Annotated in this window: 37 protein-coding genes (1 of these 37 running past the window's edge); 17 read left to right on the plus strand and 20 right to left on the minus strand. The window is 72.1% G+C overall.

Going from position 1 to position 44,249, the window contains the following annotated elements:
* The 3 genes from ASF41_RS22525 to ASF41_RS22535 form a co-directional block, all read right to left on the minus strand.
* Positions 1-116 carry the beginning of a glycosyltransferase gene (locus ASF41_RS22525; RefSeq protein ID WP_056497274.1) on the minus strand. 610 nt of this gene lie to the left of the window's left edge, so 116 of the gene's 726 nt are visible here — the first part of the coding sequence; its start codon is at positions 114-116; the stop codon falls past the left edge of the window.
* Between the two features lie 21 nt (positions 117-137).
* Complete coding sequence (locus ASF41_RS22530; RefSeq protein ID WP_056497276.1) at positions 138-1,892, minus strand: glycosyltransferase family 39 protein; 1,755 nt, start codon at positions 1,890-1,892, stop codon at positions 138-140.
* A gap of 123 nt (positions 1,893-2,015) precedes the next feature.
* The gene (locus ASF41_RS22535) at positions 2,016-3,095 is read right to left on the minus strand and encodes a GlxA family transcriptional regulator (RefSeq protein ID WP_056497278.1); all 1,080 of its coding nucleotides are present in this window, start codon (positions 3,093-3,095) and stop codon (positions 2,016-2,018) included.
* A 58-nt stretch (positions 3,096-3,153) separates the two neighbouring features.
* Between ASF41_RS22535 and ASF41_RS22540 the strand changes: the two genes are divergently transcribed.
* The 5 genes from ASF41_RS22540 (at position 3,154) to ASF41_RS22560 (ending at position 8,780) form a co-directional block, all read left to right on the plus strand.
* Positions 3,154-3,861: a DJ-1/PfpI family protein gene (locus ASF41_RS22540; protein WP_056497281.1), complete on the plus strand. Its 708-nt coding sequence runs from the start codon at positions 3,154-3,156 to the stop codon at positions 3,859-3,861.
* Positions 3,862-3,976: 115 nt separating this feature from the next.
* Positions 3,977-5,296, plus strand: a complete 1,320-nt coding sequence (locus tag ASF41_RS22545) for an O-antigen ligase (protein WP_056221996.1) — start codon at positions 3,977-3,979, stop codon at positions 5,294-5,296.
* Positions 5,293-6,438, plus strand: coding sequence for an acyltransferase (locus tag ASF41_RS22550; RefSeq protein WP_056497283.1), 1,146 nt, complete (start codon positions 5,293-5,295; stop codon positions 6,436-6,438). Before ASF41_RS22545 ends, ASF41_RS22550 begins: the two co-directional genes overlap by 4 nt.
* Before the next feature lie 162 nt (positions 6,439-6,600).
* On the plus strand, positions 6,601-6,900 hold the full coding sequence (locus tag ASF41_RS22555) for a GCG_CRPN prefix-to-repeats domain-containing protein (protein ID WP_056383013.1): 300 nt from the start codon (positions 6,601-6,603) through the stop codon (positions 6,898-6,900).
* Positions 6,901-7,019: 119 nt separating this feature from the next.
* Positions 7,020-8,780: a methanol/ethanol family PQQ-dependent dehydrogenase gene (locus ASF41_RS22560; protein WP_056274963.1), complete on the plus strand. Its 1,761-nt coding sequence runs from the start codon at positions 7,020-7,022 to the stop codon at positions 8,778-8,780.
* Between the two features lie 160 nt (positions 8,781-8,940).
* Here the strand turns inward: ASF41_RS22560 and ASF41_RS22565 are convergent, their stop codons facing one another.
* Positions 8,941-9,516, minus strand: a complete 576-nt coding sequence (locus ASF41_RS22565) for a hypothetical protein (RefSeq protein ID WP_056497288.1) — start codon at positions 9,514-9,516, stop codon at positions 8,941-8,943.
* A gap of 126 nt (positions 9,517-9,642) precedes the next feature.
* Positions 9,643-10,749, minus strand: a complete 1,107-nt coding sequence (locus tag ASF41_RS22570; protein WP_056497291.1) for a replication protein RepA — start codon at positions 10,747-10,749, stop codon at positions 9,643-9,645.
* 652 nt (positions 10,750-11,401) lie between these two features.
* On the opposite strand from ASF41_RS22570, the gene mazG reads away from it, so the two are divergent.
* Complete coding sequence (gene mazG / locus ASF41_RS22575) at positions 11,402-12,211, plus strand: nucleoside triphosphate pyrophosphohydrolase (RefSeq protein ID WP_280138172.1); 810 nt, start codon at positions 11,402-11,404, stop codon at positions 12,209-12,211.
* Between the two features lie 35 nt (positions 12,212-12,246).
* Here the strand turns inward: mazG and ASF41_RS22580 are convergent, their stop codons facing one another.
* From ASF41_RS22580 to pabB, 4 genes are read right to left on the minus strand one after another with little or no spacing between them, the layout of a single operon-like run.
* Positions 12,247-12,648, minus strand: coding sequence for a DoxX family protein (locus ASF41_RS22580; RefSeq protein ID WP_056497294.1), 402 nt, complete (start codon positions 12,646-12,648; stop codon positions 12,247-12,249).
* 13 nt (positions 12,649-12,661) lie between these two features.
* Positions 12,662-13,495, minus strand: a complete 834-nt coding sequence (locus ASF41_RS22585) for an aminotransferase class IV (protein WP_056497298.1) — start codon at positions 13,493-13,495, stop codon at positions 12,662-12,664.
* Positions 13,482-14,102, minus strand: a complete 621-nt coding sequence (locus ASF41_RS22590; protein WP_056497301.1) for an aminodeoxychorismate/anthranilate synthase component II — start codon at positions 14,100-14,102, stop codon at positions 13,482-13,484. Before ASF41_RS22590 ends, ASF41_RS22585 begins: the two co-directional genes overlap by 14 nt.
* Positions 14,099-15,493, minus strand: a complete 1,395-nt coding sequence (gene pabB / locus ASF41_RS22595; protein WP_056497304.1) for an aminodeoxychorismate synthase component I — start codon at positions 15,491-15,493, stop codon at positions 14,099-14,101. Before pabB ends, ASF41_RS22590 begins: the two co-directional genes overlap by 4 nt.
* A gap of 271 nt (positions 15,494-15,764) precedes the next feature.
* Between pabB and rimO the strand changes: the two genes are divergently transcribed.
* Positions 15,765-17,108 carry a 30S ribosomal protein S12 methylthiotransferase RimO gene (gene rimO / locus ASF41_RS22600; protein ID WP_056221965.1) on the plus strand — a complete coding sequence of 448 codons (1,344 nt, stop codon included), beginning with the start codon at positions 15,765-15,767 and terminating at the stop codon, positions 17,106-17,108.
* 76 nt (positions 17,109-17,184) lie between these two features.
* On the opposite strand, the gene ASF41_RS24525 is transcribed toward rimO, so the two are convergent.
* Genes ASF41_RS24525 through ASF41_RS22615 form a run of 3 tightly spaced genes read right to left on the minus strand, consistent with a single transcriptional unit; the run spans position 17,185 to position 19,087 of the window.
* On the minus strand, positions 17,185-17,370 hold the full coding sequence (locus ASF41_RS24525; protein ID WP_082504750.1) for a DUF3606 domain-containing protein: 186 nt from the start codon (positions 17,368-17,370) through the stop codon (positions 17,185-17,187).
* Between the two features lie 51 nt (positions 17,371-17,421).
* Positions 17,422-18,084 carry a bifunctional nicotinamidase/pyrazinamidase gene (gene pncA, locus ASF41_RS22610; RefSeq protein ID WP_056497311.1) on the minus strand — a complete coding sequence of 221 codons (663 nt, stop codon included), beginning with the start codon at positions 18,082-18,084 and terminating at the stop codon, positions 17,422-17,424.
* Between the two features lie 28 nt (positions 18,085-18,112).
* The gene (locus ASF41_RS22615) at positions 18,113-19,087 is read right to left on the minus strand and encodes a quinone oxidoreductase (RefSeq protein ID WP_056221959.1); all 975 of its coding nucleotides are present in this window, start codon (positions 19,085-19,087) and stop codon (positions 18,113-18,115) included.
* Positions 19,088-19,407: 320 nt separating this feature from the next.
* Here ASF41_RS22615 and ASF41_RS22620 point away from each other — a divergent pair, with 320 nt between their 5' ends.
* Positions 19,408-19,632 (plus strand): hypothetical protein, encoded by a 225-nt coding sequence (locus ASF41_RS22620; protein WP_056221957.1) that lies wholly within the window; start codon positions 19,408-19,410, stop codon positions 19,630-19,632.
* A gap of 48 nt (positions 19,633-19,680) precedes the next feature.
* On the opposite strand, the gene ASF41_RS22625 is transcribed toward ASF41_RS22620, so the two are convergent.
* Positions 19,681-21,072 (minus strand): GntP family permease, encoded by a 1,392-nt coding sequence (locus ASF41_RS22625; RefSeq protein WP_056497314.1) that lies wholly within the window; start codon positions 21,070-21,072, stop codon positions 19,681-19,683.
* A 189-nt stretch (positions 21,073-21,261) separates the two neighbouring features.
* Here ASF41_RS22625 and ASF41_RS22630 point away from each other — a divergent pair, with 189 nt between their 5' ends.
* Entirely contained in the window at positions 21,262-22,488 is a 1,227-nt protein-coding gene (locus tag ASF41_RS22630) for an FAD-dependent monooxygenase (protein ID WP_056497317.1), read from the plus strand.
* On the opposite strand, the gene ASF41_RS22635 is transcribed toward ASF41_RS22630, so the two are convergent.
* Positions 22,489-23,778 carry a patatin-like phospholipase family protein gene (locus ASF41_RS22635; RefSeq protein WP_056349724.1) on the minus strand — a complete coding sequence of 430 codons (1,290 nt, stop codon included), beginning with the start codon at positions 23,776-23,778 and terminating at the stop codon, positions 22,489-22,491. It abuts the gene before it with no gap.
* Between the two features lie 207 nt (positions 23,779-23,985).
* Between ASF41_RS22635 and ASF41_RS22640 the strand changes: the two genes are divergently transcribed.
* Both ASF41_RS22640 and hspQ read left to right on the plus strand, forming a co-directional pair.
* Positions 23,986-25,038, plus strand: a complete 1,053-nt coding sequence (locus tag ASF41_RS22640; protein ID WP_056221945.1) for a CoA ester lyase — start codon at positions 23,986-23,988, stop codon at positions 25,036-25,038.
* 107 nt (positions 25,039-25,145) lie between these two features.
* Positions 25,146-25,472, plus strand: coding sequence for a heat shock protein HspQ (gene hspQ / locus ASF41_RS22645; RefSeq protein WP_244472571.1), 327 nt, complete (start codon positions 25,146-25,148; stop codon positions 25,470-25,472).
* Positions 25,473-25,596: 124 nt separating this feature from the next.
* On the opposite strand, the gene ASF41_RS22650 is transcribed toward hspQ, so the two are convergent.
* Positions 25,597-26,391 (minus strand): invasion associated locus B family protein, encoded by a 795-nt coding sequence (locus ASF41_RS22650; RefSeq protein WP_056221942.1) that lies wholly within the window; start codon positions 26,389-26,391, stop codon positions 25,597-25,599.
* Positions 26,392-26,851: 460 nt separating this feature from the next.
* Between ASF41_RS22650 and ASF41_RS22655 the strand changes: the two genes are divergently transcribed.
* Together ASF41_RS22655 and ASF41_RS22660 are read left to right on the plus strand one after the other, a co-directional pair.
* The gene (locus ASF41_RS22655; protein WP_244479756.1) at positions 26,852-28,252 is read left to right on the plus strand and encodes an AMP-binding protein; all 1,401 of its coding nucleotides are present in this window, start codon (positions 26,852-26,854) and stop codon (positions 28,250-28,252) included.
* Between the two features lie 306 nt (positions 28,253-28,558).
* A complete protein-coding gene (locus ASF41_RS22660; protein WP_056222214.1) occupies positions 28,559-28,903 on the plus strand; it encodes a hypothetical protein in 345 nt (114 codons plus the stop codon).
* An 84-nt stretch (positions 28,904-28,987) separates the two neighbouring features.
* On the opposite strand, the gene mfd is transcribed toward ASF41_RS22660, so the two are convergent.
* Complete coding sequence (mfd, locus tag ASF41_RS22665) at positions 28,988-32,581, minus strand: transcription-repair coupling factor (RefSeq protein ID WP_056497324.1); 3,594 nt, start codon at positions 32,579-32,581, stop codon at positions 28,988-28,990.
* A 1,096-nt stretch (positions 32,582-33,677) separates the two neighbouring features.
* Between mfd and ASF41_RS22670 the strand changes: the two genes are divergently transcribed.
* Positions 33,678-35,690 (plus strand): PAS domain-containing protein, encoded by a 2,013-nt coding sequence (locus ASF41_RS22670; protein WP_244472569.1) that lies wholly within the window; start codon positions 33,678-33,680, stop codon positions 35,688-35,690.
* 77 nt (positions 35,691-35,767) lie between these two features.
* On the opposite strand, the gene ASF41_RS22675 is transcribed toward ASF41_RS22670, so the two are convergent.
* Both ASF41_RS22675 and ASF41_RS22680 read right to left on the minus strand, forming a co-directional pair.
* Entirely contained in the window at positions 35,768-36,106 is a 339-nt protein-coding gene (locus ASF41_RS22675) for a hypothetical protein (protein WP_056497327.1), read from the minus strand.
* A 380-nt stretch (positions 36,107-36,486) separates the two neighbouring features.
* The gene (locus tag ASF41_RS22680; RefSeq protein WP_056221932.1) at positions 36,487-36,780 is read right to left on the minus strand and encodes a succinate dehydrogenase assembly factor 2; all 294 of its coding nucleotides are present in this window, start codon (positions 36,778-36,780) and stop codon (positions 36,487-36,489) included.
* Between the two features lie 236 nt (positions 36,781-37,016).
* Between ASF41_RS22680 and recG the strand changes: the two genes are divergently transcribed.
* Complete coding sequence (gene recG / locus ASF41_RS22685) at positions 37,017-39,164, plus strand: ATP-dependent DNA helicase RecG (RefSeq protein ID WP_056221929.1); 2,148 nt, start codon at positions 37,017-37,019, stop codon at positions 39,162-39,164.
* A 100-nt stretch (positions 39,165-39,264) separates the two neighbouring features.
* On the opposite strand, the gene ASF41_RS22690 is transcribed toward recG, so the two are convergent.
* Positions 39,265-40,017 (minus strand): DUF502 domain-containing protein, encoded by a 753-nt coding sequence (locus ASF41_RS22690; protein ID WP_056497330.1) that lies wholly within the window; start codon positions 40,015-40,017, stop codon positions 39,265-39,267.
* Between the two features lie 208 nt (positions 40,018-40,225).
* Between ASF41_RS22690 and ASF41_RS22695 the strand changes: the two genes are divergently transcribed.
* Positions 40,226-40,489, plus strand: coding sequence for a hypothetical protein (locus ASF41_RS22695; RefSeq protein ID WP_056221917.1), 264 nt, complete (start codon positions 40,226-40,228; stop codon positions 40,487-40,489).
* A 160-nt stretch (positions 40,490-40,649) separates the two neighbouring features.
* On the opposite strand, the gene ASF41_RS22700 is transcribed toward ASF41_RS22695, so the two are convergent.
* Entirely contained in the window at positions 40,650-41,396 is a 747-nt protein-coding gene (locus ASF41_RS22700; RefSeq protein WP_056221913.1) for a Crp/Fnr family transcriptional regulator, read from the minus strand.
* 564 nt (positions 41,397-41,960) lie between these two features.
* Between ASF41_RS22700 and ASF41_RS22705 the strand changes: the two genes are divergently transcribed.
* Entirely contained in the window at positions 41,961-44,225 is a 2,265-nt protein-coding gene (locus tag ASF41_RS22705; protein ID WP_244472581.1) for a TonB-dependent siderophore receptor, read from the plus strand.
* The last annotated feature ends 24 nt before the right edge of the window (positions 44,226-44,249 follow it).

Raw genomic sequence — 44,249 nt, forward strand, 5'->3', positions numbered from 1 at the left:
TCGACGTAGATCACCTCGAAGGGCGCCAGGGGCGCGCAGGCGGTCTCGAGTTCGGCGACGAGGCTCGCGATGTTGCCGGCCTCGTCCTTCACCGGGATGATCACGGAGAGGCGCATGGAGGTTCGATCCGAGGGAGGTCAGGGCGTCGCCGCGTAGGCCGAGAGGTCGACCCGGCGTCCGCCGTTGATGTTGAAGCCCGAGACGGTGCCGACCCGGTTGGGCGCCAGCCCGGCGGCCTTGACGGCGGCGTCGAACTCGCTCGCGAACCGGCCCTCGACGTAGACGAGGCGGCAGGCGTCCCCCTTGAGCGAACCGTCGCCCTTCAGGAAGTCCGCGGCCTCCGTGCCGGTGCCGAGCATGGCGAGGTCGGTGCCGATCAGGAAGACGAAGCTCGGCTCGCGGTAGCCGAGGCTGGCGACGCGGGGATGCGGGCAGGGCAAGGCATCGCGGATCGCCGCGAGGCGGGGCGAGACCTTGAGGGCGGCCATCACCGGCTGGGTCAGGCCGAACACGGCCGGCGAGAGCAGCATCGACGCCAGGACGCCGAGGCCGAGGGCGCGCTCGGGCAGGCCGCGGGCGAAGGCGCGCCAGGCCAGGGCGGCGACGGCGCTGGCGCCGAGCAGCAGGGGCAGCCCGGCCCAGGGCAGGGTCCGGTCGTAGGCGAAGGCGAAGGCCGAGAGGCCGAGGGTGAGGCCGACGGGGATCAGCACCACGAGCCCGGCGGTGAGGCGCGCGCCCCGGCGCTCGGGGTGCAGGGCGCCCGCGGCCAGCGCCCGCACGGTGAGGATGGCGATGGCCGGCATCAGCGGCAGCACGTAGTGGGGCAGCTTGGTCGGCACGATCTCGAACAGGATCCAGGTCGGCACGATCCAGGCGAGGAGGAAGGCGATGGCGGGCTCGCGCCGGTAGCCCCAGGCGAAGGGGGCGCTGAGCGCCGCGAAGGCGGCACCCGGCCAGAAGGTGCCGAAGAACGCCACCAGGTAGGCGCCGGGCGGGGCGAAGTGCTTCTCCGAGCCGCCCTGGACCTTGCTCAGCATGTCGTGGCCCACCGCCTCCCCGTAGAAGGCGCCGCCGCTCTTCCAGGTGATGGCCGCGAACCAGGGCGCCACGATCAGCAGGGTCAGCGGCAGGCCGAGGCCGGGCCGCAGGGAGCCGAGCCAGCGGCCGGAGCGCCACCGCAGCGAGAGGATCAGGGCCGGCAGGCCGCAGAACAGCGGCACCATCGGGCCCTTGATCAGGATGCCGAGGGCGAGGCCGAGCCAGAAGGTCAGCACCGTGGCCGTGTCGAGGGGGCCCTCGACGCGATGCCCCTCCGCGCGGTCGCGCCGGAGCCAGGCCCGGGCGAGGCCGCCGAAGGTCGCCACGGCGCAGGCGCAGAGCAGCGCGTCGGTCTTGGCCAGGCGCGCCTCGGCCGAGAGCACGACGCAGGCCCCGAACAGGGCGGCGGCGAGGACGGCGCCCCGCCGGGGCAGGAAGACCAGGGCCGACCAGTAGGTGAGGAGCACCGCCCCGATGGCGCCCAGCAGGGACGGGATGCGGTAGAGGCCGATGGTGGTGCGGGCGTTCGGCACGCCGAGCGCCTCGGCGGCGCCGACCACGGCGGCCTGGGCCCAGTAGATGCCCACGGGCTTCTTGTGCCGGGCCTCGGCCTGGAAGCGGATGTCGACGAGATCGCCGGTCTCCAGCATCTGCTTGGAGGCCTGGGCGAAGCGCGGCTCGTCCCGGTCCATGGGCTGGAGCGAGACGATCCCGGGCAGGAAGCAGACGAGGCAGAGGGCCACCAGGAGGGCGCAGGCCCGGGCATGGCTCCGGGCCGCGGCGGACAGGAGGCTGTCCGGGAACGCGAAGGCGTCCCCACGGGCCGGGCGGGGCACGGTGGCGCGGTCGGTCATGCGGGCGGATGGGCCGTCAGGGGGGACATACGCGGCTCCGGACCGGCACCCGACCCGGGAATCCGGTCGCTGATTCCGGTCGATGCCGCGAGGCCGGCGGTGTCGATGATGCGGCCGGGAATGTCAAATCTCCGGTTCCGCGGGGTCGCCGGCCGCCGCGCCCGGCCCCCCCGCCCCGGCCGCGCGGAACCGCTGGCGGCAGACGCCAGGCGCCACCGCCCCCTGGCGGAGGAAGCTGCGCCGCAGGGTCTCCTCGGAGCCGAAGCCGCAGCGCGCGGCGATGCGCTTCACCGGCAGCGCGGTCTCGGCCAGGAGCCGCCGGGCCGCCTCGACCCGCTGGCGCTCCAGGGCGCGGGCGGGGGTCAGCCCCGTGGCCGCCCGGTAGTGGCGGGCGAAGCCGCGCGGGCTCATGCCGGCCATCTCGGCCAGGCGCGGCACGGTGAGGTCCTCGGCGAGATGATCGGCGATCCAGGCCTGGAGGGCCTCGAAGCGGGCGCCGCCCGCCCCGGGCGACAGGACCTGCTGCGACAGGACGGTGCTGAACTGGGCCTGGCCGCCCGGGCGCTTGAGGAAGACGACGAGGTGGCGGGCGACCGCCAGCGCCGCGGCCCGGCCGAGATCGGCCTCCACCAGGGCCAGCGCCAGGTCGATGCCCGCTGTCACCCCGGCGGAGGTCCAGACCGCGCCGTCCCGGATGAAGATCGGATCCGGCTCGACCCGGGCCTCCGGATGGCGCCGCGCGAGCGCGTCGCAGCGGGTCCAGTGGGTCACGGCCCGGCGCCCGTCGAGGAGGCCGGCCGCCCCGAGCAGGAAGGCGCCGGTACAGACGGAGGCCACCCGCCGGGCGCGGGGTGCCCGGGCGGCGACCCAGGCGGGCAGCCCGTCCGCGATCGCCCCGTCGACGCCGCGCCCGCCGGCGACCACGAGGGTGTCCACGGGGGCCTCCGCCGCCGGCAGCGGCTCCGTCGCGAGGCCGAGCCCGGCGGAGCTCAGGACCACGCCGCCGCCCGCCGCCGCCACCCGCAGGGCATAGGGCGCCGGGGCCTCGCCCGCGAGATCGTTCGCCGTGGCGAACACTTGAAGCGGCCCCGACACGTCGAGGAGCTGCACCCCCGGGAAGGCGAGGATCTCGATGCGGCGGGGCTCGTGGCGCAAGGGTTCGTCCGCGGTGCGATCTGGCAGGAAACGAGGCCTCTTGGTCATGTCGGCCGGAGCCTGCGGGGTTAGGGTCGTCCTGTCCAGACAGCCGGAGACAGTCCCGATGCCCCTCACGATCGGCCTTCTCGCCTTCCCCGACGTCCAGCAGCTCGACCTGACCGCGCCCTACGAGGTCTTCGTCGGGATTCCGGAGGCGCGGGTCCACCTCGTGGCCGCCGACCGGGCGCCGGTGACGAGTTCCACCGGCCTCGTGCTCGCCCCGACGCTGGCCATGGCCGACTGCCCGCAGCTCGACGTGCTCTGCGTGCCCGGCGGCCTCGGGGTGAACCGGCTGATGCGGGATGCGGCGGTCCTGGCCTTCCTGCGCGACCAGGCGGAGGGCGCCCGCTACGTCACCTCCGTCTGCACCGGGGCCCTGGTGCTCGGGGCGGCCGGACTCCTGCGGGGCCGGCGCGCCACCACCCACTGGGCCAGCCTCGACCTCCTGGCGGCCTTCGGGGCGATCCCGGTCGCCGAGCGGGTGGTGCGCGACGGCCCCCTCCTCACGGGGGGCGGCGTCACCGCCGGGATCGACTTCGCCCTGACCCTGGCGGCCGAGCTCGCCGGGCGGCCGGCGGCGGAGGCGATCCAGCTCGGCCTCGAATACGCGCCCGCCCCGCCCTTCGCCGCCGGCACGCCCGCCAGCGCCGACCCCGCCGTGCTGGCGGCGGTGCGGGGGCGCCTTGCCGCCGGCCGGGCCGAGCGGGAGCGCATCGTGGGCGCGATCACCGGGGCGACCGACATCGTCCCCTGGGGGCCGGCCGGGCCGTGAGGCGGGCCCGCCGGTCCTTTGCGCGTTCTTAAACGTATTCTGCGCGCCTAGCGGGCGGCACCGGCGGATCTAGAGTGCGCAAGACCTTGCCGGCCCTCGAGCGCGGGAGTGGACCATGACGACGGGCATCGCCACCGGCGCGGGCGCGACGCGGCGGGCGGACCTCCCCGATGCCCTGCGCATCGGGGCGATGGGCGCGATCCTGCTCTTCATCCTGATCGGGGCCGATCCCTTCCTCGACGGGACGGCGGCGGAGAACGCCGCCTCGCGGGCCGGCGGCAACCTCGTCAACCAGGGGCTGTTCCTGGTCATGGCGGGCATCGCGGCGGCGGCGCTGGCCTGGCGCGGGCGGGAGGCCCTGCGCCCCCTGGCCACCCTGCCGATCCTGGCGATGCTGGCCTGGATCGGCGTCTCCACCGCCCTCTCGATCGAACCCGCGGTCTCGGCGCGGCGCCTCGTCTCCCTCGTCATCATGTTCGGCGGGGTGGTGAGCGTGCTGGTGCTCGCCCGCGACGCGCGCCAGTTCGCCCAGGTCCTCGGCGGCACCGTCCTCCTCGTGCTGGCGACCTGCTACCTCGGCCTCGTGCTGGTGCCCGAGCGCGCCATGCACACCGCCCTCGACCTGATCGAGCCCGAGCACGCGGGCAGCTGGCGCGGCGTCTTCGCCCACAAGAACGGCGCCGGCGCGGCCATGAGCCTGTTCATCATCGTCGGGCTGTTCTGGGCCGGGATGGGCCAGCGCCTCCTGGGCTACGCAGTCGTGGGGCTGGCGGGGGTGTTCCTCGTCTTCACCAACGCCAAGACCTCCCTGGTCATGACCCCGGCGGTGCTCGGCCTGACCTGGGCCTGCACCCTCTCGGCCTCGGGCACCTGGCGCCGCCTGATCCTCCTCGGCCCCCTGGCGCTGCTGCTCCTGCTCACCGTGGGCTCGGTCCTGTCGCCCAGCCTCGGCGCCCTGGTGGCGGGCCTGGCCGCCGACCCGACCTATACCGGCCGCACCGAGATCTGGCGCTTCGCCCTCGACAACATCGCCAAGAAGCCGCTCACCGGCTTCGGCTACGGCGCCTTCTGGGAGAGCGTGTTCTACGGCGGCGGCGGCGAGGCCACGACCTGGGTCAACCGCGCCACCGACGCCCATGACGGCTACCTCAACACCGCCCTGGAAAGCGGCCTGCCGGGCCTCGCCCTCACGGTGTGGTGGATGGTGCTGGCCCCCCTCTCCGACCTCCAGGCCCAAAGCCGGTCCGGGGCCGGCCCCGCCCTCGACCCCCTGCGGCTGCTCTTCCTGCGGATCTGGCTGTTCGGCCTGATGGTGGGCGTCTTCGAGTCGGTGTTCTACCAGGCCACCAACGCGCTGTTCTTCCTCGTCGCCCTCTCGGTCTTCGGCCTGCGCTTCGGCGCCGCCGGGCGGGTGGTCGCGGAGGCCCCGCGATGAGCGCCCATCCCCCTGTGGCGCCGCTGCCGGGGCTCACCGCCCTGCGCTTCGTGGCCGCCGCCTACGTGGTGGCGTTCCACTACGCGACCTTCTTCTTCGCGGAGGCGGCGATCCCCGGGGCGGTGCGCCTCGGCTATTCCGGGGTGACCTTCTTCTTCCTGCTCTCGGGCTTCATCCTGGCCTACACCTACCGGGACGTGGACCTGACCGACCGCGCCGCCCGCGCGCGCTTCGCCTGGGCCCGGGTGGCGCGGGTCTACCCGGTCTACCTGGCCTGCCTCGTCCTCGCCCTGCCCTGGTTCGTCGCCTGGGTGGCGAAGTCCCCCCCGCCCCTGCAGGGGCTGATGGCCGCGAGCGCGGTGCTGGCGCCGCTGGGCCTGCACGCCTGGGTGCCGGGGGCCGCCTGCGCCCTCGACTGCCCGAGCTGGTCGATCTCGGTGGAGGTGGTCTTCTACGCCCTGTTTCCCCTCCTGCTGCCCCTGGCGCGCGGGGCGCCCGGCCGCACCGCGCGGCTGACCCTCGCCGCGTGGATCGTCCTGACCGCCGGGGCCGCCCTCGCCTTCGCGCGCTACGCCCCCGGCGTCTCGCTCATCGATCCGGAGGCGGGGGGCGCAGGCCCGGTGCTGCTGGCCCAGGCCATCAAGTACAACCCCCTGCTGCGCCTGCCGGAATTCGTGGCCGGGCTCCTCCTCTACGGGGCCTGGACCCGGTGGCGCCTGCCCACGCCCGCCCTCCTCGCCCTGGCGGCCCTGGCGGGCCTCGCGCTGGTGGCGGGGGCGCCCCACCTGCCCGCGGTGCTGCTCCACAACGGCCTGACGGCCCTGGCCTGGGCGCCCCTGATCCTGGCCGGCGCCCAGCTCCGCAGCGGCCCCCTGGTGAGGCCCGGCTTCGTCTTCCTCGGCCGGATCTCCTTCGCCCTCTACCTCATCCACGTCCCGGCCTACGCCCTGGTCAACAGCCTCGACCGGATCGCCCTCGGGGGCCGCCTCGCCGCCGCGCCCTGGCTCGGGGCGGGGCTCGCCGCCGCCCTGGCCCTCGCCCTCAGCGTCCTCCTGCACCGGGGCCTCGAGGAGCCGATGCGCCGGCGCATCCTCCGCCGGGCCGCGCGCCCGCCGGCCGCCGGACCCGTCGCCGCGGGCTGAAACGCACCCTGTCAGGGAGCGTTCAGCCGTCGCCCGGCAGGATCAGCGTCGTCCGGCCTCCGGGAGGCCGGACGGTCGAGAACGACAAAGGTCACACCAGCAGAAGGTCATGGTTTCATGTCCGTGAAATCGCTGTTTCGCACGAAATCGCTGTTTCGCACGATGCTCGCCCGCACGGCGCTGGCCGCGTCGCTCGGCGTCGCGGGTGCCGTCGGCTTCGCCGCCGCCGCCGAGGCGGCGCCCCTCGCCCCGGCCCCCGCCGGGACGCTGGCGGGGGCCGCCGCCGAAACCGTCGCCTATGGCTGCGGTCCCGGCTTCATCCCGAACCGGTTCGGCTATTGCCGGCCGATGTACCGCCCCTACGGCGACTATCGCCCGCGGCCGTTCTACGGCCCCCGTCCCTTCTACGGACCGCGCTACGGCGACTACCGCCCGCGCCCGCCCTTCGGGCCCTACTTCTAGGATCGGGTCTCTCCGGGAGGGATCGGGCGGCCGCGCACCGCCCGGTCCCTTCGCTTCGGCGCCCGGCTGTGGCACGGGGAGGGGAAGCGACCGTCTCCGCCCCCGCAACCGGGAGTCCCATGCGCGCCATCCCCCTGCTCGCCCTGCTGGCGAGCGTCCTCCCGGGTCCCGCCGCGGCCCAGACGGTGCTGCCCACGGTCGACGCGGCCAACACCCGCTATTCGGATCTCGACCGGATCACCGCCGCCAATGTCGGCCGGCTCCGGGTGGCCTGGACCTACTCCACCGGGATCCTGCGCGGCCACGAGGGTGCGCCCCTGGTGGTCGACGGGGTGATGTACGTCCACACCCCCTTCCCCAACACCGTCACGGCCCTCGATCTCGACCACGACGGCCGCATCCTCTGGCGCTACGAACCGAAGCAGGACCCGGCCGTGATGGCCCTCCTGTGCTGCGACACGGTCCACCGGGGCCTCGCCTACGCGGACGGCGCCCTCTTCCTGCAGCAGGCCGACACCACCCTGGTCTCCCTCGACGCGAAGACCGGACGGGTGAACTGGTCGGTCCGCAACGGCGACCCGGCCCGGGGCGAGACCAACACCGCCGCCGTGCTGCCGGTGAAGGGCAAGGTTTTGGTGGGCCTCTCGGGCGGCGAGTTCGGGGTCCAGTGCCACGTCACCGCCTACGACGCGAAGACCGGCGGCCGGCTCTGGCGCGCCACCGCCACGGGCACCGACGAACAGATGCGGGTCGACCCCGCGCGCACGACGTCGCTCGGCAAGCCCATCGGCCGGGATTCCTCCCTGAAGACCTGGGAGGGCGACCAGTGGAAGACCGGCGGCGGCTGCGCCTGGGGCTGGTTCGCCTACGACGCAGCCCTCGACCTCGTCTATTACGGCACCGGCAATCCCTCGACCTGGAACCCGGCGCAGCGCCCCGGCGACAACCGCTGGGCAGCGTCGATCGTGGCCCGCGACCCCGACACCGGCATCGCCCGCTGGCTCTACCAGATGACGCCCCACGACCAGTGGGACTACGACGGCGTCAACGAGATGATCCTGACCGATGCGGCGGTCGGCGGCGTCCCCCGCCCGCTCCTCACCCATTTCGACCGCAACGGCTTCGGCTACACCCTGGACCGCGCCACCGGCGAACTCCTGGTGGCGCAGAAGTTCGACCGCTCGGTGAACTGGGCGACCCATGTGGACCTCGACCGGGCCTCGCCGGGCTACGGGCGCCCGGTGCTCGACCCGCGCCATGCGCCGGAATCCTCGGGCGAGGACGAGACCACCACGGGCATCTGCCCCGGCGCCATCGGGGCCAAGAACCAGCAGCCGGCGGCCTACTCGCCCCGGACCCGGCTGTTCTACGTGCCGACCAACCACATCTGCATGGATTACGAGCCGTTCCGGGTCTCCTACACCCCCGGCCTGCCCTATGTCGGCGCCACCGTGAGCCTGCACCCGGCACCCGACGATCCCCGCACCGGAACCCTGACCGCCTGGGACGGGGTCGCGGGGGCGATCCGCTGGACGATTCCCGAGCCGTTCTCGGTCTGGTCCGGCGTGCTCGCCACTGCCGGGGACGTGGTGTTCTACGGGACCCTCGAGGGCTATCTCAAAGCCGTCGACGCGCGGGACGGCCACGAGCTCTACCGCTTCAAGACGCCCTCGGGCATCGTCGGCAACGTCACCACCTACCTGCACGAGGGCCGGCAATACGTCGCCGTGCTCTCCGGCGTCGGCGGCTGGGCCGGGATCGGCCTCGCGGCCGGCCTCACCGACCCGAACGACGGCGCCGGCGCGGTCGGCGGCTACGCCGCGCTGGCGCGCTACACCGCGCTCGGCGGCCAGCTCACCGTGTTCGCCCTGCCCGAATGATCCTCTGCTGTGGCGCGTGATCGCATGGGCGGAGCGTCGCGCCGGAAGCCCGCTCGCAGCCCCCTGAATCCGGGGCCGCGCAGCGGAAACGGGGATCAGGGGGGGCCGGATGTCAACGCCGCCGTCTCGGGACGGAACGCTTCCGGCGCGCCGGACCGGGTCAGCCCAGATCGTCATCCTCCTCGGACGGGGCGTAGACCGCCTCGCCGAGGCGCTTCAGCGGGCCGCCCGGTCCCGAGCGCTTCCACAGGCGGGTGTTGAGGGCCGCCACGGGATCGTGGCCGGGAAGCGCGAAGCCGAGGGCGGTGAGGCCCTGCCAGATCTCGCCGGCATGGAGGGGCCGGCCGGCCTCGTGCAGCAGGTTCACGGCCGCCGCGACGAGCGCGCGCCCGTGCCGGCGCGCGGCCACGAGATCCTCGCCGGCGCGCGCGGGCTCGGCCTGTCCGGGACCCGAGATCTGCCCTGGCACGACGCCGTGTCCTGAGACGAAATCCCGTCCTGGCACGAAGACCGGCTCCGGAAGCGAGGCCGGCTCCGCCGCGGGCGGGCGGGCGGGCGCGTCCCAGGCGCCGGGCGGGAGAGTCTCCGCCTCGGCGGCCGGCGCCGGACCGATCGGCCGCAGGCGGCGGCCGAGCTCGAGGTAGAGCTGGTGGTCGGCGATGGCCCGGTCGAGCTCGTCGCGGCGACGCCGCAAATCCCGCAGGGCCGCTTCCACCTCGGCTTCGGACAGGAACATCGAATCCTCTTGGAATATTCCACGGGCGACGAAGCGACCCAGAATTCCAAACCTTATTCCTTATCTGCGCTTGGGGAACAACTCGTGTCCCTTCAGTTATTCCATTCCGTTAAGGGAATATGTGGCTCAGCCCGACGCGGCGGCCTTGCGCGGCAGCTTGGCCCTGCGCGGCGGGATCAGCAGGGCGCTCGGGTCGGCGGGCTGGAGCAGCATGCCGCCGTCGTCGAGGCGGATCGGCAGTTTCGGGAAGACCTCTTGCAGGTGGGCGAGATCCGCCTTGAAGGCCTGCCGGAAGCTGCGGATGCTGGCGTTGTCGGCGCCGAACTGCTTGTGCAGGTTGTCCCAGGTAAGGCGCAGGGGCCGTTGCAGGGCGCGCAGGCGGTATCCGACCCAGAACAGCAGGTCGAGCTTGCGGGCCGAGCCCGAGAAGGCCCGGGCCGCCCGGATGTCCACCGGCAGGGCGTGCTGGATCAGGTTGTCGTAGAAATCCTGGTGGAACTGGACGCTCTTCTGCCAGACCACCCCGTCGGCTCCCTGGGGCAGCCACAGGTCGAGCTGGCGGAAGGGCGGCACGTTGAGGGTGCTGGCGCTGCCCGCCCCGTCCCAGAGACCGATCTGCAGGGTGCAGGCGGCGAGCCGCGCGAGCTGCTCCTTGAACTGCCGGATGGTGCCGCGCTCGCCGCCGGTGACGGCGAATCCCATCTCCTTCATGAAGCCCGACAGGCTGTCGGCCACCGCGATCGTCGGGCTGCGCTGGCGCACCGCCTCGGTGCAGAGGTGCAGCAGCACGAGGCGGGCCTTGGGCCCGTAGGGCAGGCCCTGGAACTCCATCTCGCCGGTGGCGGGGTTCTTCAGCCGTCCGGCCAGCAGGCTGAGGGAATTCCGCCCGTATTCGCGGAAGAATTCGCGCGCGTCGCCGGGGTCGCGATAGGGCAGGCCGCAGAGGGCCAGCACCGAGTGGATGTGCTGCAGGTTCTCCGGGCCCGTGGGCTCGGTCTCGATGACTTCGCGGATGGCGTCCCGGCGTCGCTGGTCGCGGCCCATGGCCTGGCGCCGGCCGGCCACGGCGCCGCGGGCGGCGGCCTCCGCGTCCCGGGCCCGCTGCCGATGCAGGATGGTCTCCGCGATGGTGGCGAACAGGAAGCTGCCCCGGGCCGCCTCCACCTCGGCGAGGAGGTCGGCGTCGCGGATACCCGCCAATGTGTCCTCGATCCCCACGCGCCCCCGCCCCATGCTCCCGGCGGCGCCCCTCGGGCAGCCCGAGAAGACCCGCCCGGGGATCGACATCCCCGGACCCCGCCGCGGGGCGACCATGCCCGATTCCCCGCCGCGGAGTCTCGCCGGCCCAGGCCGAAGACCGGCGTCATCCCGGCTATCCACCGGCCGGGACGGGGAAAACCGACGCCGGTGGACGGGCCGGATCCGGCCGGCGCGCGCCGACGCAGAGTTCGATACGGGGCCGGATTCGGCACAATCCCCAGAGTTCACCGCTGCGACCGCCGATCCACGCCGAACCCAATACGCAGGCACGCAGAATCCCATGCGCCGGCCGGGTTCGGACACGCAGAGTTCGATGCTGACCCGCGCAGAGTTCGATACGGACTTGCGCAGAGTTCGATGCGCGAACACCCGCCAAACCCCTGCAGCGGAACGGCTTTCGACGCCCCCATATAACTCTCAGAAATGACTCTCTGAGAATCCCTTACTGATACCTTTCCTAAGGGCGCGGGAACCGTTCGGAAGAACGAACACCCCCCGGCCAAGGCTTTTTCATGGGAATTTTCCAGAGGAAGCCACCGCTTCTCCCGCCTCCATCCCCAGCCTCACGGGTTGGCCCGCGATCCGCTAAGGGAAGCGGATCGAGGCATGACGCGGAGGCGGTGGAGTGAGGATCGAGGATCTGCTGGCGCTGATGGCGCAGCTGCGCGACCCGGAGACCGGCTGCGCCTGGGACGTGGCGCAGGATTTCTCCAGCATCGCCCCCTACACGGTGGAGGAGGCCTACGAGGTCGCCGACGCCATCGCGCGCGGCGACACCGACGACCTGCGCGACGAGCTCGGAGACCTGCTGCTCCAAGTGGTGTTCCACGCGCGCATCGCCGAGGAGGCCGGGCTGTTCGCGTTCCCGGACGTGGTCCGGGCGGTGATGGAGAAGATGGTCCGGCGCCACCCACATGTGTTCGCGCCGGACGGAACCCTGCTGCCGACGGGCTCGCCCCGGCGCGATCCCGCGGCGGTGGCGCGGCAATGGGAGGCGATCAAGGCGGAGGAACGCCGGGCCAAGCCGCCGCGGGAGACCGGCCCGCTCGCCGGCATTCCGCTGCCCCTCCCCGCCCTGACCCGCGCCCACAAGCTCTCCGCCAAGGCCGCGACCTACGGCTTCGACTGGACCGATCCGGCCCAGGTGGTGCTGAAGGTGCGCGAGGAGATCGACGAGGTCGCGGACGCCATGGCCCACGGCACCCGGGCGGCGGTGGCGGAGGAACTCGGCGACCTCCTGTTCTCGGTGGCCAACCTCGCCCGCCACCTCGGTTTCGATCCGGAATATTCCTTACGAGAAGGGAATATGAAGTTCGAGCGCCGCTTCACCGCCATGGCGGCGACCCTCGTTGCGGAGGGGCGCGACCTGGCCGACAGCGATCTTGACGCGATGGAGGCGGCCTGGGCGGCGGTCAAGGTCGCGGAGAAGGGCTGACGCCGTGGGCTCCGCCGAAGGGCGGGCCCTGGGGCTCAGGCCGGGCGCCGGCCGAACGGCCAGTCGATGACCCCGCCGGCATAGAGGGCCCACCAGACGAAGACCGGCTGAAACGCCAGCCGGGGGCCGTGGTACCACCAGCTGTCGGGCAGGCCCGGCACGACGATGCCCTCCAGGGCGTGCTTGAGGTTGGCCGGGAAGACGCAGACCGCGTAGAGGGCGAGCCCGATCCCGGCCCAGCGCCGGGTCGGGCCCCAGGCGAGGCCGAGCACCCCGGCGAGCTCGCACAGGCCGGTGACGATCACGGTGAGGCGGGGCTCCGGCACCCAGCCCGGCATGATCGGCAGGAAGGCGTCGGGGGCGGCGAGGTGCACGATCCCGATGAAGCCGTAGGCCGCCATCAGGGGCAGGCGCCACCAGAAGCGCGGCGTCCTCATGGATCGGGCGCCCTCATGGCGCGAAGGCGTCGCGCAGGTCGGCGATGAGCGCCGCCACCACGGGGTGGTCGGCGCTCGCGAAGGCGGTCTCGCCGATCGCCGTCACGGGGGCGAGGCCCCGCAGGGAATTGGTCACGAACACCGCGTCGGCGCGCAGGAGCGCCTCGAGGCCGACGCTGCGTTCGGCGACGGGCAGGCCGAGGCGCGAAGCGCATCCCGACAGAACCTCGCCGCGCAGGATGCCCGGCAGGACGCCGTCCGACAGGGGCGGGGTGACGAGGGTGGCGTCGACCACCGCGAACAGGTTGGCCGTGCCGGCGCAGGCGACGTGCCCGCGCGTGTTGCGGAACAGGGCCTCGTCGAAGCCGGCGGCCCGGGCCGCGCCGGCGGCCAGCACCGCGTCGAGGTAACCCAGCGTCTTCAGGCTCGCGGCCGGCGAGGTCTCGTTGCGGCGGATCTCCGTGGGGTGGAGGGTCAGGGGCGCGAAGGCCAAGGCGTCGCCCACCGGGGCGGCGCTCGCCCACAGCACCGGCCGGGGCGCGGCCGGGGGGCCGAGCCCGCGCGGGCCGGAGCCCCGGGTCACGGTGGTGCGGATCGCCGCCAGGGGATGCACCCGGCCCGCCGCTTCGGCGAGGTCCCGCATCGCCTCGGCGATGCGCTCCGGCGCCACGGGAAAGCCCAGCGTCGCGGTGGCGGTCGCCAGGCGGTCCACGTGCGCGGCCTCGAACAGGATGCGGCCATGGCGGGCGAGGGCCGTGTCGAACACCCCGTCCCCGAGGGTCAGGCCCCGGTCGCCGAGGTCGAAGGGCACCGGCCCCTCGGTGAGGCCGCCGTCAAACCACAGCATCGGTCTGGGCCGGCAGGGCGTGGTCGGCGCGCCAGTCGCGGGCCAGTCGCAGGAAATTGGAGAAGATGGCGTGCCCGTTCTCGGTGAGCACCGATTCCGGGTGGAACTGCACGCCCCAGGTCGGGTGGGTCCGGTGCGACAGGGCCATCACCTCCCCTTCCGTCGAGACCGCGTCGATGCGGAGCCGGTCGGCCATGCCGGCCTCCGGCGCCACGATCAGCGAGTGGTAGCGCCCGACCTGCATCGGGTCGGGCAGGCCGGCGAAGAGCCCGGCCCCGTCGTGCCGGATCGGCGTCGCCTGCCCGTGCAGGGGGCGCCCGGCGCGCGCCACCCGGCCGCCGAAGGCCGCCCCGATGGCCTGGTGGCCGAGGCAGACGCCGAGCAGCGGCACCGCCCCGGAGAGCGCCCGGATGGCGGGCAGCGAGATGCCGGCCTCCGCCGGGGTGCAGGGGCCGGGCGAGATCACGATCGCTTCGGGCGCCAGGGCGCGGATGCCGGCGACGTCGAGGGCGTCGTTGCGCACCACCCGGACGGTCTCGCCCAGTTCCTCGAAATAGCGCACCACGTTGAAGACGAAGCTGTCGTAGTTGTCGATGACGAGGATCACGGCGCCCTCCCCGCCTCAGGTTCGAAGGCCTGGAACACCCGCGCGGCCTTGGTCAGGGTCTCCTCGTATTCCGGGCCCGGCTCGGACAGCAGGGTGATGCCGCCGCCGGCCTGGAGCACGGCCGTGCGGTCGTTCATGAACACCGTCCGGATGGCGATGGCGGTGTCGAGGTCGCCGGTGAAGCCAAGGGCGCCGATGGCGCCGCAATAGAGTTCGCGCGCGTCGCTCTCGATCTCCGTGATGATGTCCATGGCGCGCAGCTTCGGTGCGCCGGTGATCGAGCCGCCCGGGAAGGTGGCGGCGATCAGGTCGAGGGCGTCCATGTCGGCTTTCAGGGTTCCGGTGACCACCGACACGAGATGGTGGACCGAGGCGTAGGATTCGAGGCCGCACAGGACCGGCACCCGCACGCTGTGGGGCTCGCAGATGCGCGAGAGGTCGTTGCGCAGGAGGTCGACGATCATGATGTTCTCGGCCCGCTCCTTGGCGTTGGCCTGCAGCGCCTCGCCCAGGTGCGCGTCGGCGGCCGCATCGGCCACGCGCCGCACCGTGCCCTTGATCGGCCGGGTCTCGATCGCCCGCCCGCTGAGTTTGAGGAAGCGCTCGGGGCTGCTGGAGGCGACCCGCAGGTCCTCGAAGTCGAGATAGGCGCCGAAGGTCGCCGGGTTGGTGGCGCGCAGGCGCCGATAGAGGGCGAACGGATCGAAGCCTTCCGGCAGGTCGGCTTCGAAGCGCTGGGCGATGTTGGCCTGGTAGATGTCGCCGGCGCGGATGTAGTCGCGCACCCGCTCCACGGCCGCCTCGTAGCCGGCGCGGGTGAAGTTCGAGCGCCAGGCCAGCGGCCCCTGCGCCGCCGGCTCGGGGCTCGGATGCGCGCCTTCCAGCAGGCGGGTGAACTGCGTCAGCCGGGCCCGGGCGCGGGCCTCGCGCGCGGCGGGGTCGGTCTCGGGAAAGCCCGTGGCGAGAAGGCGGCAGCGCCCGGTCGCGTGGTCGAGGCTCAGCACCGTGTCGTAGAGGTTGAAGGCGATGTCGTCGCAGAGGCCCGCCCGCCGGGCCGGGGGCGCCACCCGCTCCAGGGCGGCGCCGAAATCGTAGGCGACGTAGCCGATCGCGCCGCCCGCGAAGGCCGGGCCATCGGGGTCCCGCGCCGTGCGGTAGGGGGCGAGGCAGGCGCGCAGCGCCTCCAGGCCGGAGCCCGGGACGGGACGCCCATCCAGGGTGGCCTGGCCATCGCGAAACCGGAAGCGCCCGAACGGGTCCGCCGCCAGGGTCGAGGTCCGCCCCAGGGTGTCGTGGTGCATGGCGCTGTCGAGGAAGGCGAGCCCCGGCAGGGCGGCCAGGGCCTCGGCCGCCGCGACGGGCTCGACGAACGGGATGTCAGCAATCCACATGACGACTCGAAGGTTTTGGGGCGGCGACGGACCGACGATCCCGGTGTGCCGAAGCATTGGGGGCCGACGCATCCGTCGTGGCCTGCGGTATCATGCACAGGTGGCATGCGCGATGCCGTGGCAAAAGCGCGATCCGCGCATGGCTCGGACCCGCCCGGCTCGCTTGGGCGCGCGAATCCCGTTATAGGGCTGTCAACCTCTTTGTCCCGCCCTCCCCCGAGTCCACGGCCGATCCGGTTCTTCCGCAGCCGGTCCGGCCCGACGAGCATCCATGACCGCATCCCCCCTGCCGCCGGCCCCCGCCAAGGCGGCGCCGAAAATCTCCTTCGTCTCCCTCGGCTGCCCGAAGGCGCTGGTGGATTCCGAGCGCATCCTCACGCACCTGCGGGCGGAGGGCTACGAGCTCGCCCGGCGGCATGACGGCGCGGACGTCGTCATCGTCAACACCTGCGGCTTCCTCGATTCGGCCAAGGCCGAGTCGCTCTCGGCCATCGGCGAGGCCATGGCGGAGAACGGCCGCGTCATCGTGACCGGCTGCATGGGCGCCCAGCCCGACGAGATCCGCGAGAAGTATCCGAACCTGCTCGCGGTCACCGGGCCGCAGGCCTACGAATCGGTGGTGGCGGCGGTGCACGCGGCGGTGCCTCCGGCCCACGACCCGTTCCTCGACCTCGTGCCGCCGCAGGGGGTGAAGCTCACCCCGCGCCACTACGCCTACCTGAAGATTTCCGAGGGCTGCAACAACCGCTGCACCTTCTGCATCATCCCCTCCCTGCGCGGCGATCTCGTCAGCCGGCCGGCCGGCGAGGTGCTGCGCGAGGCCGAGAAGCTGGTGAAGGCCGGCGTCAAGGAACTGCTGGTGGTCTCGCAGGACACCTCCGCCTACGGGGTCGACATCCGCTACGCGGAGAGCCCCTGGCGCGACCGCGCGGTACGGGCGAAGTTCTACGACCTCGCCGCCGAACTCGGCGAACTGGGGGCCTGGGTGCGGATGCACTACGTCTACCCCTACCCGCACGTGGACGAGGTCATTCCGCTGATGGCCGAGGGCAAGATCCTGCCCTACCTCGACATGCCGCTCCAGCACGCGAGCCCGTCCGTGCTCAAGCGCATGCGCCGGCCCGGCAACCAGGAACGCCAGCTCGAGCGCATCCGGCGCTGGCGCGAGATCTGCCCCGATCTCGCCATCCGCTCGACCTTCATCGTCGGCTTCCCCGGCGAGACCGAGGCCGAGTTCGAGGAACTGCTGACCTGGATTCGCGAAGCCAAGCTCGAGCGTGTCGGCTGCTTCGAGTTCGAGCCGGTGGCCGGCGCCGTGGCCAACGGCCTCGGCGACCTCGTCCCGCCGGAGGTCAAGGCCGAGCGCAAGCGCCGCTTCATGGAGGCGCAGCAGGCCGTTTCCGCCCGCCTGCAGAAGGCCCGCATCGGCAAGCGCCTGCCCGTCATCATCGACGCGGCCGACGGCACCGTCGCCAAGGGCCGCTCGAAATACGACGCCCCCGAGATCGACGGGAACGTCCACGTCACGGCGCGCCGGCCCCTGCGGGTGGGCGACATCGTCACCGTGAAGATCGAGCGCGCGGACGCCTACGATCTCTACGGGAGCGCGGTGTAGATCGGTGTCCGGATTTCCGAGCCGTCGTTTGGATGGAAAGGGGCCGTAGGCCCCTTTCCCCTTTTTCGTCCCGACTTCAAGGATACGGTTTTCCGAGATGTCTCGCGACATCCTTCGCCATCACGCCGACAGCCTTAACCGCAGCACGCAGCTGAGCTTCCGTCACACCGAACTTTTCGCCCCACGCTTTGACTTCCCACGGCTCGTTCACGTTGATGCGGCGCTGGTCAGGCAGGCCGCGCTTCGTAAGATCATCAGACATAAATATTACCTCAGGTTTACGAATAGAATTTTGTTAACCTGAGGTATGATTTCAAGGGGCTGTGTGCCCTTCGCCATGGAATCCCGGGCCCACGATCCTTTGGCTCGTGATCCGCCCGACCCCGGCCGCCGCCATCTCGGTCCAGGCCTGCGCCAGCGAGCCGTCCCGGTCGATGCCCCGCACGGCGTCCGCGACCACCAGGGCCTCGAAGCCGGCCGCCCGCGCGTCGCGGGCGCTCCAGGCCACGCAGTAATCCGTGGCGAGGCCGCACAGGACCACCCGGGTGAAGCCGCGCTCACCCAGGTAGCCGGCCAGCCCCGTGGGCGTGCGGCGGTCCGCCTCCAGGAAGGCCGAATAGCTGTCGACCCCCGGGTGGTGGCCCTTGCGGATCACCAGTTCGGCGCGGTCCGCCGCGAGGCCGGGGGCGAGGGCGGCCCCGGCGCTGCCCTGCACGCAATGCTCCGGCCACAGCACCTGCGGGCCATAGGCGAGCGGCACGGTGTCGAAGGGCGCCCGGCCGGGATGGCTCGTCGCGAAGGAGACGTGCCCCGGCGGGTGCCAGTCCTGCGTCAGCACCGCGTGCGGGAACAGGCCGAGGAGGCGGTTCGCCGGCGCGACCACGGCGTCGCCGTCCGGCACGGCAAGGGCCCCCCCGGGCAGGAAGTCCACCTGCACGTCGATGACGAGGAGGACGTCCCGGGCTCCCGGGATCACGCGATCCTCCGATCCCGGGACGACCGGATCACGGGATCATCACCGTGGCGCCGGTGGTCTTGCGGGCGGCGAGATCCCGGTGGACCTGCTGCGCGTCGGCGAGCCGGGCCGTGCTGTGGACCGGGATCTTCACCGCGCCGCTCGCCACCACCGAGAACAGGTTCTTGGCCATGGCGTCGAGGGTCTCCCGCTTGCTCGCATGGGCGAAGAGCGAGGGGCGGGTGGCGTAGAGCGAGCCCTTCTGGCCCAGCAGCGCCAGGCTGAAATCGTCCACCGGGCCGGAGGCCGAGCCGAAGCTGACGAACAGGCCCAGCGGGCTGATGCAGTCGAGGGAGGCCGGGAAGGTGTCCTTGCCGACGCCGTCATAGACCACCGGCACGCCCTTGCCGCCCGTGATCTCCCGGACGCGGGCCGAAAAATCCTCGTCGCGATAGAGGATGACGTGGTCGCAGCCGTTGGCGCGGGCGAGCTCCGCCTTCTCCGCCGAGCCGACGGTGCCGATCACCGTGGCGCCGAGGTGCTTGGCCCATTGGCAGGCGATGAGGCCGACGCCCCCGGCGGCGGCGTGGAACAGGATGGTGTCGCCCGGCTTCACCGCGTAGGTCCGGTGCAGCAGGTACTCGGCGGTGAGGCCCTTCAGCATCATCGCGGCGGCGGTCTTGTCGTCGATGTCGTCGGCGAGGTGCACGGCGGCGCTCGCCTCGATCACCGCCTCCTCCGCATAGGTGCTCGCGGCCGAGCCGTAGGCGACCCGCTCGCCGACCCGGAAGCCGGTGACGCCTTCGCCGAGCGCCACGATCACGCCGGCGCCCTCCTTGCCGGGGGTGAAGGGCAGCTGCGGCGCCTTGTAGGCGCCCGAGCGGAAGTAGATGTCGATGAAGTTGACGCCGATGGCGGTCTGCCGGACGTGGATCTGGCCGGGGCCCGGGGCCGGCAGCGTCACGTCCTCGTAGCGCATCACCTCGGGGCCGCCGTACGCGTGAACCTGGATCGCCTTCGGCATCGTGTCGTTCCTCAGTGTGGGTCTTCGGTGTAGGTCTGGGGCGGGACGGGTGCGGGGCCACCGGCCGCGATGATCTGCGCCATAGACGGTCCCGGTATGCCGGCAATGGTGCAGGTTCTCATCCCGCTCCTGCCAGCCCATGTGCGCTGGCGCACCGGATCGGACTCCTGCAGCTCTCCGATTGCGTCCACGGCGGCCGCGTGATTAACGCAGGTTAACCGGCCCCCGTCCCGCGAGTCGTTCCCGGCTCCGGCGCCGGGATGCGGCCGTCCCGGTCCCGCCGGGAGGGCGCGGCACGACCATGACGATGGATCGGCTGAATGGATGAGATCGTGTGGATACGTCCTGCCGGGTACGACCCCGCCGTCCAGCCGGGCACGATCCTGCGCCCGGAGGCGGGACTGCCGGAATTCCAGGTGCTGGCCCGCCGGCCCGTGGTGATGATGTTCCATGCCGGTCCGGCCTGGGACATCCGGCCCTTCACGCAGCTCACCCTACGGCTCGTCGAACCGGAGGAACCGCCGCTCCGCGCCGGATCCGGTTGATCCCTTCGGCACGGACGAATCCGGGCTTCGCCCAGGCACGGCGCCAGCTCACACGATGCCGGTGAGGTAGTAGACCCCGATCACCAGGAACACCGCCCCGGTCTTCAGGAGCGTGATGGCGAAGACGTCGGCATAGGCCTGCCGGTGGGTCAGGCCCGTCACCGACAGCAGGGTGATGACCGCGCCGTTGTGGGGCAGGGTGTCCATGCCGCCGCTCGCCATGGCGGCGACCCGGTGCAGCACCTCCATGGGGATGTGGGCGGCCTGCGCGGCCGCGATGAAGGTGGAGGACATGGCCGCCAGCGCGATGCTCATGCCGCCCGACGCCGAGCTGGTGATGCCGGCCAGCGCCGTCACCGTCACGGCCTCGTTGACCAGGGGGTTCGGGATCGCCGAGAGGGCGTCGCGGATGACGAGGAAGCCCGGAAGGGCCGCGATGACCGCGCCGAAGCCGTATTCGGAGGCGGTGTTCATCGCCGCCAGCAGCGAGCCCGCCACCGCCGCGCGGCTGCCCTCCGCGAAGCCCTGCGAGACCGGGCGCCAGGCGAAGACCAGCACCGTGAGGATGCCGGCGAGCAGCGCCAGCTCCACCGCCCAGATCGCGGTCACGGACGAGACCGCGGTGACGATGGGCTTGTCGAGGCCGGCGAGGGCCGTCTCGGCCTTCGCGCCGTAGAGGCGTGGGATCAGGGCCGTGAAGGCGAGGTTCGCCACCCCCACCACGATCAGCGGCAGGAGGGCGATGGCCGGATGCGCGCGGGACGCCGCGTCCATCACCTGCGGTTCGTTGCTGTGGCCGGTGCCGTAGCCCTCGCCCCGGCGCCTGGCCGCGGCGATGCGCCGGTCGAGATAGGCGACGCCGACCCCCAGGATGAAGGCCGCGCCGATCAGCCCGAGCCAGGGGGCGGCCCAGGTGTTGGTGCCGAAGAAGGTGGTGGGAATGATGTTCTGGATCTGCGGCGTCCCGGGCAGCGCGTCCATCGTGTAGGAGAAGGCCCCGAGCGCGATGGTGCCGGGGATCAGGCGCTTGGGGATGTCGCTGAGGCGGAAGGCCTCCGCCGCGAAGGGATAGACCGCGAACACCACCACGAAGAGCGAGACGCCCCCGTAGGTGAGCAGGTTGCACACCAGCACGATGGAGAGCACGGCCCGCCGGGCGCCCACGAGCGCGATCACGGCGGTCACGATGGAGCGGGAGAAGCCCGACATCTCGATGACCTTGCCGAACACCGCGCCGAGCAGGAACACCGGGAAGTACAGCTTCACGAAGCCGACCATCTTCTCCATGAACAGGCCGGAGAAGACCGGCAGCACCGCCGACGGATCGGTGAGGAGCACCGCCAGCAGGGCCGCCACCGGTGCGAACAGGATGACGGAAAAGCCCCGATAGGCGACGAGCATCAGGAAGCCGAGCGCCAGCAGCGCGATGAACAGGCTCATGATCGGGGTGGGCCTCCGGGTCGCCGAGGGTCGCGGCCTTGCGCCGGATGGTACAAGCCCCGCCCCTGCGGCACCATCGCGGCCTTGACCGGCGCGGTGACACGCCTCTGTAAGCGTCAGGTTCTTTCGGTCGGCCGGGCTCTTGCCGGCCGATGCGCTGCCCGATGCCGTTCTGGAGACCGCGACGCCGTGGCGACACTTCCTGCGAAATCCGAGGCTCCCCCGTCCGAGACCTTCGCGGTCGCCGTGGTCGGGGCCGGCGCGGCGGGCCTGAGCCTCGCCCTGGCGCTCGCCCGCGACGGCGTCGCCACCGCCCTGGTCGGCCGGCACGCCCCCGTGGCCGACGGGCGCACGGTGGCGCTCCTTGATGGCTCGGTGCGCTTCCTCGACGCCCTCGGGGTCTGGGCGGCGATCGCGCCCCAGGCGAGTCCCCTGGCCGAGCTCCACATCGTCGACGACACCGGCAGCCTGTTCCGCCCGCCCCCGGCCCGCTTCGTCGCCACCGAGATCGGCCTCGACGCCTTCGGCTGGAACGTCGAGAGCGCCCGCCTCGTCGAGGGCCTGCGCGCCGAGGCCCGCTCGGCCGCCAACCTGACCCTGTTCGAGGAGGACGCCGCGGGCTTCGTGGCCGGCGCGGACGCCGCCACGATCACGCTGGCCGGGGGCGCCACCCTGTCGGCCCGTCTCGTGGCCGGGGCGGACGGCGCCCGCTCGAAGCTGCGCGAGGCCGCCGGCATCGTGCCCCGCACCTGGTCCTATCCGCAGAGCGCCATCACGACGATCCTCGCCCACACGCGGCCCCACCGCGACGTCTCCACCGAGTTCCACACCCGGCAGGGGCCGTTCACCCTGGTGCCCCTGCCCGGTGGGCTCCGCTCCAGCCTCGTCTGGGTGATGGGCGAGAGCCCCGCCAAGCGCCTGGCGGCCTGCGACGATGCGGCCCTCGCCCGGGCGGTGGAGCGCCAGGCCCAGGCGATGCTGGGGGCGATGCGCGTTGACGGGCCGCGCGGCCTCGTGCCGATGCGGGGCCTGTCCGTGCCGAGCCCGGTCGCGGCCCGCCTCGCCCTGATCGGCGAGGCCGCCCACGTCTTCCCGCCCATCGGCGCGCAGGGGTTGAACCTCGGCCTGCGCGACGCCGCGTCCTTGCGCGACGCGGTGATGCGGGCGGTGGCGGACGGGCGCGACCCGGGTTCGCGCGCGGCGCTGGCCGGCTTCGCCCGCGGGCGCGACCTCGACGCGCGCTTGCGGTCGACCGCGGTCGACGCGCTCAACCGCAGCCTGCTCGCCGACCTCCTGCCGGTGGACGCCCTGCGCGGCCTCGGCCTCCTCGCCATGACGACGATCGGCCCGTTGCGCCGCATCGTCATGCGCGAGGGCGTGCTGCCCCGCCTCGGCGCCCCGAGCCTGATGCGCTGATCAGCGCCCGGCCACGCTCCGGACCGGGCCGTCCTGAGCGGGACTCTCCCGGGCCACCCGCCGGTCGACCGAGCCGGTGGCGATCTCCGCCGCCGGGTCCGCCGTACCGTCCTGGAAGGCGGTGCCGGACTTGCCCAGGGCGACGCCGTGGGCGAACAGGGCCTTCATATACCCCTGGTCGAACGGCGCAGCGGAGGTCTTCCCGAAGCGCCCGTCGATCTGGGCGACCTGGAGGTCGAGGCCGGTGCGCCGGGCGAAGCCCTGGCTGAGGGCGAGCGCGGCGCGGGTCTGTGCCTTGATCGCCGCCGACATCGAGCGGCCGAGCACGCTCAGGGTCGTGCGCGACGCCATCTGGAAGTCGGGCGCCAGACTGTTGTTGACGACGAGGTAGACCTGAGGCGTCGGCAAGGGCGCCGGATCCTTCGCCAGGAGCATCGCTTCCGGGGCGAGATAGTACGGCGCGGTGGTACCGCCGTCGTCGTGCATCTCCTGGAAATGCTTGCCGTCGCCCGCCACAGCGTCGATCATCACCGGGGGAAACACTCCGGGCACGGCCGAGGAGGCCAGGATCACCGAGCGGAACAGCGCCAGCGCCTTCGGGCCCCCGGTCTGCGCGATGGCCCCCATGTCCCACAGGACCGGCCGCTCGCCATCCACTGCCGTGGTCGCCACCAGGAGCCGGCGGCCCTTGGCGTGCTCCGCGGCCACCGCCTTGAGAAGGGCCGGGGTCACCGCCCGGTCGATCCGGCGCTTGAGGGGCCAGGTATCGGTGAGGGCCTCGTTCGTGCCGCCGAACTCGAACACGTCCGCGGCGGAGATCTCGGTGTAGTTCTGGCGCAGGGCCGCGTCGCCGGCGGTGCCGATGAAGGCGAAGGGCGCGATCATCGCGCCGGTGCTGACGCCCGTGATGATGCCGAAATCCGGCCGCGTGCCGGCCTCGCTCCAGCCGTTGAGCAGGCCGGCCGCGTAGGCGCCGTTCTCACCCCCGCCCGAGAGCACGAGCCAGGGCCGGTTGGCGGCCGAGGCTCCATCGAGAAGGGTGCGGAAGGCGGCGGCATCGTCGCCGGGAATGCGCAGCCCCGCCGCCAGTCCGTCGGGCCACGCCGTCGCGGCCTCGGCGGCCGTGAAGGCCACGCGCCCGGATTGCGTCGCGGACTGGACCTGCTTCTCGGCGGCCGGCTTGGCGCGCTCGGCGGCGAACGTGGTCTGCGGAAGGCCGAGACCGATCAGGGCTGCCCCAAGCAGCACCGGATGGCGGAAGCCAGTCCGCCGGGTCGATGATCCGGACATGGGTCCGTCCTTCGTCGTCCGTGAGGTGCCCCCTCGATCGTGAGAACGTGAGCCGGAGACGGGCGTTCCGCCGCGCGCACCGCGATGGCGGCATGGCAAACGGCTTGCGTGCGCCCGCGCACCTTTACGGCGGGGCCGGCCTTGCCCTAACCGCTGGTTCGGGACGCCGATCTCACACAAAGAAACTCCCGGGAGCCAGAACCACCCATGAAACTGCCACGCCGCTTCTTCCAGCCGCTCGCCACCGGCGCACCGGCCCCCTTCCGCGAGCTTCCCGTCAAGCTGGAGCGGATGATCCACTTCGTGCCGCCCCACAACGAGAAGGTCCGGGCCCGCGTGCCGGAGCTCGCCGCCACCGTCGACGTGGTGCTGGGCAACCTCGAGGACGCGGTGCCGATCGACCAGAAGGAGGCGGCCCGCAAGGGCTTCGTGGCCATGGCCCGGGCCACCGACTTCGCCGCCTCCGGCACCGGCCTCTGGACCCGCATCAATGCCCTGAACTCGCCCTGGATCCTCGACGACCTGTTCGAGATCGTCGCCGAAGTCGGCGACAAGCTCGACGTCGTGATGGTGCCCAAGGTCGAGGGGCCGTGGGACATCCACTACATCGACCAGCTGCTGGCCCAGCTCGAGGCCCGGCACGGCGTGACCAAGCCGATCCTCGTCCACGCCATCCTCGAGACCGCCGAGGGGGTCGCCAACGTCGATGCCATCGCCGCCGCCTCGCCCCGCATGCACGGCATGAGCCTCGGACCCGCCGACCTCGCGGCCTCCCGCGGCATGAAGACCACCCGCGTCGGCGGCGGCCATCCGGATTACCGGGTCATCGCCGACCCGACGAGCGACGGCGCCGCCCGGGCCTCCGCCCAGCAGGACCTCTGGCACTACACCATCGCCAAGATGGTCGATGCCTGCATGGCCAACGGTCTCAAGGCCTTCTACGGCCCCTTCGGCGACTTCTCCGACGGCGAGGCCTGCGAGGCCCAGTTCCGCAACGCCTTCCTGATGGGGTGCGCCGGGGCCTGGACCCTGCACCCGAATCAGGTCGCCATCGCCAAGCGGGTCTTCGCCCCCGATCCGGCGGAGGTCGCCTTCGCGGTGCGGATCGTCGAGGCGATGCCCGACGGCACCGGCGCGGTGATGCTCGACGGCAAGATGCAGGACGACGCCACCTGGAAGCAGGCCAAGGTCATCGTCGATCTCGCCAAGCTCGTGGCCGAGAAGGATCCGGAACTCGCCAAGACCTACGGTCTCGCCTGAGAGTTTTTCCCCTCCCCTTCGTCATCGGCGGAGCACCGCCGATGACAAGTGGCCCGGAGCCGCTTATTTTCTATCGCATGACCGATACGATCACTGCCGATTCCGTGATGAGAACCGCCAAGTTCGGCCTCGGTGCCGTCGTGCGCCACCGCATCTATCCCTTCCGCGGCATCGTCTTCGACATCGACCCGGTGTTCGACAACACCGAGGAATGGTGGCTGGCGATTCCCGAGGAGGTCCGGCCACGCAAGGACCAGCCGTTCTACCACCTGCTCGCCGAGAATGCGGAGAGCGAATACGTCGCCTACGTGTCCGAGCAGAACCTCGTGACCGACACCTCCGGGGAGGCCCTCCGGCATACCGGCATCGCCGAGGTGTTCGAGCGCGGCGCCGACGGCAGCTACCGGATGCGCGGGGCAGCCCACGCCAACTGAGACCCCGCCGGCGCGGTCGGCGCCGGGAGACAGGCCCGTGAAACGCAACGAGGCCGGGCATCGCGCCCGGCCTCGTTGCGTTCAGGAAGGCCGGCCGCGCGAGCGGCCGGCGGAGTCGCGATCCTCAGGGCTTCGGCGCGGCGGCCGGCGCACCGGCGGCCGGTGCAGCGCCGGCGGCGTTCTGCTGCTCGAGCTTCTTGCGCATGTCCTCGCTGCGCTTCTCGAGTTCCGCCTGCAGCTTCTTCTGCTGCTCCTCCAGCACCTTCGGATCGATGGCCGGGCCGTCGAAGGCCTTGCCGAAGCCGGTGATCGGCACCGCGAAGGTGACCTCGCGCTGGGTCTGGTTCTGGACGCTGACGTTGAGGGTGGTGCCCTTCTTCATCGCGGCGACGAGCTCGGGGCCGACATTGCCGGCCTCGGCGAAGCAGCCGTTGGGGAAGCACACGGCGAACTTGCCGGCGGTGCCCTGCTGGCCGTCGATGGTGAAGCGGATGCCCGGCTGCAGCAGCAGGCCGAGGGGCAGCAGGTAGCGGATCACCCGCACTTCCTGCTTCTGGGCGGCGTTCTTCATCTCGTAGACGGCGACTGCGAGCACGGGCTGGCCCTGGTCGGAGACGAAGTCGCGGGTGGTGTAGCAGACGTCGGTGCCGCTGGCCTGGTCCTTGCCGCAGACCTTGGTCCATTCCGTCTGGGCCGGATCGGACTTCACGTTGACGATCTGCGGGCCCGTCTGGGCCGCCCCGGTGGGAGCGGCGGCCGGGGGCGCCGTCGGCGCGGGGGCGGTCGGGGCCGGCGCGGCCTTGCCCTTGGCTCCCTGCGCGAGAGCCGGTCCGGCAACCCCCGCCATTCCGGTAAGGCCCGCCAGGGCGAGGAACGCGGCGACGCGCAGCGGGCGCGCGGGACGGTTGGCGAAGAACATCAGCTCTGACCCCTTAAGATACGGCGTAACGGATTCGGCTCGCGGGATGCGCCTCGAAGCTGGGGCGCGGATTCGCATCGAACGGTTCGGACTTCAAGGGCGCTTCGGGCGTTCGGACGTCCGTTCGGCCCCTGCCCGGCGCATACATCGCACCAGGCCCGCCGGACGGGCACCCTTCGACCGAGATCGCTTCGAAGCCGACATCCCCCTGGGCCGAGATCATGACTGGACCGGGATCGCAGCGGTGCAGCGGATGAGAGCCTCCGCCACCGCGCGGCAACCCGCGGACCGCGCCCTCGACGGCGCAGTCCCGTCCCGACGACAGGGCGGCCTGCTTTCCCCCCGAATGCGGCGAAGACATGACACCACGGCCGTGGCCGGGGGGGCTGCGGCGGCTCCGGGGTTAAGGCGAGCTTAACCCTAAGCCTTCATGAACGAAGGGTCGCGGGAGTCAGCGTACGTGCCGGCGCAGCAAGCAGCCCAGTTCCAAGCCTCCCATCTCCTGGACTCGGTCCGGGCGGGAATCCCCCTGTCCCAGGCCAGCCGCCGCATGGCCGGCGGGTCCGCACCCGGGCCCGGCCGTCCGGCCCTGGTGGGGTCCGGGGCCACGCCGGGGAGCCCTGCGGGCGCGGGGCCCGACAGCGCGCGGGTTCCACCCCGGGCGCAGCGTCTCTGTACCCTTCTGGCGGGGACGGCCCATGCCCATCCCCATCGCGTCGCCTTCGTCGATCCGCCGCATAAGCCCCTCTGGAGCGGGCGGCCCGCCATCACCTGGACCTACGGGGCGGCGGCCGAGATCGTGGCCCGCCTCGCCAACGGCCTGCGCAGCTGGCGCCTGGCCCCCGGCAGCCGCATCGGCCTCGCCCTCCCGGGCAGCTCCGAGAGCTTCCTCGCCTACCTGGCCGTGGAGGCCGCCGGCCACATCCCCTGCCTGCTGCCGCTGAGCCTCGACGAGGAGGGCCTCCTCGCCGCCGTGCAGCAGGCCGCGCTCCCGGCGGTCATCACCCAGACCCGGTTCGGCCCCCTCGCCCTGGCCGAGCGCCTGTGCCGGGTCGCGGTCCGGTATTTCGGGCTGCGCTACCTCGCCGCCTTCGGCCCGGACGTTCCGGACGGCGTGATCAGCCTCGACGCCATGGCCCTCGACCAGGCGGGCGGCCCCTTCGCCCCCGGGCCCGGCGGCCTCATCAGCTTCGCCGCGGGCGATCCCGCGCATCCGGTCCACCGCAGCGGCGACGCCCTGCTGGCGGCCATCGCCGTGTACCTCGTCACCGCCCGGGTCCAGCCCGGGGACCGCATCCTCAGCCTGGTGCCGCAGAGCGACCTGCGCGGCCTCGTGACCGGCCTCGGGGCGGCCCTCGTGGCGGGCGCCGGCCTCGAGACGCTGCCGGTGTTCGAGGCCCGAAGCTTCGCCGACGCCCTCGACCGGCCGCTGCCGACCCGCCTCGTCGTGCCGGCGGCGCTGGAGCGAAACCTCGCCGCCAGCCGCCTGCCGCGGACGCTGGAGGCCATCGTCCTCGCGCATCGCGCCCCGGGGCGCCTCGGTCCGCGCACCCTCGCCTCCGAGGCCCATCGCCCGATCATCGACGTGGTCGCCTTCGACGAGACCGCCCTCCTGGCCGGTGCCCGGGAGGCCAACGACGTCGCCCTGGCGCTGACCCATCCCGAGCGCGCCCACCTGTTCTCGACCCTCATGGCCCTGCGGCGGGACCCGGACGGGCGCCTCGCCTTCCGGGGCCGGGCCTGCCACGCCGAGCCGCTGCAGCGCGATATCGCGATCCCCGAGACGGTCGATGCCTGGGCGCCCTCGCCCTTCGCCGCGGGCATCGAGGACGACCGCACCCTCGCCATCCGGCGGGCCTGAACCGCCCGCCGTCCGGGCTGCCGGCCGGGGGACCGCGGCGCCCTCCGGCGATCGGCCGCGGCGCCCGCCGCCGATCCGCCATTGCGATGCCGAAAGCCGGTTTGCCGATTCGCCGGAACGGGTTGGGCGAAGGCCGCGCGCCCCGTCGCCACCGAATGATGCGCCGCATCGAATCGGTTCATCCGCCGCTCAGGGATCGGGCGGCACGGTCACGTCCGAAACGTGGCCGGCGAACCAACCGCCCCCATGTGTGTTGTCACACGGGTCTCTTTCCAAGGGACGAAGGATGGGCTAGCACTGATGCTCATGGGTGCGCTGCAACAAGTTCTCGTGGTCGACGACGGCCACCGTGCGATCGATCATTCGCTCGCCGCCGAGCTCGCGGAGCTCGGCTATGCCAGCGTCACCGCCTCCCTCGAGGCGGCGCATGACGTGCTCGCGGTCATCGCGCGCCCGGCCGCCATCCTGCTCCAGGCCTCGTCCCGGCGCGATCCGGCCTATGCCCAGCTCTCCGAGCGCCTGCGCGAGCAGATGCGCCAGGCCGGCATCCCGGTGATCGTCGTCGACGAGACGATGGGCCGCCGGTCCGGCACCTGCATCGACCTGCAGAGCCAGATCGGCCCCTACGTGCTGAACCAGCCGGACCTCTGAGAGACTGGTCGAAGAGACCGTCCCAACCTCTTCTGTTCCATGCGAAAAGGGCGTGCCGGCGGCGCGCCCTTTTCGCGTTCCGGCTCAGGCCGCCTTCTTGCGGCGGGCGATGGTCGACAGGCTGCGCAGGATCGTGGTCGTCACCTTGAGGCGCTCCGGGATCGTGTCGAGCTCGCGGATGAAGACGATGCTCATGTCCGGCCGCACCTTGGCGAAGGAGGCCTGCTCGGCGACGTAGGCCACGAGCCCCTGCGGGTTGGCGAAGGCCTTGTCGCGGAAGTGGACGACGACGCCCTTCGGGCCGGCCTCGACCTTCTCCACGTTGGTGTCGCGGCACAGGATCTTGATGGTGACGATCTTGAGGAGCTGCTCCACCTCCGGCGGCAGGGGTCCGAAGCGGTCGATCAGCTCGGCGCCGAAGCTCTCCATCTCGGCGTCGTTCTCCAGGGTCGAGAGCCGGCGGTAGAGCCCGAGGCGGACGGTGAGGTCCTCAACGTAGTCCTCCGGGATCGTGACCGGCGCGCCGAGCGCGATGGTGGGCGACCAGGCCTCCTCCACCGGCTCGTCGATGCCGGCCTTGAGGGCGGTGACGGCGTCCTCCAGCATCTGCTGGTAGAGCTCGTAGCCCACCTCCTTGATGTGGCCCGACTGGGCGTCGCCGAGGAGGTTGCCGGCGCCGCGGATGTCGAGGTCGTGGCTCGCGAGCTGGAAGCCCGCGCCCAGGGTGTCGAGGGTCTGGAGCACCTTCAGGCGCTTCTCCGCCTGGACCGTGAGGGTGCGGTTGGCCGGGGTGGTGAACAGCGCGTAGGCCCGGGCCTTGGCGCGTCCGACGCGGCCGCGCAGCTGGTAGAGCTGGGCGAGGCCGAACATGTCGGCCCGGTGCACGATCAGGGTGTTGGCGGTGGGGATGTCGAGGCCGGATTCGACGATGGTGGTCGACAGCAGCACGTCGAACTTGCCCTCGTAGAAGGCCGTCATCACGTCCTCGAGCTGGCCCGCCGCCATCTGGCCGTGGGCCACCGCCACCGTGGTCTCGGGCATCTCCTGGTCGAGGAAGCGCTTGACCTCGGCCAGATCCTCGATGCGCGGCACCACGTAGAACGACTGGCCGCCGCGGTAGCGCTCGCGCAGCAGGGCCTCGCGGATCAGGAGCGGATCGAACGGAGTCACGAAGGTGCGCACCGCCAGGCGGTCCACCGGCGGCGTCGCGATGATCGAGAGCTCGCGAACCCCCGTCATGGCGAGCTGCAGGGTGCGGGGGATGGGCGTCGCCGACAGGGTGAGCACGTGCACGTCGGCCTGGAGCGCCTTGAGGCGCTCCTTGTGGGCCACGCCGAAATGCTGCTCCTCGTCGACGATGATGAGGCCGAGATCCTTGAAGGCCACGGCCTTGGCCAGCAGCGCGTGGGTGCCGACGACGATGTCGACGGTGCCGGCGGCGAGCCCGTCGCGCACCCGCTTCATCTCCGTGTTGGAGACGAAGCGCGACATCTGGGCGACCTCCACGGGCAGACCCTTGAAGCGCTCGCTGAACGTCCGGTAGTGCTGGCGCGCCAGCAGCGTGGTGGGCACCACCACCGCCACCTGCTTGCCCCCCATGGCCCCCGCGAAGGCGGCGCGGAGCGCCACCTCGGTCTTGCCGAAGCCGACGTCGCCGCAGACGAGGCGGTCCATCGGCCGGCCCGCATTGAGGTCGGTGAGCACCGCGTCGATGGCGTTGGCCTGGTCCTCGGTCTCGTCGAAGGCGAAGCGGGCGGCGAACTCGTCGGTGAGCCCCTCCGGCGCGTGCAGGCGCGGGGCCTGCCGCACGAAGCGCTCGGCCGCGACCCGGATGAGCTGGCCGGCCATCTCCAGGATGCGCTTCTTCATCTTGGCCTTGCGGGCCTGCCAGGCGCCGCCGCCGAGACGGTCGAGGGCGATCTCGGCATCCTCCGAGCCGTAGCGCGTCAGGAGCTCGATGTTCTCTACCGGCAGCAGCAGCAGGCCGCCGGCATACTGGATCTCCAGGCAATCGTGCGGCGCCCCCGCGGCCGTCACGGTCTTGAGGCCGACGAAGCGGCCGATGCCGTGGTCGGCATGGACCACGAGGTCGCCGGGCTGGAGGGCCTGCACCTCCAGGATGATGTCCTGCGGGCGCTTGGCCTTGCGCTTCTGGCGCACCAGCCGGTCGCCGAGGATGTCGCCCTCCGAGATCACCGCGAGGCGGTCGACGACGAAGCCGGAGTCCAGGCCCCAGACCGCGACGGCGACGTCGGTGCCGCGCTTCAGGGCGTTCACCGCCGCGAGGGTGTTGATGGCCACGGGCTTCTTCAGGCCGTGGTCGGCCAGCACCGAGCAGAGCCGGTCGCGCGAGCCGTCGGACCAGGAGCCCAGGATGACGTGATGCCCGGACCCTTGCAGGTCCTTCACGTGGGCGACGGCCGCGTCGAACACGCTGGCGGCCTCCTCGGCGCGCTCGGCCGCGAAGGTGCGGCCCTGGCGGCCCTCGCAGTCGATGGTCGCCCGGTCCGGGCTCTCCGGCATCGAGAAGGGCGAGAGCCGGGCGATCGCCGCCGCCGCGACCCGGTCGCGCCACTCGTTGGGGGTGAGGTAGAGGGCGGAGGGCTTCAGGGGCTTGTAGGGCGCGACCCCGGGGGACGGCGCCTTCATTGCCTCGGCGCGGGCGTCGTAATAGTCGCGGATCAGGGTGAGGCGCTCGTGCGCCGCCTCGTCCACCTGGGCGTCGAACACCATCGGCACGCCGGCCACGTAGTCGAACAGCGTGTCGAGGTGGTCGTAGAACAGCGGCATCCAGTGCTCGAGGCCGGCATAGCGCCGGCCCTCGCTGATGGTCTCGTAGAGCCGGTCGTCGCGGGTGGCGGCCCCGAAATTCGAGAGGTAGCCCTGGCGGAAGCGCCGGATCGTCTCGGTGGTGAGCTGCACCTCGCTCATCGGCACGAGGTCGAGGGAGCGCAGCTGCCCGACGGTGCGCTGGGTCTCAGGGTCGAAGGCGCGGATCGATTCCAGGGTGTCGCCGAAGAAGTCGAGGCGGATCGGGTTGGGCAGACCCGGCGGCGACAGGTCGAGGATGCCGCCGCGCACCGCGTACTCGCCGGTGTCCCGCACGGTGCCCGTGCGCAGGAACCCGTTGGCCTCGACCCAGGCCGTCACCGTGTCCATCGGCACCACGTTGCCGATGGCGGCCGAGAACGTCTCGACCGCGATCTTCTCTCGGGGCGGCACCCGCTGAATCAAAGCGTTGACGGTGGTGCAGAGGATGCGGGGCTGTTCCTCCGAGGAGCGCGAGCGGGCGAGGCGCGACAGGGCCGTCATGCGCTGGGCCGCGATGGCGCCGTTGGGCGAGACCCGGTCGTAGGGCTGGCAGTCCCAGGCCGGCACGCTCAGCACCTCGATCTCGGGGGCGACGAACTTCAGGGCGCTGACGAAGGCGGCCGAGCGCCCCGAATCGCGGGCGACATGCACCAGCACCGCCGGCCCCTCGACGTCGCGGCTGAGGGCCCGGGCGAGATCCGCCACGACCACCGCGTCGAACCCCTCCGGCACGTTGGCGAGCGTCGGGCTGTCGCCGCGCTTCAGCGCCTCCAGGGCGCGGGCCAGCGCCCCGGATTTCGGCAGGGCGAAGCGCGCCGTCTGGGGTCTTGCCGCGGGCGCGGGGGCTTTGGGTTGAGGTTTTGCCATCGGGTCGGGGTTCTGAACTCGTGCTGGGCCGGGCGGAAGCGCCTGTTCTTCCGTCCGCCATCCTGTCTCGGAAGGACCGCCTCGGCGGCCTCGAAAGGACGTTTCGTTCCCCCCCGGGGGCGGACCGGCGGGACGGACGCGCAAGGGGACGGGACCGTATGTATCCCTGAGCCCGGTCCTTACCAGACCCGCCCCCCGCCGTAACCGGCGTTAACCTACCCCGCCGCGTTGATCCAGCGCAGCGGCCCGCGGACCTCGACCGGCGGCGGGTTCCCCCTCCCCACGCGGCTTCACCCCCGCGCGCGGTTCCGCGCCGGAGGCATGGCCCAGATGTCGACGCGCGGACGGGGACGCGGCGGAACCCTGTGTTGCGCTTGGAATGTTGCCGGTTCCCCGGCGTCCCTCGGCTCCGGCGTCGCCGCCGGGGCCGTTGGCGTCGCGGTGTCTCCGACGGGGCTCGCGCTGGCGCTAAGTTCGGCGGGTTCTGGGGAGACCCCGCACGCTTCGGAGCGAGCCTTCGTCGCACGCCGCCTCGTCATGGGCGGCGCCGCAGCGTCTTCCCGCTGGCCCAGCGACGGGTCGGACGGCGGGGGCATTTCCTCCCCCGGCGCGCCGCCCTGTGCCGAGCCGGCGGTCATAGCGAGCCGTCGCCCGGGGCGGCAGCGACCGAAGCCACCGACGCGGGCACCGCCCCGCCGCCCCCAGCCCGTCCGGTCGGTCTCCGGTCGGGCTCCCGATTCGTACGGGCGGCAGGTCGGGAGATAGGGGCACGAATTAGGAATATTGTCAAGACCTTTCGCGGTCCGCCCCGCGTCGGGCCCGCCCGCCCGGTGGATCGATGCTTGGCAGATCGATGCTTGGCAGATCGGCGTTTGGGAAGCCCGTCGGGCGGGGCTGCGCGGCGGCCCGGGCCGGTTCCTTACCCGGTCAGGCAAGGCGCCCTGTGCTGCCCAGCAACAACATTGTTTAACCTCATCGATGAATGTCGAGATCGCGACTCCGTGAAGCGCATCGCGTCAAAGATTGAAGGTGTTCGAGTCCTCGACTTTAAGATGTTTCGGGTTTGCTTAATCAGACTCTCGTAGGACGGGTGCGGATGCGGGCTGCGCATCGTGGGGGGCCCTCCGTGCCGTTCTTCGACACCGATCTGCGCGCGCTGATGGCCGCCATCGACAGGTCCCGGGCCCGCATCGAGTTCACCCCCGACGGCACGGTGCTCACCGCCAACGACCTTTTCCTCGACCTGATGGGCTACACCCTCGCCGAGGTGACGGGAGAGCCCCACGGGCGCTTCGTCTCCCCCGAAGAGCGGGCCAGCGAAGCCTATCGCGCGTTCTGGGACGCCCTGCGCCGCGGCGAGCCGCAGACGCGCGCGTTCAAGCGCTTCGCGAAGGATGGCCGGGCGGTCTGGATCCAGGCCACCTACAACCCGGTCCGCGATCGCGCCGGGCGCGTGACCCGGGTGGTCAAGCTCGCCACCGACGTCACCGCGGAGGTCCTGCGCAGCATCGACCACGACGGGCAGCTCGAGGCCCTGCAGCGCTCCCAGGCCGTCATCGCCTTCGCCCTCGACGGCACGATCCTGGAGGCCAACGCCAATTTCCTGGCCGCGGTGGGCTACACCCGCGACGAGGTCCAGGGGCGCCATCACGGCCTGTTCGTGGATCCGGACGAGCGCGCGGGGGCCGCGTACCGCGCGTTCTGGGCGGATCTCGGCCGCGGCGAGTTCCGCTCGGGCGAGTTCAAGCGCATCGCCAAGGGCGGCCGCGAGATCTGGATCCAGGCCACCTACAACCCGATCCGGGACCGGGACGGGGTGCCGGTCAAGGTGGTCAAGTTCGCCACCGACATCACCGCGCAGAAGCTGCAGGTCGCGGACGCGATGGCGCAGCTGGCGGCGGTCAACCGCTCGCAGGCGGTGATCGAGTTCGCCCCCGACGCGACGGTCCTCGACGCCAATGCCAACTTCCTGACGGCGCTCGGCTACGGGATCGAGGAGATCCGGGGCCGGCCGCACGCCCTGTTCGTCGAGCCCGGCTACGCGCAGACGGCCGAGTATGCCGCCTTCTGGGACCGCCTGCGCGCCGGCCGCTTCGCGTCGGGCATGTTCCAGCGCTTCGGCAAGGGCGGCCGGCCCGTCTGGATCCAGGCCAGCTACAACCCGATCTTCGATCCCGCCGGCCGCCTGACCAAGATCGTCAAGTACGCCACCGACGTCACCGCCAACATGGAGGCGCGCTCCGTCGCGGTCGAGACCGCCGAGCGCACCCTCGACAACGTCCAGGCGGTCACCGATGCGGCCGACGTCATGAACGCCTCCGCGCGGGAGATCTCCCGCAGCATGGCCCAGTCCAAGACCGTCGTGGACGACATCCACGGCCGGGCCGGGGAGGCGGATGCCGCCACCGAGCGGCTCCGCGGCGCGGCCCAGGCGATGAGCGGCGTCGCCACGATGATCACGGACATCGCCCAGCAGATCAATCTCCTGGCCCTCAACGCGACGATCGAGGCGGCCCGGGCCGGCGAGGCCGGGCGCGGCTTCGCGGTGGTGGCGACCGAGGTGAAGACCCTGGCCGGCCAGGCCGCCGCCGCCACGAACCGGATCAGCAGCGAGATCGCCGGCATGCAGGCGGTCTCCAGCGAGGTCGCCACCACCCTGGCGACGATCACGGCGGCGGTCGGCACGATCAGCCGGCATGTCGACGGCGTCACCGCCGCGATGGATGAGCAGGCGCAGGCCACGGGCGCGATCCTGGCCAGCATGCAGCAGGCGGCCGACGGGGTGTCGCGCATCAGCACGGGCCTGGACGACTGGACCATCGGGATGGAGGAGCGGCGCACCGAGCGACGGACGCGCGTCCTCCTGCGCGCCGCGATCCGCCTGCCCGGCGGCGCGCGCCTCGCCTGCACCATCCGTGACCTGACGCAGGGCGGGGCGCGGCTGCATCTGGGCCAGCCCGCCCAGGTGCCGGATCGGTTCGCGGTCGTCGTCGAGGCGGATGGACGCGAGTTCGACTGCGCCGTGCGGCATCGGTCCGGCGCCAGCCTGAACGTGCAGTTCCTGTCCTCGGCCGACGGACGATCGGCGGCGCACGCCCACGGTCGGTGACCGAATCTCCCCGGGACGGGACCCTGCCGGTGCGGATCGGGCGACGAAGTCCGCTCGATCCACGCCCGCCGGCGGCCTCAGTCCACGTGGACGGCCAGCTTCATCTTCGGGTGGACGCCGCACAGGACGAGGAAGTCGCCCCGGTGCGGGAACACCATCGTGGTGCGGCTGCCGGGGGCCTGGTCGCCGAAGTCGCGGCGGACGCCGTCCGCCTCGATATAGGCGTGGTGGACGGCCGTCGCCTCGTCGTTGGACAGCACGATGGACCCGCCGGCCTGCAGGGTGACGGCCTGAAAGCCGAATTGTCGGGCTTTCTGGATGACGATGCCGGCGACGTTCGAGGCATGGGCGTAGGCTTGGAGGCCCCCGAAACAACAGGCCAGACCTGTTGCATACGCGAAAACGCGCCGCTTCATCAAAGATCCCATCATCCAGGCTCGCCCGATAGTCTACTTTTATGTTCTGCGCCGAACAGTAGATCGTGAAAGTTTCAAAAGCATTTCACCCTTGATCTCGCCGAAAATTTGAACGGGTTTGGTTGATTCGGAGTGGACTATCGCGGTCGTTTTTTGGGTATCGGCGCGAACGTCTGCGGATCTACGGTCTGCCACGATGATCGACGGCAGGAAAAGCACCTCTCGGCCGGCGCTCTTCTTGTGTTTTCAGCTCCGACGCTGACCGTCCGGGTCGGCCTCGACCGATCGACGGTCTTCCCACGACCCCGGCGCCGATGCCGGGGCCGGCGAACCCGATGCTCGGGAATCCGGGGGCGGGGACGGGTCGCGCGCGCCGATCCCTAGTGGATCGGCGCGTCGTGCCTGTGGAAGGCCTTGAGGCGGCGATAGACCGGGGTGTCGTAGTTCGCGGGCGTCGCGTCCTCGCCGGTGAGCCAGCGGAACAGGTCGCGGTCGGGCACCTCGATCAGGGCCTCGAAGGTGGTGAGCTCCTCCTCCGTGAGGGTGCCGATCTCGGCATCGGCGAAGCGGCCCATGATCAGGTCCATCTCGCGGATGCCCCGGTGCCAGGCGCGGAAGAGGGTGCGGCGGCGGCGCGGATCGAGGTCGGCGCTGGTGCGGGTGGTGCCGGACATGCGGTCAGCCTGTGATGCGGGGATCCCGGAATGCTGTGATCCTTGGATCGGGGGATCCTTCGGATCGTGGCAGCCCCGGCCCGGCCCCGGTGCGTCATCCGTCGCGGGACCAAGCCTTCCAGGCGGTATATAGAGTCAGCGGCCCGCGCCGCCATCCCGCCCGGGCCGTCCGGTTCCGCCCGGGTCCTGCCCCCTCCTCCGGATTCCCATCCGCCCGTTTCCCGCCCCCGAGCCGCATGACCGAGCCTGCGTCCCGCCAGCCCCTGCTCCGCCCGAGCGTCCTCGATGCCCTCTTCGCGCCCGCGCGCGGCCTTCCCGGCATCGGGCCCAAGATGGCGCCGATGATCGAGCGGCTGCTCGGCACTCCCGAGCAGCCGGCCCGGATCGTCGACCTCCTGTTCCACCTGCCGCAGGGCGGCGTCGCCCGGCGCCTGATGGGCTCCATCGCCGAGGCGCCCCCCGGCGAGCCCGTGACCCTCGGCGTCACTGTGACGGGCTACCGGGCGCCCCAGCCCGGGGCGGGCCGGCGGCCGTTCCGGGTGCTGGTGGAGGATGCCACCGGGGACATCACCCTGGTGTTCTTCGGCATGCCCCAGGCCCGGGTCGAGAAGATGCTGCCCCTGGGGAGCCACCGCTACATCACGGGGCGCATCGACCTCTGGGACGGGCACCGCCAGATGGTCCATCCCGCGCGCATCGTCGACGAGGCGGGGCTCGCCGCCCTGCCCACCGTCGAGCCGATCTACGGCGCCACCGAGGGGCTGACCTCCCGGGCGATCTCGAAGCTGGCCCATGCCGCCCTGGAGCGCCTGCCGGTGCTGCCCGAGTGGCAGGACCCGGCCTGGATCGCCCGCGAGGGGCTGCCGGCCTTCGCCGACGCCCTGCGGGCCGAGCACCGGCCGGAGGTGGCCCCGCCCCCCGTGCCCGAGGGCGGCGGCGCGGCTCCCCGCTCCCCGGCCCGGCGGCGCCTGGCCTACGACGAGCTCCTGGCCTCGCAGCTGGCCCTCGCCCTGATGCGGGCCCGCAACCGCCGGGCGCCCGGCCGGGCCAATGCGGGAGACGGGCGTTTGAGCGGCCGGATCGAGGCCGCCCTGCCCTTCGGGCTGACGGGGGCGCAGAGCCGCGCCGTGGCCGAGATCCGCGCCGATCTCGCCTCCGACCGGCGCATGCTGCGCCTGCTCCAGGGCGATGTCGGCTCCGGCAAGACCGCGGTGGCGCTCCTCGCCATGGCCTCGGCCGTGGAGGCCGGGCGCCAGGCCGCCCTGATGGCCCCCACCGAGATCCTGGCGCGCCAGCACTTCGAGCGCCTCGCCCCCCTGGCCGCGCCCCTGCGCCTGCGCCTCCTCACCGGGCGCGACAGGGCCTCCGAGCGCCGGGCCACCCTTGCGGCCCTGGCGGCCGGCGCGGTCGACATCGTCGTCGGCACCCACGCGCTGTTCCAGGACAGCGTGGTCTTCGCCGATCTCGGCGTGGCCGTGGTGGACGAGCAGCACCGCTTCGGCGTGCACCAGCGCCTGGCTCTGGGCGCCAAGGGCGCGGCGGTCGACATCCTGGTGATGACGGCGACCCCCATCCCCCGGACCCTGGCGCTGACCTGCTTCGGCGACATGGACGTCTCGGTGCTCGACGAGAAGCCCGCCGGGCGCCAGCCCATCGCCACCCGCCTCGTCTCCACCGACCGCCTCGACGAGGTGGTGGCGGGCTTGGGGCGGGCGCTCGCCGCCGGCGACCGGGTCTACTGGATCTGCCCCCTGGTGGCGGAATCCGAGTTCGTCGACCTCGCCGCGGCCGAGGAGCGCTTCGGGGACCTGCGCCACAGCTTCGGCGACGCGGTCGGGCTGATCCACGGCAAGATGCCGGGGCCCGACAAGGACGCCGCCATGGAGCGCTTCCAGCGGGGCGAGACGAAGATCCTCGTCTCCACCACGGTGGTGGAGGTCGGCGTCGACGTGCCGGAAGCCAGCATCATGGTCATCGAGCATGCCGAGCGCTTCGGGCTGGCCCAGCTCCACCAGCTCCGCGGCCGGGTCGGGCGCGGCGCGCGCGCCTCCACCTGCCTGCTGCTCTATCGCGGACCGCTGGGCCAGGTCTCGCGGGCGCGCCTCGAGATGATGCGCGAGACCGAGGACGGCTTCCGCATCGCGGAAGAAGACCTGCGCCTGCGCGGCGAGGGCGAGGTGCTGGGCACCCGCCAATCGGGGATGGCCGCCTTCCGCCTGGCCAGCCTGGAGACCGACGCCGAACTGCTCCAGGTGGCCCGCGACGACGCGCAGCTCGTGGTCCAGCGCGACCCCGGCCTGACGAGCGCGCGGGGCCAGGCGCTCCGGGTGCTGCTCTACCTGTTCGAGCGCGACGCGGCGATCCGCCTGCTCGGGGCGGGCTGAGGGGACGCGCCGACGCGGGCCTCGCCGCGGCGCATCGCCGAGGAGGATCGGTTGCCGACGGCACCCGGCCGCAGGCTCCGACGACGCCACGGTCTCGGCTTCAGGCGTCGACCTTCGGGGGCTCGCCATGGGCGGCCCGCAGGCTCGCCGCCAGGGCCTGGAATTTCGCAGGGTGGTCGTCGGGCTGGATCACGCCGGCCGACATCACCAGCTTGGCCGCGTCGTCCACGCTCATGGCGATCTCCACGATGTCGGTCCGCGGCAGGTAGAAGAAGAACCCGGTGGTGGGGTTGGGGGCGCAGGGCAGGAACACGCCGACATGGTCGCCCCCCGGCGCCAGGGCGTTCTGCACGTCCGGGGCGGCCGGCGCGGACAGGAATACCACCGACCAGGTGCCCTTCACGGGGAATTCCACGAGGCCGACGGTGCGGAACGAGGTGCCGTTGGCGGAGAACAGCGTCTCGAAGATCTGGCGCAGGCCCTTGTAGAGCCCGGAGATCACCGGCGTGCGGGCGAGCAGCACCTCGCCGAACTCGACCACGCTGCGCCCCACCAGGTTGGCGGTGAGGAAGCCCAGCAGGGTCACCGCCACGAAGGCGATGAGGAGGCCGAGGCCCGGGATCGAGAACGGCAGGTAATGGTCGGGCAGGTAGCTCGCCGGCACCAGGGGCTTCACCCAGCCGTCGATGAGGCTGATGAACCACCAGGTCAGGTAGATCGTGATGGCGAGCGGCCCCGACACGATGATGCCGGTGAGGAAATAGGTCCGCAGGCGGCCCCGCGCGCTCACCCGCGGGCGGGCGCCGGCCTCGGGCTCGGATGGGGGAAGCGGGGGGGACAGGGTGGGTGCCACGGATGCACTTTCGGCCGGGGGGACGGCGTCTCGGAGCGCCCTGCGCGGAACGCCCCTGCCCCGCGCGGCGTGCGGAGCCGGGGTTCCGGCAAGCTTGGCCCCCGTCCCAAGAGGTAGCCCCTGCGCTCCCGCGGCTCAAGACCGCGTCCGCGCCCCGTGCGACGGGTCGCGTTGCGGCCCCGCCCCCCGGGGGCCTATGGAAGAGCGCATGACCGAGAAGCTGACGATTCGCGCCCTGTGCGACCTGGGCCTCATTCCCGCGACCGAGGTGACGGCGGCCGTGAACGCCTACATGGCCGACCCGATGGCGCCGCCCTTCGTGTTCGGGGCGGGCTACCGGCTGAACCTCGGCAAGGCCATCCGCCGCCATCCCGGGGCCAACGACTTCGTCCTGCGCAGCGGCGCCGGCCCGCAGCTGAAGCGCCCCTTCGTCGAGGCCGCGATCTGGGAGGCCCGGCCCGACCGGGGCTGAGCCGAGCCGCGCGCGTTCTCGGCCGCGAACGTTCTCAGCCGCCCAGGATGGTGGCGAGGACCTGCCGGGCGCGCGCCCGGTCGGCGCGGGCCGGGGCGGCCTCCGCTCCGCCGCCCCTGGCGGGGATTGGCCCCTGGCGGGGATTGGCCCCCGGCGGGGATCAGGCCCCGCCGATCAGCCGGGCGTACTCGGCCTCGGCGGTGCCGTAGCTTCCGTCGGCCAGGGCCCGCAGCGCCGGGCGGTCGAGGATGGTGATGCGCCCGCGCCGCGCCCGGATCAGGTTCTGGCCCTCGAGGTTCTGCACCGCGAGGGTCGTCCCGGAGCGCCGCACCCCCAGCATCAGGGCCAGGAACGCGTGCGTGATGGCGATGTCGTCGCCGTCGATCCGGTCGTGGCACATCAGCAGGCAGGCGGCCAGGCGCACCTCCAGGGTGAAGGTGGCGTTGGCGAAGGCGGTCTTGCCCAGGTGGACGATCTGCACCTGGACGAAGCGCAGCAGCAGATGGCGCAGGGACGGGCTCTGCCCGACGGCCGCCAGGAGCGCCGGGGCGTCGATGGCGAGCAGGCGGCCGGCGCTCTGCACGAAGGCGTGGTGGGGGGTCCGATCGCTGTCGAGCAGGATCGGCGTGGCGCCCACGAGGCCCTCCCGGCCCACGAGGCCGATCTCGACCCGGCCGGCCGAGGCCTCGGTGACGATCGAGACGAATCCGCTCTCGGGAAAGTACAGCCGCTCGACCGGCTGGTTGGGTCGGATCAGCAGCTGGCGGAGCGCGCCCGCCATCGGCTCCAGGTGCGGCGCGAGCCGCGCGAAATCCTCCGGCCCCATCGCCCGCAGGAGCCGGTTCCGCACCGTGGCCTGCCGGACCGGATCGGGTGGCGAAGACCTCGGCTGTGACGGATCCGGCATGGCGCTCCTCCCAGGACGGCAAGAGCGCGCGCGGTCTCCTGAACCGCCCGCGGCGGGATGCGATCGACGGTTCTGAAATGGAGTTGTGGGCGCGCGTTTCAAGTATCCGTGCGGGTCTGCATGGTCTCTCGGCAGACGTCGGACATCCTGTTTCGGTGCGTGGACCGACGTTCGGGATCTTCCCCGGAGATCCTCGGGGACAAGCCGCTCCCGGCCCGCGCCGCCGGAGCGCGGCCCGTCCGGGGTCCCCGGATCGACGCCCCCTCCGCCGGCTGTGCGCTTTGGGTCGCGGTGCGGGTTTTTTCGCAGAGGGCGGGATTAAGGGTGGTGTCCGCGCGGTCTGCTCATCTCAGTTCCAATCTGGAATAAGTAAAAAACATATCTCTTGCAGATGAATTGGGAATCCTGCCAAGACGTTTTGGTGCTTCCGAAAGTAAGTCAATTCACGTCTGCGGTAGCGCCTTCGTACTCACCCTGGAATGGTCTTTGGCTGTGAACTGCTTTGCGTCGCATGAGCGTGCCCGTCCCGTCGCCAGAGCAGCCCATCGCTGTCTCTTGGTCACGCTGCTGTCCGGCGTTGCTGCGGTCGGGTTCGCGCTCCGGGATGCGCAGGCGCAGAACGCCACCGACGCGGTGACCCTCGACACCCTCTCGGTGGAGGGCGCCGGCGCGGGCCGGAACGCCTCGGGCAGCCAGCCCGGCGGCGCGGTCGGCCCGGTGCCCGGCTACGTCGCCACCCAGAGTCGGGTGGCCACCAAGACCGACACCCCGATCCTGGAGACGGCGCAGTCGATCTCGGTGATCGGCCGCCAGCAGATCGAGGACCAGAACGCGCTCACCATCAACCAGGCCCTGCGCTATTCGCCGAGCGTGACCACCGAGCAGCGGGGCGGCGCCGGCGCCACCCGCCTGGAGCAGTTCTACATCCGCGGCTTCACCGCGCCGCTCTTCCTCGACGGCCTCGCCCTGCCGGGCAGCCGCGACGCCTCGGCGAGCATCGATCCGTTCCGGGTGGAGCGCATCGACGTCATCAAGGGCCCGGCCTCGGTGCTCTACGGGCAGTCGGGCCCCGGCGGCATCGTCAACTTCGTGTCCAAGATGCCGCGCTTCGTCCAGCACGGCGAGATCTTCGTCCAGGGCGGCGGCTTCAGCGAGGTCCGCGGCGGCTTCGACATCGGCGGCCCGATCCCGTCCGCGGCGGGGCCGCTGGCCGACCAGTTCGCGTACCGGGTGATCGGCCTCGGCTGGAAGGGCGACGGCCCGGCGGTAACGACGGAGGTCGAGCGCGTGCTCATCAACCCGAGCGTCACCTGGCGGCCCTCCGCCGACACCTCGCTCACCCTCATCGGCAACTACCAGCGCGATCCGTTCTCGGGCTTCTACGGCGGCTTCCCCGCCGTGGGCACGGTGTTCCCGCGCAACTTCGGCGGCGGCGTCACCGGCCGCCTGCCGGTGGACTTCTACGACGGCGACCGCAACTTCGAGCGCTCGGACCGGACCCAGGCCTCGATCAGCTACATCTTCGACCACGACATCAACGAGGCGCTGCACGTCCACTCGGCGGCGCGCTACCTGCGCACCGAGGGCGATTACCGCAGCGTCTACAGTGCCTTCAGCGAGAATACCGGCCCCTTCAGCAGCGGGCCGCTCATCGACCGCTCGCGCATCGCCACCCGGGTCGGGATCGATGCCTACACCATCGACAACAACCTCGTGGGCAAGTTCGACACCGGCCTCTTCGCGCACACCGCCCTCGTCGGCGTGGACTACCGGAGGTTCGAGACCCGCACCCTGTCGACGGCCTTTCCGGCGGCCCCCAGCCTGAACGTGCTGGCGCCCGACTACGCCATGACCATCCCGACGCCGCCCTTCACCACGGATGCGCGGATCACGTCGGAGCAGACCGGCCTCTACGTCCAGGACCAGATCAAGTTCGACCGCCTCGTCCTCACCCTGGGCGGCCGCTACGACTGGGCCAGCAATTTCGGCCCGACCCGGAGCCTCACGACCAACGTCGTGACCAACCAGGACGTGCCCTCCGAGGCCTTCACCGGCCGGGCGAGCCTGCTCTACCGCTTCGACAACGGCGTCGCGCCCTACGTCTCCTACAGCGAGGCCTTCGAGCCCATCACCGCCGGGCGGATCTTCGACGCGAATTTCGGCTCGGTCGGCCGCATCCCCGATCCGATCACCAGCGACCAGTTCGAGGCCGGCATCAAATACCAGCCGCCCGGCACCGACATCCTGCTCACCGCCGCCGCCTTCGACATCCGCCGCTCGAACGCGACCAACGCCGATCCGGTCAACCGGAACTTCGTGGTGCAGACCGGGGCCGTGGGGGTGCAGGGCCTGGAGTTCGAGGCGCGGGCCAACCTGGCCGAGGGGCTGAACGTCATCGGCGGCGTCTCGGTCATCGACGCCCGCACCGTCTCCGACATCACCACGACCCTCAACCAGGTCACCAACCAGCAGGTGCCGCTCCGGGGCCGGGTCCCGGTCCAGATCCCGGACACCACCGCCTCGCTGTTCGTCGACTACCGCTTCACCAGCGGCCCCCTGCTCGGGCTCGGCCTCGGCGGCGGCGTGCGCTATCTCGGCTCCTCCTGGGGCGACCCGGCCAATTCCTTCAAGGTGCCGGAAAGCGTCCTCGTGGATGCCGTGCTCACCTACGACCTGAAGAACCTCGACGCGACGCTCAACGGCTTCACGATGCAGGTCAACGCCCAGAACCTCCTCGACGAGCGCTATGTCACGGGCTGCTTCAGCTACTCGAGCTGCTTCTACGGCCTGCCCCGTACCGTCTACGCCACCCTGCGCTACCGCTGGTAACGCGTACCCTCGCCAGGCCCGCCC

Source organism: Methylobacterium sp. Leaf111, from assembly GCF_001423285.1.
Lineage (GTDB): Bacteria > Pseudomonadota > Alphaproteobacteria > Rhizobiales > Beijerinckiaceae > Methylobacterium.

What these genes read in the sequence shown, in the direction of transcription:
- ASF41_RS22530 (WP_056497276.1), bottom strand. Translation starts at nt 1,892, where the DNA reads ATGACCGACCGCGCCACCGTGCCCCGCCCGGCCCGTGGGGACGCCTTC.
- ASF41_RS22535 (WP_056497278.1), bottom strand. Translation starts at nt 3,095, where the DNA reads ATGACCAAGAGGCCTCGTTTCCTGCCAGATCGCACCGCGGACGAACCC.
- ASF41_RS22540 (WP_056497281.1), top strand. Translation starts at nt 3,154, where the DNA reads ATGCCCCTCACGATCGGCCTTCTCGCCTTCCCCGACGTCCAGCAGCTC.
- ASF41_RS22545 (WP_056221996.1), top strand. Translation starts at nt 3,977, where the DNA reads ATGACGACGGGCATCGCCACCGGCGCGGGCGCGACGCGGCGGGCGGAC.
- ASF41_RS22550 (WP_056497283.1), top strand. Translation starts at nt 5,293, where the DNA reads ATGAGCGCCCATCCCCCTGTGGCGCCGCTGCCGGGGCTCACCGCCCTG.
- ASF41_RS22555 (WP_056383013.1), top strand. Translation starts at nt 6,601, where the DNA reads ATGCTCGCCCGCACGGCGCTGGCCGCGTCGCTCGGCGTCGCGGGTGCC.
- ASF41_RS22560 (WP_056274963.1), top strand. Translation starts at nt 7,020, where the DNA reads ATGCGCGCCATCCCCCTGCTCGCCCTGCTGGCGAGCGTCCTCCCGGGT.
- ASF41_RS22565 (WP_056497288.1), bottom strand. Translation starts at nt 9,516, where the DNA reads ATGTTCCTGTCCGAAGCCGAGGTGGAAGCGGCCCTGCGGGATTTGCGG.
- ASF41_RS22570 (WP_056497291.1), bottom strand. Translation starts at nt 10,749, where the DNA reads ATGGGGCGGGGGCGCGTGGGGATCGAGGACACATTGGCGGGTATCCGC.
- ASF41_RS22580 (WP_056497294.1), bottom strand. Translation starts at nt 12,648, where the DNA reads ATGAGGACGCCGCGCTTCTGGTGGCGCCTGCCCCTGATGGCGGCCTAC.
- ASF41_RS22585 (WP_056497298.1), bottom strand. Translation starts at nt 13,495, where the DNA reads ATGCTGTGGTTTGACGGCGGCCTCACCGAGGGGCCGGTGCCCTTCGAC.
- pabB (WP_056497304.1), bottom strand. Translation starts at nt 15,493, where the DNA reads ATGTGGATTGCTGACATCCCGTTCGTCGAGCCCGTCGCGGCGGCCGAG.
- rimO (WP_056221965.1), top strand. Translation starts at nt 15,765, where the DNA reads ATGACCGCATCCCCCCTGCCGCCGGCCCCCGCCAAGGCGGCGCCGAAA.
- ASF41_RS24525 (WP_082504750.1), bottom strand. Translation starts at nt 17,370, where the DNA reads ATGTCTGATGATCTTACGAAGCGCGGCCTGCCTGACCAGCGCCGCATC.
- ASF41_RS22615 (WP_056221959.1), bottom strand. Translation starts at nt 19,087, where the DNA reads ATGCCGAAGGCGATCCAGGTTCACGCGTACGGCGGCCCCGAGGTGATG.
- ASF41_RS22620 (WP_056221957.1), top strand. Translation starts at nt 19,408, where the DNA reads ATGGATGAGATCGTGTGGATACGTCCTGCCGGGTACGACCCCGCCGTC.
- ASF41_RS22625 (WP_056497314.1), bottom strand. Translation starts at nt 21,072, where the DNA reads ATGAGCCTGTTCATCGCGCTGCTGGCGCTCGGCTTCCTGATGCTCGTC.
- ASF41_RS22635 (WP_056349724.1), bottom strand. Translation starts at nt 23,778, where the DNA reads ATGTCCGGATCATCGACCCGGCGGACTGGCTTCCGCCATCCGGTGCTG.
- ASF41_RS22640 (WP_056221945.1), top strand. Translation starts at nt 23,986, where the DNA reads ATGAAACTGCCACGCCGCTTCTTCCAGCCGCTCGCCACCGGCGCACCG.
- hspQ (WP_244472571.1), top strand. Translation starts at nt 25,146, where the DNA reads ATGAGAACCGCCAAGTTCGGCCTCGGTGCCGTCGTGCGCCACCGCATC.
- ASF41_RS22650 (WP_056221942.1), bottom strand. Translation starts at nt 26,391, where the DNA reads ATGTTCTTCGCCAACCGTCCCGCGCGCCCGCTGCGCGTCGCCGCGTTC.
- ASF41_RS22660 (WP_056222214.1), top strand. Translation starts at nt 28,559, where the DNA reads ATGGGTGCGCTGCAACAAGTTCTCGTGGTCGACGACGGCCACCGTGCG.
- mfd (WP_056497324.1), bottom strand. Translation starts at nt 32,581, where the DNA reads ATGGCAAAACCTCAACCCAAAGCCCCCGCGCCCGCGGCAAGACCCCAG.
- ASF41_RS22670 (WP_244472569.1), top strand. Translation starts at nt 33,678, where the DNA reads ATGCGGGCTGCGCATCGTGGGGGGCCCTCCGTGCCGTTCTTCGACACC.
- ASF41_RS22675 (WP_056497327.1), bottom strand. Translation starts at nt 36,106, where the DNA reads ATGAAGCGGCGCGTTTTCGCGTATGCAACAGGTCTGGCCTGTTGTTTC.
- ASF41_RS22680 (WP_056221932.1), bottom strand. Translation starts at nt 36,780, where the DNA reads ATGTCCGGCACCACCCGCACCAGCGCCGACCTCGATCCGCGCCGCCGC.
- recG (WP_056221929.1), top strand. Translation starts at nt 37,017, where the DNA reads ATGACCGAGCCTGCGTCCCGCCAGCCCCTGCTCCGCCCGAGCGTCCTC.
- ASF41_RS22695 (WP_056221917.1), top strand. Translation starts at nt 40,226, where the DNA reads ATGACCGAGAAGCTGACGATTCGCGCCCTGTGCGACCTGGGCCTCATT.
- ASF41_RS22700 (WP_056221913.1), bottom strand. Translation starts at nt 41,396, where the DNA reads ATGCCGGATCCGTCACAGCCGAGGTCTTCGCCACCCGATCCGGTCCGG.